We start from the raw sequence: 57671 nt of genomic DNA, 5'->3' as shown, positions 1-57671 counted from the left end.
GCCTCACAGCCCGGGAAATGGGTGAACGATCCCTACATGCATAAGAACAGGAAGATATACTTCAAGAAGAACCATGGAGCAGTTCAAGGTATTATTGCGGGGCTTGTAATTTGGACGGGTCTTAACATGCGGAGATTTATGATGTGGAGGGCTGGTGAACTATGAATAAACAGGGAATTTCTGTGATCATTCATACCTTGAACGAGGAAAAAAACCTTGTAAACTGTTTAGAATCTGTTAAGTGGGCTGATGACATAGTTTTAATTGACAACTACAGTGATGATAAAACAGTTGAAATAGCCAAGAGCTTCACAGACAGAATCTTCTTCTGTGAGCGGGTGGGTTTTATTGAACCTGCTCGAAAATTTGCAGTTGAACAGGCAAAAAATGAGTGGGTTTTAATTGTGGATGCCGATGAAATGGTTCCACTGAAGATGAAGCAGAAGCTTGAATCCATTGTGGCAGACGATCTAGGTGACGTGGTTTCCATACCCCACAACAACTACTTCTTCGGGAGTAAGATGGAACGAACTGGATGGGGTCCTCTTCAAGATACGCATTACAGATTTTACAAGAAATCCTTGGTTGAACTGTCGGACAAGATCCATTCAGATCCTGTGATAGCTGAATCTGCAAGGATCATAAGCATCGAGGATCCTGATGAAGGTTTTGTTCATTTCAATTACTTCACTGTTGAGCAGTTTGTAGAGAAGATGAACCGTTATACATCCATTGAAGCTGAAGGACTCTTCGATGCAGGTGACGATCTTAATTCAAAGCAACTGGCACTAAGGGTGTTTGATGAATTTAAACTAAGATATATCTCGTTTAAGGGTTACAAGGAAGGATTCAGAGGACTATCCATGAGTCTAATGATGGCAGCCTACAGGTTAACTGTTCTTATGAAACTCAAGCTCATGCGAAACTACAGCTCCAAAAAACCCCAAAAAGAAGTTAGGAAAGATTATCAAAAAATCGCAGATGGAATAATTGAAGAGTATGAAGATTGATACTTCATTATTCTAAAGATTTTTCATGACACTCATGACCTATTCACTTCCATTCTAACCTATCCATAATTATCACAATTTTTAGAATATGTTAAATACTCCTTTTTTTGCCATGTGTAGTACGATTGAATAAATGGATAGATTAAAAATTTAAAAATAAATGGTAAAGAAATTGGGATGGGCGGGGTTAAGGATGTTGGTATCCTTTTGTACTAATCTCGCCCTATGCACAGTCTTTCTATTTCTTCCAGTGATTTTCCCTTGGTTTCTGGCACACGGTAGTACACGAAAAGTAATGATAGAACTGCTATTACACCGTAGAGCCAGAAGGTTCCTGAGGCACCTAATAGTTCGATTATGGTTAAAAATGTGATTGCAACTACCAGGTTGGTTGCCCAGTTTATCATGGTGACTATGCTCATGGCCCTTCCCCTTATCCTAAGTGGATATATCTCTGCTATCATGAGCCAGAATATTGGTCCTAAACTTATTGCAAAGGAACCTACATAAAGCATGAGACATATCACAGCCAACCATCCCAATGAACTGGTTAGGCCAGGTATTATAAATGCCAGTCCCATTATTCCCAGGCTCACGATCATTCCAGTTATTCCTGCCAGGAGTAGGGGTCTTCTTCCAAGCCGGTCTATTAGGAGTATGGATACCACTGTGAGCAGCACATTTACAACGCCGATTCCAACTGTGGCAAATATTGTGACTGTGGCTGTTTGCAAACCTGCAAATTCAAGGATGGTTGGAGCGTAATAGATAACTGTGTTTATACCTGTGAGCTGCTGGAAAGCTGCTAGACCTATGCCTATTATGAGTGCCGATCTTATCTTGGGTTCCAGTAGGTCTGACCATTTTCCTTCATTTTCAAGTAGTAATGTTTGTTCAATTTCATTCACTTCCTTGTCAACATTATCTATGCCTCGAATTTTTTTCAGGACAGCCACGGCCTTGGATTCAAATCCCTTACTAATGAGCCATCTTGGACTTGGCGGCATGAAAAACATTCCCAACGCCAAAATTAAACTGGGAATCACTGCCAGACCCAACATCCACCTCCAACTTCCATTGGGTGCGAAGTAAAGATCCACCATGTAGGAAATAACTATTCCCAATGTTATAGCCAGTTGATTTAATGATACCAGCGCACCTCGGATGTTTATGGGTGCAACTTCTGCTATGTACAGGGGAACTATGAAACTGGCCATTCCAATTGCGATTCCAACAACTACTCTGCTTATAATCAGGGCGTTTACATTCGGGCTTACGGAGGAAAATATCGCCCCTATACCAAAGATTATGGACGCCAAAACTATCATTATTTTTCGACCGTACCTATCAGCCAAAATACCACTGATTGAAGCTCCAATAACCGCTCCAATTAAAACTGCACTCACAGTCACTTCTTGGGCAGTTGTTGAAAGTAAAAAATCTTCCCTTATAAAAAGTATAGCACCTGAGATGACTCCTGTATCATAGCCAAATAACAGGCCCCCTATGGATGTGATGGCAGCTACCAATATCACAAATATATTAATTATTTTGAAATTCTTGTTAAACAACATATTTCATCACCAAAAAATTACACAATGAATTACATATTCTACAAAGAGGTTAAAATTTTATATATTAAAACTTTTACATTTTAAATTAATAAACAAGGTATATATAATTATTAAAACAGACAGAATGAAACTATACAAAGATGTTGTTGTAAATTATTAAATTTAGATTTACATCAAATACCCTAAAAATTGGTATAAAAGAAAGGTTCTCATTATAATATAAGGATTATGAATGTTATTGGTGATCTTTTATGGTTCAACTCTACGATTATTTAACCCATGCTAAAGAGAAGAATGCCACTCCCGGTGTGAGGGCGTATAACAGAATTGATGGGCCTGGATCCAGTCTGGATCTCAGGGATTTTCAACAGGCATTTTGGAAGCTCCCCAACATGTCTTTGGAGTATGATCCCTCTTGTAAATGGAGTTCCGCACTTCCAAGAACGGTGGGAATCACAATTGACACCGGAACCAAGATCGAAGCATTTCCCTACAATCCAGAAATGATCTGCGTCAAATCCACTGAGTACAATAAAGAAGTTAGTGGAAGGTCTGGAGAAATTATTCCTGTTAAAGACAACTGGCTCTTAAAAATACTGGAAATATTCAACCTCCAAGGTGTTAAAATGGTCTTAACTAATTTGAGGAAAGACATACATTCTTCTGGTCTTGGAGGTTCCTCTACAGCAACCATAGGAGTGTGCATACTTGCAAATGAACTGGCAGGCCGGCCTTTTAACGATGTTCAACTGGTTTCTCTCGCCTCAAGAATTGAACAGGACATGGGCGTGAGTATAACAGGAACACAAGAACAGTCCAACGTGATGTTCGGCGGAGTCACAGATTACGTTTGGTTTCCATGGGGAATACCGGGTCAGAAAAGTTCTGGATACGGTGGATCATTAAGATTTGAACTCATGAAAGAAGAAAATTATCATAATTTGCAGGATAGAATAGCTATCTTCCATTCAGGCCATCCCCGGGACAGTTCAAATGTTAATACAGTGTGGGAAGAAGCATTAAAAACTCATAAGGGTTATGATTTACATTCTAAAAAGTTAGCTGTTGCTTACAAGTTTAGGGAAGGTTTGAGATTGGAAAATTGGGACCAAGTTCAGGAATCCATCGAAAACTATCGTATGATACGTGCAGATCTATGTGCAGATTATATGAAGGGCTCGATGGATATTTGGCATGAAGCTGAAGACCATGACTCTGTGGTTTTTCCACTGGGAGCCGGTGGTGGAGGTGCTGTTTTCATATTTTCCAAATACAAAGATTCGATGGCCGATCTAAGGGATGATATTCAAGGAAGCTTCACAGAGATACCATCTAAAATAAGGTCCAAGGGACATGAATTCATGAATCTGTAGATAAAAAAAATATGGATAGTTAATTCACTTTTGATGTGTTTAGATGTCGTAGCTGTTGAGTTTTCTGGGTTTTTTTATTTCTCCCTTCATGAGTTCTATTGTGACTTCTGTGATGCGTTCCAGTTCGCTCACAGAAGTGTACTCATCATTTGAATGACAGCTATTCATTGCAGCTGCTAGTACCAGTCCTTTTATTCCGTGATGTTCAATGTTGTTGTTGTCACTACCTCCGAAGGTGGAGCACAGCTTGCAGGGAATATCCAGTTTTTCGCAGATCTCCTGAAATCTCATGACTACTGGATGGTTCAACGGTGTTTCGTAGGCTTCGATGTGCATTTCATAGCTAACTTCAAGTTTGGCCCCAAATTCTTCTGTAACCCTGGTGAAGAGTTTAATAACTTTTTCTAAAAGTACGTAAGTTTCATCGTTTGAAAAACTCCTTATTTCTCCCTTAACTGCACAGCGGTCGGGAATTATGTTGGGTGCACGACCTCCCTGTATGAGTCCTATGTTCAGGGTGGATCTCGTGTCAATCTTACCTGTTTTTAGCTGTGAAACTGCTTTACATGCCACAATTATTGCGTTGATTGTGTTGTCGGATTTGAAGTTTGAATGGCCTGATTTTCCCTCCACTATCATGTCGAAGGTTAGTAGTGAAGGTGCCTTGAAGGCTGCTGAGCCCACGTCTCCCGACAGATCCAAAGTGTAGGATTGCTTGGATTTGATGGCGCTGTAATCGAAAAATTTCGATCCAAGCCCGTATATCTCTTCAGCCACACAGAACAGCACTTCTATTGGGCGATGATTATTATTATCTTCTTTTAAGGTTGAGATGGCTTCAAGTATTGCTGAAACTCCGGACATGGCATCTGATCCCAGTATGGTTTTTCCATCCGAGGTTATCATGCCATCATCATGCATAATTACCTTTTTTCCCCTGGCTGGTTCCACTGTGTCCATGTGTGCACAAAATAGTAGTGGTTCTAATGATTCATCACCCTCTAGGTAGCCGTAGAGATTTCCGCTGTTACCACCTATCTGTTCACCCACTAGATCCTCGTAAACCTCAAAACCCAGATCTTTGAGTCTCCGAGTTAAGTAATCACAAACATATCTCTCTTGAAGGGATGGACTGTAAATAGAAATTAAATCTAGAAATGTGTTTATCAAACGCTTAGTATTCATTAATTCACCTTATATATTGGATATAAATCCCTAATCTAAAAACATATCTTAATTATAAAAGAAATTCAGTATAAAGAAATCAGTATATCTTTTTATGAGTTGATTGTTTCTAAAAAGATTGTTTTTAAAATTTGATTCTCCTTATTCATTCATTGAAGTGAGTTTATTAAATAACCTTCTATTAGTTTTAGGTCTATTTTTTTGTGTAATAAAAAGATGATAAAAGGGATTTTACAATCTGAATTATTACTTCTCTTGGTGTGTATGGACCCTGAACCATGGTTTAAATGGTTTTGAAGCTGTATTTATATTTATAGTTTTTAAAGTTTGGCATACTGGTAGATAATATCTTTCAGTTCTCCCCCGGAGTTTAGATGTTTTATTAAATGTTGCCCGGGATTTTCCAGATTTTTAACCCTTTTATACAGTGGTTTTAACATTTTTTCTTCGTTCTGACCCCTGTGTTTCAGGCCTTTGGTTGCAAGATCCAGAACTTCTGTGATGAGTTTTTTAAGTTGGTTTTTATCCACGTAATCAGGTAATTCAAACCTCACGAACTGATTCCTTAATTCTGTTAGTGAGTGAGGTTGGTTTAATATGGATGTTTGGTAGTCTAGAATCTGGTTTAGCTCATCTAACTGGTTTATGAGTCCCATATGAAATGATGGCACTGTCATGGTTTCATTTACGGGTTGTGCACAGACACTTCTAAATTCTATTGTGCCTCGAAATGTCAAGTCTTCGAATTTGAATGATCTAAGATAGTGGAAGTCTGTTCCGTTTGGTTTGAAACTGATTGGGTGGTAATTCCCTTTTTGATAGTACTCTCCATGTATGGTTTCTTCGCTGTAAAAGTCTGTTATCACCTTTGGAGGAAAGTTTATATATTTATCTCCCTTTTCTGTACAGTATATGCTGGTTTGGAGCATGTAATCCACTAGTTCATCGATGGTTTCAGGGAGTGGGTCGTACATTCCCACATTCTTTGTGTTGTAGCCCTGCATGCTGTTTTCCCATAGCATGTCCCTACTGCAGGCAAGTTCCATATTATCCTCTCTTAGTACCGAGTTTGAAAACAGCACGGCCTTTATGGGTTCTAGTCTTGAGAACAGGTTTATGGTTTTTATGAGGTCGGGGTAGTGTACATCTATTTGTGTCTGTGATGCACTGGTGAACATTCCATACTCCGGCATATCATGGAAGTTTTTTTGGTGCCTGAAGTTTTGGTAGGTGCATAGATGGTGGTAGAGCATTCTGTACCTTCCATTAGGTACCGGTAGATGTCTGTTATAATTTCTGTAGGGATTAATCCCAAAACCTGTGACAAAGTGGTTTTCCGAGTTTAAAAATTCCTGTATGAACGTGTAATATTTTTTAAACCTTTCCTCCACTCTGTTGAGATTAATTTCCTTGCCGAATGAAATTTCCAGGTTGTTGTAAGAACAGTCGTAGGTGTAAATATCATCTGTTACTGTGTCCTCTAATGCACAGATATTTCCCTTTTCATCTCTGCCCTTTACAGAAAAGTCGAACTGTTTTTTAAATTCTTCAGTTAAGCTGTGTGTCAGTTTAAGATCTACCGGAGTTTTATCCAGATTAATGATGGGTAATTCCAGTTCAATCCCGGCATAAACATCTCGTTTATGTTTTGTAGGTTCTATGTAACGTTCATATATCAAATTTCTTAGATCCTCTTGGTTCATTCAGTCTCCCTCGCAGAGGTGTTCAATATTTTTCATTATCAAATTTCAATTGGAAATTATATCATGGATTTAATCCAACACCATAAGTTAACGCGCGTTATATTTATAACTTAACTATCGTTATATTTCCTAAAGGTTCTGAACTGAGAATTGATTTCAACTTTTACACCAGCTTCTACTAATTATAAGTATTTTGCATGGATATTTCGTTATAAAATAAAATTAGAATGTCCAAATCTAAATGAGGCTCCAAATAAGTCAAGTAAACCACTATTAACACCACCAAAGTTTTAAAGCTTTGAAATATTTCATGTGTCCCTTACATTAAACTCCTTAGATCACGTCCATTTAACATAACAGTATATGTTTGACCTAGTTTAAGTTATTTTGCCAAAATCAGAATCTGGGTATGAATCAGTTTGGATGGCATGATCTTCATGTTAATATTAAAATAAACCAGCAGGATATTGAAAATGAAATTAATGTTGAAGAAATAGTTCAAAAAAATAAAGTTTGATTAAATGTCTATTTTAATGGATTTGTATCCCAAATTATTTGAAGAATCTGTCCAGGAATTTGAACCTGTCTATTGGAATTATCTGTGCCAATATATCATGATCTTCTCTGTCAAAAGTCTGGATGAGGAGTATGACTGCAAAGTAGATTATGATGGATATAATGATTTCTAAAAACAGGTTGATGTTTACTGTGAGGATGAAGCAAGCCATGACTGCACTTGCTACCGCTGGTTTGAATATCACATTTTTGAGATTAACACTGCAGAATGATTTTGAAAGTACAAAGAAGCACAGTATAATTACTATTATCTCTGTAAGCACAGTTACTATGGATGCTCCGATATAACTGTAGTGGGGAATGGCCCATAAATTCAAAACAATGTTAAAAATCATGGATATGAATGTTATCTTTAATAGTGTTGTTTGTCTGTTCATTGCAGGCAGTATACTGCCAAATATGTAGTTCAAGAAGGTTATTGGAACGGTCCATATCAGTATTTGGAGGACAATTACAGATTGTAAAAAGCTGCTCTTATATATTAAGAGTATTATTGGTTCTGCTAGTAGGGTTACACCTACTGCAATTGGTAAGGATAATATTGTCAGATATTTAAATGATTTCTGGTAGGTGAATTTCAGTGAGTCATTTGATGATATGAAGAATTGAGAAAATATTGGGAATACAGATATTGTGAAGGCTGCAGGTAAAAAAAGGAATGCTTCAAAGAGTCTGTACGGGGCACTGTAAATACCAACATCAACACTGGACTTAAGGAGTGATAGAAGTACTGTATCTACTCTAAATGCTATCAGTGTAAATATTGAAACTATTGATAGTGGTAGTGCTGCAATCAAAGTGATTTTAATGAAGTTTAAATCGAAATCCCATTTAGGTAACGAATATTTCCAGAAGTACACAGACAAAATAAATATTAAGCATGCCACATTTGCAATTACATAAAGCAATGCAAAGAATAGAATGTCCTTGTTGAAATAAATGACTACTATAGTACCTATTAACATTAAAACACTGTTTAATATTAGTGATATGGATTGGTACTCCATTTTTTGAAGTGCCTGAAAAATTGCTGTAAAGGTTCCAGAAAGACCGTTGAATATGATCGAAGCAACTATTATGTAAATAACCAGAACTGTCTGGGGAGGATACTGGTGGTGTACCAAGTTTACAATATTAACGAATAGAACCACTAAAACAAATGTTAACAATGCCAGACCCAACCGTAAAATTGTTGTGTTGGTGAAGTATTTAGTTTGAAGAGATTTATCCCTTGAAACTTCCCTGGTTATTATAGTACTCAATCCAAGATCTGTAAAAACTGCAAATATATATGCTAAACTAAGTGCTGTTGAAAGTACCCCAAATCCTGCTGTACCAAGGTATCTGGCAGAGTACATGGTAATAAAAAATCCAAGTATGTAACTTATCATTTGTGAAACAAACAGTAGTGTTGTATTTTTTGCTAATCTCTGTACCGAACTCATAAATTAATCAGCTTCCAAAAAAATTAATTGAATAAAATAAGTAGTTTTTAATGGCTTATTACTGTTTCCCCATTATCCATTATCCAAAGCCATGTCTCGTCATAAGTTTAGAATATTTGGGATTCAAAGTTTCATATAAACAGATAATTTTTACGATAATTCATGATGGTTTGTAGGATAAATCCATATATATTACGATGAATCATGATGGTTTCATTTTAAATTCCTGAGTTGATTCATTAATTTCCTATGTTGAACCATGTTTAATTAATATATGTTTTATTTTTTGTATTAATTCGTAACTTACTTTAGGATCGAATTACATAAGATGTATTTGACTGCAACTAGTTGTATTTGCTTGATTTATGATCTATGGAGGAAGACTTGTATGAAAATTGATGATGATTTACTTGGGAAAGAAGTGATCGATGCTTCTGGAGATAAGGTAGGAACTGTTAAAGAAGTAGATTGGGATTTTCAAACCAAAAAAGTGGAATTCATTGAACTTGAAGAGGCTGGAATCTCTTCGAAAATAGGTTTGGGTGACAAGAGGGTGGTACCAATTAACGATGTCAAGGAAATTGGTGACAAGGTACTGATCAAAACCCGACTATTTAAATAAATAACCTAACTGCCGTTAAAAATTTAATCCTCTATTTTTTTTTGTTGAACATTTTATTAAAAAACTATTAGGAGAGATACTATGCCGGTTGTAGAATCCAATGAAGAGATGAAGAGGAATATGAGAAGGATAAAGAAGGAGGAAGCAGGTTCTAAAAAAATGGAAACTGATTCTTCCAGTAAGGAAGCTGATACAAAACAACAAATAAATGTTAAAGTGGATGAAGTGAAGGACAGTGCATCAGACAAAAAGGATAGTATCCAGGGAAAAATGGATGAATCCAAAAAAGTTCTGGGTAAAAAAGTTGATAAAACCAAGGAAGATGTTTCTGACAAGAAGGATGAAATAAATGTCAAGTTGGAGAATGTGAAGGACAAGGCATCTCAGAAAAAAGATGAACTTAACCAGGGTTTGGAAGATACTGTGGATGAGGTTGAAAACCAGAAGCAAAAACTGGAAAAGGAAAGTGAAAAGCAGGGTATGTCTCCAGCTGAGAAAATATTAAATGATATTGTAACCAGATTCCGACAGGGTTCTGATCAGATAAATGATGCCATTGTGGATCGTTCTGAAGAATCGAAAACATCTAAAAAAGATCTCATAAAAAAACCCTTAATAGATGTTTTGGAAACCAACGACACCATATATTTAGTGGCAGATATTTCCGGTATTAAGAAGGACGAGATCGAGTTGGGTATTTCAAAAAACAGTGTTGAGATCACCGCAGTGTTCAAGGATGGCCCAGAGATTGAAGGTGCTAAATTTGCTCAAAAAGAGAGAAATTATGGTGAAACACATCGAAAGGTTATGCTTTCAACAGATGTGAAAATTAATGAGGCTAAAGCAAAATTTAAGGACTGTACCTTGACAATAACCCTACCTAAAAAGGTGGAGGATCTAACTAAAATTGAAATTGAAGGTTAAAAACAGTTCCATAGAATCAATCCAACCTTCCATCTGGAACATTCCACCAGTGTATTGAATAATATTCTATTTTTTTTTATTTTTTTTATAGATATTGTGTGTGTTGAATCGGGACGAATCCTTCTTTTTGCAGAGTTTTGTTAGAGAACGAACAGTTGTAGAGTTTTAACAGATAAAAATTTTAGTTTTAAGATTTAAAACAGAAAAATGATGTTTAGTGTGTTAAAGCCTAAAAAAATAGAAGTAGTATTTATGGAAGAGGTTGAATTTGTTTCACCAGTTTCCAAAAACTCGATTTAAATTGATTTTTTTTTGATTTTTTGTTATTGTTTATTTATTGTCTGTTGTCCTTCTTGAGGTAGAAGTTTAACTGATCTTTGACTATGTCCTTCAGACTGTGTTGGATGGTGGCTCCTATCTTCTGGATCTTCTCTGTGTTTGAGAAGAGTATTGGTACCTCTGCTGGTCTGAATCTGTCTGGATTGAATTGGATTTTAACTTGTCCTTTGTCCGTTTCTAGGTTTATTCCCTGGTCCGAGAGTGTGTACTCAAGTTCGCCTTCAAGCAGCATGCGGTCCACCACTGTTTTTTCGAAGTTAACTCCATATACACTGGAGTTATCAGATTCTGTTGGATTGGATATCTTCTTCTCGCCCTTGAAAGTTTCTGCAGATTCTATGTTCCAACCTGCTTCTTCGAGTCCAAGTAGTATGTATGATAATACTGAGTTGGTTCGCATTGAGCCTTGGTTGTACACTTCGCCGGATTTGCCCTTGGTTGCAAGGGTCATGTATCCCTGTACTATGTCCTTAACATGTGACCAGTCTCTGAAGGCGTTCAGGTTGCCTATGGTGATGTTTTCTATCTCTCCAAATTTGAGTTTCATGATCTGGTTGGTTACAACTGAGGTTACGAACATGAGTCCTCTTCCTGCTCCTTCATGGTTAAATGCTCGTGATACTGTTGTGTCCAATCCATAGGAGTGGTAGTAGTTCTGCATTAAGTGGTCTCCGTAGACCTTTGAAACTGCATAGGGTGACATGGGTCTGAGTGGGTTGGTTTCTTTTATTGGTAGTTCTGGTATGGTTTCTGGTTTTGGGAATATGGTTCCGTACTCCTTGGTTGCTGATTCGTACTGGTTTTCTGATGAGATAACGAGCCCGTATTCTTCACTTGACCCTGCAAATACGATTTTTGCATCTGTATCCTTTACTCTGGAAGCTTCTAAAAGGTTGCTGGTTCCGATGCAGTTTATTATCTGGGTTTCTGCTGAATTTTCAAATGATCTTGGAACGAAGGATTGGGCTGCCAGGTGGAATATGTAGTCTGGTTCGCTTTCGTCCAGGGCATTGGCAAGGGAGGTTATGTTGGTTAGGTCACCTTCCAGTGCCGTTACATCGTTTTGTATGCCGTGGTCTATGAGGTTTTTGGGTTTTGTTCCATCAGCTCGTCTTCTTACAAGTCCAAAGACGTTGGCTCCCTGATTTAATAGTTCCTCTGCTAGGTATGATCCGGCAAAACCTCCTACGCCGGTTATAAATATGTTTTTGTCATTCCAGTTCATTGTGTTGATCCTCCAGAATAATGTTCATCCTGTAATTTATCTTCCCTTTGGTTTGGTTTTGTTTGTTCATTTATTTATTTTATTTGTTGAACATGTTGTAGGCTATGCTGTCTATTGTTTTTATTAGATCTTGTTGGTATTCAGCTTCTGGATTAAATCCTATGGCTTTGGCCTTGGATACATCTGCAACTGAATGTTTTATTTCTCCTGAACGTGCTGGTTCGTAGACTGGTTCCATATCCTTTTTCACACATTCCTTTACCAGTTCAAACAGTTGGTTTATGGATGTGCTTTTTCCGAGTCCTATGTTGAACACTCCTGTTTCCCCTGATTTAGCTGCGAGTTCGTTGGCTTCAACTACACGTTCGACTGATACGAAGTCCCTGGTTTGTTCTCCATCTCCGTAGATGGTTGGACGTTCATTTTTTAGGAGTTTGTTTATGAATATAGGTATCACTGCTGCATACTGTGAGTTTGGGTCCTGTTTTGGTCCGAATACGTTGAAGTACCTGAGGCATGTGGTTGGTAGGTCGTATATTTCGGAATACACATTGCAGTACAGTTCTGCTGTGGCCTTACTTACGGCATAGGGCGATAGTGGGTTGATTGGTACCTCTTCTGATATTGGCAGTACCTCTGTTTCTCCGTAAACTGCTGATGAGGAGCTGAACACTAATTTTTTCACATCTGTTTTTCTTGCGGCTTCCAGCACTTTGAGTGTGCCTGTTATGTTTACTTCGTTGGATTTCACGGGGTCTTCTACACTTTGTGGTACGCTGGTTACTGCTGCCAGATGGAACACGTAGTCTGTTCCTTCAAATATTTCTTCGAGGTTCAGGTCGTTTATACTTCCAAAGTTGGTGTCTATTCTGGATATGTCTAGCTCTTTGATATTTTCTATGGTACCTGTTGACTGGTTGTCTACTATGACCACCTCGTTGTTGTCAACGAATTTTTCCACAAGATGGGATCCTATGAATCCTAGGCCGCCTGTTACGACTATTTTCTTATTCTTCATTTGCATATCCTCTGTAGTCTTGTTTACTCTGTTTATTTCACATTTATGTACATGGTCAGTGATCTGTAGACATCGGTGTTGTCTGGTAATTTGTACAGCATGAATTCCATTTTCTGATTTTGTCCTGTGGTTGTTGCTTTGAAGTTGAGGGGTATTTCTTTGGTTTCATTTTTGGTAAGGGTGAAAGTGTTGTTGTAGAGTTTCGTACCGTTTAGTTGGACCACTAAATAATAGCTGGTTGTGTTTTGTTCTCTGTTGACAATTCCCATTGTTAGGTTGCCTGTTTCTCCCAGTGTAAGGTTTGTTGGATAGTTTCCTGCTTTACCATTTTCTCCTAGGATGTAAAATTCCGTGAATTTTTCTCCAGATTGGGGATTTACTGTTATATATATTACAGTAACTATGGATGCTGCCAGTAAAATTAGAAGGATTAGTGATGCTACTTTATCAAACTTCATTGATACACCTATTGAAATTTAATCTTTTTTTGATAATTTTTTAACAAATCAATTAAAGACAGTGTCTCTATAAAATAATATTGTCTTTGTAATTTATTATGTCCACTCTTCATATTATTCCTTTACCACTGTTATAAATATTCTGATGGAAAATAGATGATAATGATGATTTAATTCGTTGGCTTGGATTTGAAGTTAAATTTGGGGGTATCAAATTTTATTGGAACCCTTATTTAGATTGATTCGAGCTTTCCCTATATTTGTTTACGATATCATGTTGATTAACAATCCCCTAGAAATGAATGATTGGCACTTCCCTAAGTTTGTCAAAGTAGTTATTTTGATGCAAAGTTTAATGCTTCTAAGTTTGTTTCTAAGCATGAAGGGTGTTATTATACCTGTGATCACTCCTTTAATTGGTTTTGTTTATCTTAGTTTTGTTCCAGGGTACTTGATCCTCAGAATTTTAAGGCTGCACCATCTTGGAAGTGTTAAATCTCTTTTGTACGGTGTTGGCTTGAGTTTGTTTGTTCTCATGTTCACGGGTTACATCATGAACATCTGTTTGCCGGTTTTTGGTGTGAAAACTCCCCTGACCCTAACAAACCTGGGTATCTGCTTCACCCTCCTTGTGCTGGTGCTGTGTTTGCTGTCTTATTTGAGGGATGGAAAATTTGAACCTCTTAACTCTGATAACTGTGGTAGCTGTATTGATATTGGTAAACTGTACAGGCCAAGTTTTCTATTTCTTTGTTTACTGCCGTTTTTAGCTGTGTTTGGTTCGTACTTGATGAATTTGTATTCTAACAATATTTTAACCATTTGTTTGTTGGTTTTAATTGTTTTTGTCCTGTTTTTGGTGGTTTACGATTGTATTCCTGAAAAGTTCTATATATTTGCTGTTTGGGTAGTCTCAATCTCACTTCTGTACTCGAGTTCTCTTATCTCTTCCATGGTTTGGGGTTGGGATGTGCAAAACGAATTTTATCTGGCCAATCTGGTTTTAAATTATTCATTGTGGAATTTCTCACTTCCGGATGCCTACAATGCATTGTTGAGTGTTGTTATGGTGGCTCCGGTTTACTCGTTGTTCACCCACATTGATCTTGACCATGTTTTTAAGCTGGTTTATCCCTTCATCTTTTCGCTCATGCCCATGGGACTCTATAAAATCTTCAAGTCGCAGATTGATAGTTCTAAGCTCGCATTTCTAGCTGTGTTCCTCTTCGTATCCTTCAACACATTTTTTATAGAACTGGTTACTATTTCAAGGGAGATGACCGCTGAATTTTTCATGGTTCTTCTAGTGTTGCTCATTCTTGAGAGAAAATATAAACCATCTATCGTGGCGCTTTTAACTGTTTTCAGTGTTTGTTTGGTTGTTTCTCATTATTCTTTGACCTACTTTTTCCTTATCTGTATTTTGGGCGTGACTTTCCTAATGTTGGTTTACAACATTTCCAGGTTTGGTTTATCTAGAAAAACCATGGGTTTTAACAGTTCTAACAACCTCGGATTGTTATTATTTTTAACTGTTTTCACGACGATTGTGGCTTATCTATGGTACGGTAGTTATGCTCAGGGTTTTGCACTTAAATCCATCACAGATGTTCTCGGTGTTGTGTTCTTAAATGTGACCCAGATAGTAGGCCAATACATTGGTGGTTCTGGTGATGTTTTGAGTTTTGCCCTCTTTGCCATTTTCGCACTGGTGGTTGTTGGTTTGGTTGGGGTGTTGTACTTGTTTGTTAAGCTTGAGAGGCAGTTGGAATCTTATGAGGATAAGGTTACTAAATTTGCTGACTGGTTAGATTATCGTATAGTGATTGGTGTGAGTGTTGCTGTTTTACTCATTTTAACACTGACTTTGGGGCCGTTTAAAACTTGGATAGTCAGTGTTTTAAGGTATATGAATTTTGTAGTGGTTTTCTTTACCATAATGGGATTCTTCTTTTTCTTCATTGAAATGAAGATTAAGAAGTTTCAATTTAAGTACTTGGCCTTTGCTGTTATGGCATTTGTCATGCTTATTGCAGGTTTTTTACTTCCTTCTTTCAGGGCCGCCTTTAACATGACCCGGATCTACGAAATCACTTTCTTGGTGCTGGCACTGTTTTGTGTTTACGGTGGTATCAAGGTATTTGAATCGTTTACCAAGGGTTTTAATGGGCATGAACTTGGAGATTCTGTTCCCATGAAGATTTTCACTGTTTTCATGGCAGTTTTTTTAATTTTTAATGCGGGTCTTGCGAGTGTGATTTCTGATACTTCTGTGCCGATGTCGCTGAGTAATGGAAATTTAGCATCTGATTACTATCCGCTTTTCAACTCAGCTGAGGCTGGTTCGGCCCTCTGGCTTTCAGAGAATAAGGTATCTGACAGCATCTATGCAGATGTTTATGGAAGGTTCATATTTAATAGGTACATCTTCTCGTTGGATAAAATAGCGTTAGAAAATGGTGTGACCGACTTTACAAGTTACGATCCTAATAATTCATATATTTACCAGCGAAAGCTCGATATTAATAATTACTATCTAACTGGCTACACTGGTATGAATGATAGAAACAGAGTTTATCTTAACATGAGTGTTATTGTTGATCCAAAAAGTACAGTGTTTGATGATGGAGATTCAAGGGTTTATTATAGTTAACTTAATACTACAAGAACACAAACTTTACTTATTGATTCATTGAACAACCCTATGTGACATATTAATGAATATTTATTACGGAGGCAATGTTTAAACCAATCCAATATACAATTTATTGCAAATTTTTGCAATTTTTTTTAAAGAAATAACAATAATGTTAAATATTTTTCATAAATAGTTAACATAATAATACCCGACTATAGAAATTTTATTAACAATTGAACATTGTTCAAATACAAAAATATAAATACCCAAAGGTTGATGTTTTATCATGATTATTCATGCTAATGTGATCTTGATCTCAAGCTATGCAGTCGCAGTGATATCATCCATTGTCGTTGGATTACTTTTAAGAATACCACTTCTTCCTGAAAGGCCAATGCGACAATCCTGGACTATCAGCATAGTATTCCCTACAGCAGTACTTGCACTCGGTTTTAGTGCGATGGTTTTCAAACTTGGTGTGGATGGGCTGTTGGTGGCAGCCATTATAGGAATAATAACTGCATTATTCTCCAAATACATCCTAGAAAGGGTACTCCCTGAACCTGTTATGGAGGAGTCATAATGAATGAAATTCTTGCTATTGCGATAGCAGCTATACTCTCCTGGTTGAACTTTGTAATTATTGATACATGGATGGGACTTCCTGAATCACCTGGTGTTAAAGGTGCAGATGTTATTGGAAGGGCAGTTAAGAAGAGGGGAGGAGATCTTGCAGGTGGATTTTTCCAGGGAAATATAGTATGTTCTCCTGATGCCTCAGCAGGAACGCTTCTAGCATCTGCAGCATGCTTTACCATAGGCACCCCCGAAGGTGGATTAATTGCAGCTGCACTCGTGTACTTCGGTAACAGGTTGTGTGCAGATCCAGGATACGCTGGAACAACCGGAGCACTAACAATAACAATCATAATATATCTGGCATCTTTCATAGGAATAGGGCCAGAATATTTCATAGTTGGTATGGTTCTAGCTATTGTCACGATACAGGGACTTCACCATCCACTTGCATCCAAATTATTGGGTAAAATTGCGAAGAAAATGGGAAGGTACACCGAACTTACATAGGATGTAAAAAAAATGCAATCCACTAATCCTATAAAGAATTCAGAGGTTATAATATAATGCTAATCGAAATATTAGGTATCATTGTACTATTAATGGCTCTAAGAACATTAATTGCAGAAGATAGAGCAGCTAGGTTACTTTACCTTAACGTTATAGGTTTTGCACTATCTGGAATGATAGCACTCTATATACAAACACCATTCGGAGCAATAATAGCAATAACTTTCTTTATTTGCTCCACTTTAAGTGCAAATGCCATAGCATATTCCATAGGAAGAAATAAACGGGAGATAGTTCTCGACGATTGAAAATAATAATTATTATGAACATGGATTTATAATGGTGAAATAAAATGTATCCGTTTTGGGACCTCATAAATTTATCAACTGTATCAGCAGGACTTGCATTGATAGGGGCTGCTGGTATCATAATGTTAAAAAAACCTATCGATAAGGTTATAATGTTGGCTTTGCTCGAAGCTGGGTTGATTGGAATGATAGTAGCAGCGAAATACTTGGACGTTGCAATGGCAGGAGCCATATTCGATCCAATTTCCACTATCATATTGCTCATAGCCATAACCAAGATCAATGAGATTCGAGAGAAAAAAATCAAATCCCAGGGGGAAAAATTCATTGCTTGATGTTTATGTATGGTTCTACACCGGATGCATACTCGTTATTGTTGGGAGCATAGCAACCGTCATAGGTCCAGGTGTTAAAGATCCTGTTGTAAGAACAATTAACACTGAAATTCCAGCTGTTGGTATTTCAATGATATTTTTAACTTATAACCACACAATTGCCCTGGTAACATTTATTGCAGCCACTGCAATCATTACTCTAATACTTTTAAGGGCAGTAGTAAGACTTGAAGAAATGGGGGCTGAACTTTGAAGAGTATAGGAAGACTTTGGAATTCACTCGCAAATCCTGAGAAGATCCCACGATTATTTGCACTGATACTTGGTATTGTTTTAATAGCCGGTTTATTCATACCTTTAGCCCTTGATAATCAACAACTGTACCCAAGACCTGCCCCTCAAGAGCAAATTAATGCCCAGGATCCTCTTGCACCATACGACAGAGGAGGAATACCCTTCGAGGAAAGGGGAATTGTAAAGGCACAGTACCCACAGTACGCACCGGCAATAGGAGAAATTACAGCATATCTATCTCCAATAGCAATAAGTGTTAAAAACACTACCTTCTACTATGGTACATCCATATACTCCTCACCAGGAGGACTCATAGATGAAATATTATACTACACAAGGGGTTTTGACACAGTTCTAGAATCAAGCATCCTTATGATGGCCTTTGTTATAGCATCATGGATAGCTCTAAACTTCACTATGAGGAGGGATGACGATTGATACTTGTACCTGATGTTGTTTCTCCAATTGTAGTTGGATTATATGCTCCTGCAATAATAGTTGGAATATTAGTAGGACTCATTGGTCTCTTCGGAATATCGGTTGAGAAAAATGATCTGCAGGTTTTAATACTAACAGACATTGTGGGTATTGGAATGTTAATATTTGTGGCTGCGGTGGGCACAGACCTTGCAGAGTCTTTAATACTTCCAGGACTAGTTGTTGAACTCGCTGAGATAATGGCCATATCCGAAATACTCATGAGCAGAGAAATGCGTAAAAGTGGCAAAACAGTTGAACTCATACCAACACCCCTACACTTCAACCTCGAAATACTACAAACTGCTCCCATTTTCTTGGCAATTATACTTATCGTTTATGGAGCCTTCCTTTCAGGATTTACAGGAGGAGCTATAGCTGGAGCAGGTATACTCTTTTATGTAATGTCTATGAAAGTAAGGGGAGTACCATCAGGAGTGTGGGAAGGACTCGCAGGAGTATCGGGCATAGCATGGTGCCTATGGCTCGTGGGGTTCCTCGTACTTTTCGTGTTCCCACAGTACTGGTTACTTGGATTAATGCTTGCTGCCTTCGGTGTATTTATTAAGGTAGCATTTAAAGCTGGCCTGATAGGAGTTATGAACAGAGAGGAATTTAAAAAGGAGTAGATTTAAATGGATATCACAATATTAGGCTCACAAATAATAGGAATCATACCCCTTGGAGACATAGTATTTTACTTCACTCAATTCAACCTCTTCATGTTCGCAACGGCCTTGGCATTCACAGCTATTATAGCTATTAGTAAAACAGAAACCCAAATTGAAGCTGAATTTGGTAAATTAGGTGATAGAGCAGTTACTGTAGCTAAAAAAGAATTTAAAATCAGAAGATTTCTTGCCATAATATGTGGACTCGCTACTGCTGGAGCAATGATCACTGGGGATCTCTTCGATTTCACACTCTTTGTATGTTTAACAGGAATTGTTAACATCGGAATTGTAGGTGCAGTCAAACAGGTTGATGTATTAGACGCTGCCTACCAGTACGGTTTAATAGCAATGATGGCTTCATTACCACTTTTTGGAGGGGCAGCATTGATATTAGCAGCAACAGGTACTCTCAGTTTGCTTGATATCAACTCTTTAACATACACCACACCCATGATGATACTGGGCTCCATACTCCTGTTTTTAGGAGTAGCTGGAGAGACAGGTGTTGCTCCATTTTTTGCAACTAAAGCAGAAATGTTTAGAACTCCAGGTTCACCATTTCTCCTTATAATACATCTAAGTTCACTGTTAATACTTGTAAGACTCATAGAGATATTATTAATTATAAATAAACCATTTTAAAGGTGAAAATCAATGGATAATCTTAAAACAACCGGTTGGATACTTTTAATCGCATCATTTGCTAGTATTGTATATGCAATAATATTTAATCCAACTAGCTGGATTGTTTATGCAATTTCCCTGGTTTCAATACCTTTATTCATACTTTCACTAGGGCTCGTTACAATGGCCAAGGGCAGTAAGGATGAAGAAGAAGAGAAAAGAAGGGAACCTTTCATAGGATACTAAAAAGACATATTTGAAGCTTAAAATTTTAGGTAGATAACAATGGATCCCATAATAAATTTAATAATTGAAATTCGTGATGTTCGGCTGGTGATCGAATGAATTTGATGACTAATATCTTGATAAATGTTATTATAGCATTTTTAATAGGTAGTTTGCTTTTCGGACTTCAGCGTAAGATAATGGCAAGAATCCAAGGAAGACCAGGACCTCCAATCATCCAACATATATTGCACACACTCAAATTCTTCATTAAAGAATCTGCGTTTCCATACACTGCAGCAATGCCATTTTACATAGCAATAACAGCCATGTTGAGCATGATATGGGTTGCAGCAGTTATAGTAGGTCCAGTAACAGGAGGTTCACTCCTCTTAATATTCGGTATTTACGCAGTTCACAAAATCGTAGAACACAATGCAGGATCTTCATCAGGATCCCCCTACGGAAAATTAAGCTGTGTAAGAGCGGTTTATTCTGCTGCCGCAGAAATTCCGTTATTCGCGGTTTTAGTAATAATCTACTTTAAAACAGGTACAATGAACATCACAGGCTTGATAAATTACCAAGCTGTACACGGCCCTTTACTCTATGCAATACCACTTGCAGCACTCATGTTCTTCGTACTAATAATGTCTAAAGCTCCTTACTCCCCATTTGCAATAACCAAGGGTAAAGACATAGTTTCAGGGTACGAAACAGAACATTTCGGCCTTTTAAGAGGTTACTTGATGATGTCAGAGTCTATAGCCTGGTACATGTTATTATGGGTGTTCCTAACAGTATTCCTCGGACCTATAAGCATACCAGTATACTTGATTGGAATGATTGTAATGTCTTCAATTATAGCGTTTATAAACGCAACAACACCATTACTCAATCCAAATCATTCCATTATGATGCAGGTAACCTTTGCATTCATTGGTATAGTGGGTTCATTTGCCTTGCTCATGATCTAAGAATTAATCATTACAAAAAAAAGAAATCAAGAATTATTATTCACAAAAAAATAGAGGATAGAAAATGGATGAACAAGAAAAAGATGTGCTGTTCCTAATGGCATTAGCTGCTTCTGGAGCCGTTATTGCCAGTGGACTGGCAGCATTCCAACAATGGATCGTTGTTCTGCCCTTGACTGTGGCAGTTTTTATCTTAATGATCTTGGCAGGACTTCAGTACAAAAAAAGGTACATTCATCTCTCTGAAAACCTTGAAAACATCGCCATGATCTTGGTATTGATGGGATTCATAGTATCATTCATATACCTTTACAGACCTGCATAAAAAAAATTACTTAACTGGTGTATTAAATGAACGACATAAGCTACTTAATATACATACTTTCATTCATCATAGGATCAGCAATGGGACTTGTGCTGAGCTACAAAAAATATACAGCACCCTTTGTAACCAAAAATATTGACATGGTAGCACTCATACTGGCAATTGTTGGTTGGGTACTTGCAATAAATAGTCAGCTGATTTCAGCTTGGGTTTCACCAGTTATAACCATCACTGTGGGAATCTTTTTAATTGCAATTGTCATGGGAATGAGGCCAGGATATGGTAGATACGAAACAGTGATTGGATTTGCTATTTCAGCTCTGATATGGGTGGGAACGGTGCTAATATGAATTCTTACAAACCTAACACAGAAGCAGAAAATGAAGAACTTTACATAACCATGAAAAAAAGGATCTTAGCCAGTTATAAATGGCATGAAAATGTTATTGTGCCATTTTCAAAGGAACTTGAAATCTCACCTGAAGAACTGGAAGAAATTCTTATGAAACGATTGGATATGTCCAGTTTACAGGCTATTAATCCTCGTTATGAGTCTTCAAAGTTAAGATGTCTTAAAGAAAGAATTCATGCAGATCTCAGACTCTGCTGGTTATGCGATATCATGAACATCCTCACAAAAGAGGAAGCAAAGACTATTCGAGATAAAATAGCATACAACGTACTTGAAAATAATAAAAATTACAAAGAAGCTATAGAGGATGGTAGGGCAGATTTGCTCGAATATCTCCTCAAATAATAGAGGTAAACTAAATGTTAAATGGTCTTAAAGACATAATTCGGAAGAGCTCCATACATGTTTGTCTCGTAAATACAGGGGGCTGCAACGGTTGCGATATAGAAGTTGTTGCACTTTTATCCCCAAGGTACGATCTTGAACAGTATGGTATATATGTTCACAATAATCCAAGGGAAGCAGACGTGCTTCTAATAACAGGAGCCTTGGCAGAACAGTGGAAGGACAAGCTTCAGAAAATATATGCCAAGACACCGGAACCCAAAGTAGTGGTTGCAATAGGTAACTGCCCACTTACAGGGGATGTATTTAATCAAGAAGGATCAAGCGTAAATGCACCGGTATCTGACTATATACCTGTGGATGCAGAAGTCTCTGGATGTCCTCCACGTCCAACTGAAATATTAGCGGCAATTTTAGCTGTAGGGCCAGATGCAATAGCAGCTAGAGGGAGGCAAAAATTATGATACTTCCAATAGGACCAGTACACCCCGGTCTAAAGGAACCATTACGTTTAAAACTTAAAACTCGTGGAGAAAAAGTTTTAAGTGCGGAAATAGATTATGGTTACATTCATAGGGGTATTGAAAGGATAATGCAGGGTAAAACCTGGCAAAAAGGTATTTTTTTATCTGAAAGGGTTTGTGGAATCTGCTCCTACGTACACACACAAACATTTGCAGAAACCTTTGAAAAAATTGCAGGAGAATATGCTCCATTGAGGGCACAGTACCTTAGGGTATTGACCAATGAATTAGATAGGATTCAGAGTCATTTACTTGCAAATTCCACTTATTTCAAGGCTGTAGAACACGAAACATTATTCATGTACATGTTAGCACTTCGAGAGCCAGTGATGGATGCCATTGAACTGTTAACAGGAAACAGAGTAAACATGGGATGGAACGTGGTTGGTGGTGTTAAGATGGACATCAAACAAACCCATATGGACCAGATCATGCAAATAATGAACAAACTCGAAACTGATTACGGAAGGTACGTGCAGATCTACGAAGACGGACCCTTAGTTGGAGGACTCAGATCCAAGGATGTGGGAGTTATGACTAGAGAAGAAGCCATAATGGCAAGGGCAGTTGGCCCAATAGGACGTGCTTCAGGTCTTGAACATGATGTGAGAGAACAGCATCACACTTACAAAGATAACTTTGACTGGAACGTTGTGTGGAGAAAAGAAGGAGATAACTTCGCACGAACAATGAATCGATTTAATGAAGTTTGGGAATCTATAAGTTTAATTAAACAAGTTATAAACAACATTCCAGAGGGTGATGTTCGTAAAAAGATTGATATACCTGCAGGAGTGGCAGAATGGAGGAATGAAGCTCCACGTGGTGAAGTTACATATTCCATTGAAACCAACGGAAACCTCATAAAAAATATTTCTATCCGAACACCGAGTATAATGAACATCGATGCTTGTGCCAAGTACATGTTAAACGATGTTCCAACAGTTGCTGATGCGGTTGCTACCTACGCAACAAGTGATCCATGCATTGCATGTGCAGAAAGAGTTACTATACTGGATGAATCAGGACGTGTTCTTGATTTTCACGGTGTTCACAACATAAATTCCAAATTAAAAGGATGATGTAAATGTCTTCGGTTATATGGTATCTATATGAATTTGCAAGGAAGTCTTGGGCTGAAAATTTTGCAGCTGCTAAGAGTGACAAAGAAATAATGGATGCACCAGACAGGTTTAGAAACTTTCCAGAGGTACATAAAGAGTACTGCATAGCTTGTGGTGCGTGTACTGCGGCCTGTCCAGCACCCATGGCAATTAAATTGGTTAGGGATGAAGATAGTGAGCATGAAGATGGTTTTACATATCCTGTGATAAACAACAGGGGATGTATTAGATGTGGATTTTGTGCTGAAGTGTGTCCAACTGATCCCAAGACCCTTACATGTGGTGAAAATCATTTGATAAGGGAAGATTTCACAATTCTTCCAGTGGATAAAAAGTTTGTAATAGACGATTATCTCTGTATAAGATGCAAAAAATGTATGAAAACTTGTAAGGTTGGAGATGCTATTTTTGAAGAAGATAACAAGATAGTTATCGACCAATCCAAATGCATATCTTGCGGTGAATGTCTTAAAACCTGTCCTGTTAAGGGTGCTATTAAAGGAATTCATATTTCACATGTTGAAGAGCAAAAGGAAATTATAAACCTTGTGGTTGATGGTTTAGAAGCTAAAATTGAAGCAGAACAAAACAAAATCAAAAATATTGAGGGTTCTGATGTTTACAGCTTTGATATTTCCGCAGTTGAACTCATTGAAGACGCCAGAAAAATATTGGATGATGATGAGCTCATAGATGACATAATAGAAAATATAACTGACAGGCTTAAATTGAGGGTCATTACATGGGACAAAGATAAATGTACCAACTGCAGACTCTGCGTTAAGGAATGTCCTTCTGGTGCAATTAAGTACACCAGTGAGGAAGGTGTTGTTAGAAATCCTGATAAGTGTTTGAGATGCAGTATCTGTTATCAAACTTGTCCATTTGGTGCGATTGGATATTATATCTCAAGGTTCCTTTACAAGCGAGATGAAGCAGATAAGCTTATTCATGTGACAGTTAAAACATCAGATTTACCTGTGAGGAGTTGAGATTATTACAACTACTACTAATAACTCTAAAAAATATTGTAAACCAATAAGAGATGTTGAAATTGATTACAATATTGACAGCAGCAAATGCGAAGCTTGTGAAGATAAACCATGCTTAATGTCATGTCCAGTAGATGCTATTTGGAAGACTGAAGATGGTAAGATAGAGATAGATGATAAATGTGTTGGATGTGTACTGTGCAGAGAAGCTTGTCCATACAATGCAATTAACATGAAAACAACTCTTTCAGAACCTATAAGAGAAAATGTTCCCAATATAAATACTAAACTTTGCAGACAGTGCGGTGCATGTGTAAAGGCATGTAAAACAGGGTCTATACAGCTTATTAGTTCGGGTAATGAGGAAGCTCACAGTGAAATTAATGAAGATACTTGTGTACGATGTGGATACTGTGCACGGGTGTGTCCTACAGAAGCCATCAAGTACGGTGAGATCCTTCCAAGGTCCGTTGTAGGTGGAAAGGCAATAGTTGTGAATCAAAAGGACTGTATAGGTTGCATGACTTGTACAAAGGTTTGTCCATCTAGAGGAGCAATTAATGTTGGAAAAGTTAGTAAATTACCATTTATAAATCCATCATACTGTGCCAGATGTGAAGAGTGTATGAATGTGTGTCCATCTGCAGCAATCAAATATTCCTCAAGGAAGAGGGCGTACAAAAATTTCAGCAAGATCAAAACCATGGAAATAGTGTCTGAACTTCTTGAAAATGAAGCAGGCAAACTATCCAAGGATGCCATAAGAATTTCAAGCATATTAAATGGAATTGCCAGAAAGATATCTTCAAACCATAGTGAAAAATCCTTTAAGGAAGATGTTACACCCATCATAACCGAAGAGATCAAGGCAATGACCCACAACGAACTTGAAATTGAAGATATAAATGAAATTATTGGAGTCACCAATCCTAAAAGAAGCATTAAAGTCATTGAAGATAACTGTATAGGCTGCGGTGCCTGTATGTCAGAATGCCCAGTTAAATGTATAGAACTTGAAATGCCATCACCTGTACACATTGATGATAGATGTGTGCACTGTGGTAAATGTATTGAAACCTGTCAGTTCAATGCCATAGAACTTGCAGAAGAATATTTCAAGGTTGAAGATGGTAAAATCTTCTTTAAAAGGGATGCACTTACTGGACAAAGGGAAGGAAAAATTGTCACAGATGTAGAAGCATGCATGGCATGCGGTATCTGTGTGAGGAAATGTCCAACCAATGCACTTAAACTGGAAAAGGACGAAGTAATAGTTGACACTGAAAAATGCATATTATGCGGCGAATGTGACATTATCTGCCCTGTTAATGCTATAAAACTAAAAACTGAATCCAACACTGCTTCCACTGAAGCTAATAACTAAAAATTTTATTTTTTTAAAATGGAGGAAAGAAACATGGGGAGAAAATTTTTTGTCTCCGATTGTGAAGGCCCCATATCAATTAATGATAATGCATTTGAACTTGCAGGTCATTTTATAGATGATGGTGAAAAATTTTTTGAAATAATAAGTAAGTACGATGACGTGCTTGCCGATGTTTTAAAGAGGCCAGGATACAATGCAGGAGGAACATTAAAACTTATAGTTCCTTTTTTAAAAGCCTTTGAAGCCAACAATGAAAATATAATCAATTTTTCAACTGAAAATGTTCACATGATAAATGGTGCAGTTGAAACACTAAACTACATTAAAAATACTATGCCTTCGTTTATAGTGAGCACAAGTTACAACCACTATATTCAGGCCCTTTGTAATGTAACAGGATTTCCATTTGAAAACACCTATTCAACAGAACTCGACCTAGACCTTGTTGAGATATCTGACACTGAAAAGAAAACTTTGAAACAGTTCAGATCCAACATAATCAAAAATCCCGATTTTGATGTGTTGGAGGACATTTTCTGGAACAAAATTCCAAAACTCAAGTCTGGAAGCTTGATGAACATGGTTCATCCCGTGGGAGGAGAAGGTAAAAAAGATGCTGTTCTAGATATTATTTCTAAAAATGGATTCAATCCATCAGATCTTTTTTATATAGGGGACAGTATCACAGATGTCCAGCCTCTGAGATTTGCACGGGAAAACAATGGAATTTCAGTGTCTTTCAATGGCAATGAATATGCAATAAATGAAAGTGAAATTGCAGTGTTATCTGAAAACACAACCATCACATCTATACTGGCTGATATCTTTAACACCCATGGAACATCAACTGTGTTGGAATTTGTAGAACTCTACTCAGAAAATCCAACTAAAAGTCTTGAAGCAGATTATGTGAATGGAGATCTTAAAAATACTATCACCAAATCAAAACTTCCAACTGTTGAAATTGTAAATACTGACAACCAGGAACAACTAATAAAATCCAGTACCATAATACGAAGAAAGTTAAGGGGAGAATCCATAGGTGGGCTCGGATAAAAAAAATTGTTATTAAATAAAAATAAAGTTAACGGAGATAATATGAAAACCCATGAAAATCTAGAATCTAAGGTTGTTAACACCTATTGTGAAGCATTTAAGGGTATATGCTCTAGAGTTATTGTAACAGCTGATGATGAAGAAACTCTTAAACGAGCTGCGTACGATGCTACATCCACACCTGGAACAGTGATTGGAAGGGTTGAGGGAGGTATAGAATCTTGGTTAAATGAAGATCAAACACCTGATAACCGTAAGGGTGCCATCCTTCAGTTCTGGTACAACACTTCAGATATTGAAAAGTTTGGAGTCGAATTATCCTACAGAATAAGACAGGATATACTTGTAAAACCATTCACAAGCCTATTTGATGCTTCTCAAAATCCAGATGGATGGATAGGCACCATGAAGAACGTGGGACATTGTGGTGATGGCTATGAATGGGAAGAAACAATTTACAACAGGGAAATGATCGTGGTTCCCATAGCAATCCCAGATTTTAAAATCGAAAAGCAAATAGGATACATGAATGGGATCATGGGTGCTAACTTTTGGTACATGTGCACAGATAAAAAAACAGTGCTTGAAGCTGGAAGAACTGCATTAAAGGCTATTGAATCTGTTGAAGGTGTTATTGCTCCATTTGATATATGTTCCGCTGCAAGTAAACCTGAAACTAACTATCCATGGATTGGACCAACCACCAATCATCCCTACTGTCCATCGCTCAAGAACCAACTGAAGGAATCAACTATGGTGCCTCCTGAAGTTAAATACATACCTGAAATAGTTATAAATGGACTGAACCAAACCTGTTTAAAAGAGGCTATGAAGCTTGGAATTGAATCTTTAATAGATTATGATGGTGTTTTTAAGGTTTCAGCAGGAAATTATGATGGTAAACTCGGGGAATACAAGATCGACCTTAAAGAGTTGTTTAAATGAATCTGGATGTAATTGGATTTGGAGCATTAAATCTCGATAAACTGTATCATGTAAACAGTATAGCCCGGGAAGATGAAGAATCCTACATACAAGATTACACAGAATCTTGCGGCGGTTCTGCAGCCAACACCGTCATTGGAATTTCTAGATTGGGTAACAAAACAGGATTTGTTGGTAAAGTTGGAGCAGATCCAGAGGGAAGTTTGCTTTTAAACAACCTTCAAAATGAGAATGTGAACACAAACATGGTACAAATTGCTGATACTGATCGAAGTGGAACTGTAAATGGATACATTGATGAGGAAGGGCAGAGGGCATTGTACGTTGATCCAGGTGTAAATGACTGTATAAAACTGGACGATGTGGACCTGGAAGTTTTAAACAGTTCAAAAATTCTCCACCTAAGTTCCTTTGTGGGTAAAAAATATTTAGATTCCATTGAAACTCAAAAAACCGTGTTAAAAAATGTTTCTAATGCAGTTAAAGTTAGTTTAGATCCTGGAAGACTTTATGTGGAGAAGGGTTTTGAATTTATGGATCAGTTTTTAAGTAGGACTGATATCTTACTTTTAAATTTAGAGGAACTTAAATTCTTAAAAACTAATTTAGATACTGGTGATGATGTTGTTAAAGGTTGTGATGAATTACATGAGGAATATTCCATAGATATCATGGTGGTGAAACTCGGTTCAGAAGGTGCTTACGTGTCTTCAAATTCTAAGTCAGAATTTATTAATGCGTTTGAAGTTAAATGTGTAGATACCACCGGTGCAGGTGATGCCTTTAATGCAGGATTTTTACATAGCCAACTTAAGGGCGAAGATGTACTCAAATCTGGATTGGTTGGAAACTTCGTTGCTTCTAACTGTGTAACAGAGTACGGAGCTACTCGTGGTCTCCCAGACATTTCAAAAGTCGAAGATATTCTGAAAAAATAATAAAACCAGGTTTTATTTGATTAAATTTTTAATTCAAATGTTAAATTTGGAGATTAAATTATCGGTTCCATTAATAATTTAATTATGATGGGTGAATCTAATATAATACTGATTTATATATTATTATAATCTTTAATTAAAATAAGGGTGTGATTATGGATATAACATTTAAAAAAAGGAAAGATGCTTTGGTTGGAGATGTTGTTGCCAAGTCTAACGATCTTGAGCATGGAGTGGAAGATTTCAAGGCAGAAATTGAGAACTGTTCGCTCGAGCAGAAGTTTATAACAATTTCACCAGAATGTGTGAGATGCAACCTCTGCGCTCAAGAATGTCCAGTAAATGCAATTGACGAAGCTAAACTAACAAAACCTGCTAAAATCCTTGATAATTGTGTTAAATGTGAAATTTGTTCACAAACTTGTCCTGTTAACGCTATTAAGGTCATTGAAAGCAAATCAGATCTTGAAGAGGATGTAACCTACAAGTTAAAAACTAAAAAAGTCCCACACAGAACCCTTAGAATGGAAAAAATTGATGTAGATCCAGTTAAATGTACTTCATGCGGCAACTGTGTTAAATTCTGTCCAACAGGAGCAATAAAATTGTTTGATGAAGGACCTGCAGTTGTTGATAAAGATTCGTGTATCGGGTGTGGTGCATGTGCAAATGTATGTGGTGAAAATGCTGTGTCGCTGGAGAGAAGATTGGGAAGTGTCTTCAAAACTAAAAAACTCGCCATTGATGAAGATATATGTGTAGCGTGCGGTATGTGTGAAGAAAACTGTCCAGTGGAAGCAATTAAACTAGAAAATGGGAAAATTGTTTACTCTAAAAATAAATGTATTACTTGCGAAGTTTGTTCTAAAAAATGTCCTGTTGCGGCATTAAATGTGGAAGAGGTTACTAAATGAAAGTTAAAGAAATTATGGACAAGAATTTTATAGGTGTGGACCTTAACATGACTATTGTGGATGCATCAATAAAGATGGAATCCCATAAAAAATTCACAACACCAGTTTTAGACAGTAAAAATACTTTAATTGGTTGGATAACATCCCTAGATGTGACAAGAGGATTACGAGAAAATCATAAGTATGTGAAGGATATCATGCACTCCACCGAAGAGATTGTAGATCTTCATCAGGATGAACCTGCCAGGTTAGCTGTATTGGCAGCTGCACAGCACAAACTTGTGAGCATACCAGTGCTCGATGATGATGGTAAGGTTGTGGGTGTAGTCAGAACATTCGATATCGTAAAAACACTTTCCAAATTATACGAAATAAAGGTTACAAACATATTTAAGGCCATGTCAACCGAACTCAAGGGTGTTTCCTGGGACGAACTTATGGAAGCTTCTGCAATAGTTACCAAGAGGGAAACAGGAAAAAGAGTTACAGCCAAGGAATATGAACAACGTATCAAGAATTCAACCTTTGGTGAAGCCATATGGGCCACAGGAGGATTAGAAAAATTCTTCGTAGGTTTAATAGCAATAGGAGAATTAGTTATTGCAAGAAAGGTTGCTAAAGCCCGTAAATAACTAATATATATTTTTATTTTTAGCTGAATTAACATCTCAATCTATTTTTGTCATCCATTAGTTGAAGCAAAACATATTTATATGAGTTCATATAACAATCGTTATATGTTACATTTCTATCCTCATTTTTTAACGGACCAAACAATAATGTGAACAATCAAATTACAATATTGACTAAAAAATTTAAGATTGTTTAAAGATTGTATTTACTTAAAAATTGTATAACTATATATTCAGGGGGAATTATCAAATGAAATTCAGTACCAGATCAATACATGCTGGAAGAAAACCAGACCCCATCACAGGGGCCATTTCACCGACTATATGTCAAACTTCTACCTTCACATTCGACGAATTTAACAAACCCGGAGATTACGATTATTCGCGTACCGGAAATCCAACTAGATCAGCTTTAGAAGAAGCAATAGCAAATTTAGAAGGTGGAAATGCAGGATTCTGTTTCTCAAGTGGTATGGCTGCAGTTACCACTGCAATTCATCTCCTTAAATCAGGAGACCATGCTGTAGTAGGTGAAGATATCTACGGAGGAACACACAGACTGTTCAGTGAAATTATGACCAAGTATGGAATCGATTTTACATTTATAAGAATGGATTCAGAAGAAAAACTTGAGGCAGCCATAAAGCCAAATACAAAAATGATCTGGATTGAAACACCTTCAAATCCATTGTTGAATATTACAGATCTAAGTATGGTTTCTAAAATAGCAAAGGAAAAACAGATACTTACTGTGGCAGATAACACATTTCCAAGCCCATACTTCCTAAGGCCAATTGAATATGGAATCGACTTGGTTCTTCATTCAACCACCAAGTACATCAATGGTCACAGCGATGTTATCGGAGGTGCCATAGTGACTACAACAGAAGAACTTGCAAAGGATGTTCATTTCTTACTCAATGGAATGGGAACCAATGCAGCTCCATTCGATTCTTGGTTAATATTAAGAGGACTTAAGACCCTTCCACTCAGAATGGAAAAACATGCATCTAATGCCATTGCAGTTGCTGAGTACCTACTAGACCATCCAAAGGTATCTGAAGTGTTTTATCCAGGTCTTGAATCCCATCCAGGTCATTCCATTGCAAAAAATCAAATGGACGGTTATGGTGGTGTGGTTTCATTCAAACTAAAAACTGACGTGCCTAAATTTATAGAAAGCCTTGAAATTTTCCACCTTGCAGAAAGTTTAGGTGGTGCAGATTCTTTGGTTGAACATGCAGCTACCATGAGCCATGCATCCATGTCACCTGATGCAAGGAAACAAGCAGGTATTAGCGACGATATTATAAGACTTTCCATAGGTCTCGAAGATAATGATGATCTAATTGAAGATTTATCCAAGGGACTGGATGGTTCATAGATAAATTAGGATGTTAATTGGCATCCTTCTATTATTTTTATAATCAAAAACTTTATATGGAAATAAATTAATATAACAATTGTTAATTAGTTGCTGAATTTTAAATTGGCTGGTTGTGAGTGACTTGAAAATTATATTTTCAGAGGGTCAAACTGAAAATCTGAATATAGAAAACGTATCTGTTAAGGAACTTCTTGAAGATCTGGAAATAGAACCCCTGGAAGTAATAGTTAAAAAGGGCAGTTTAGTCCTTCAAGAAGATGAAACAATCCAAAACAATGACGAAATAATGATTATTAAAGTGATTCACGGCGGATAATTAATAATAACACCTGAATAATTTTTTAAAATCAAATAAATAACGGAGTTAAATAATGGATAAAGAAAGGCCTATTATTGTCAGATACGGCGAAATTGGAGTAAAAAGTCCTGTTGTAAGGAAAAGATTTGAAAAGAAATTAATATCAAATATTAAAGTCCTCATAGATTGTAAAATTAATATCAACCAGGGCAGGATTTTTCTGTTTCCCGAAAATTTTGAAGAAGCACTTAAATCTCTGAAAAAAATATTCGGAATCGTTTCATACAGTCCAACATTGAAAACCAAAACAGATCATGATACAATTAAATTAGCTGTCCAATCTTACATCAAAGAACTGGTTGAAAAGGGTGAATTTGACCCTGAAAAAACCTTCGCAGTAAAATGCAGAAGGGTGGGAGAACACAAGTTTTCAAGTAGAGAAATGGCAGGATTCTGTGGAGCAGCTGTAATAGAAACAACCCACGCACCTGTAGATCTTTCAAATCCTGACTTCACACTTTACATAGAAGTCAGAGATGATGACACCTATATCTTCCATAAAAAAATAAAAGGAGCAGGCGGATTACCAATTGGAACTCAGGGAAGAATGATTTCGTTGGTTTCAGGAGGAATAGATTCTCCAGTCGCCACTTATCTCATGATGAAGCGTGGAGTTGACATCACCATTGTGAACTTCAACAACCATCCATTCACCAGTGGTTCAAACGAGAAAATAGTAAAAATCTACCATAAACTCAAAGAATACGCCTCTGGTTCAGATTTTAGATTGTTACAGGTGGATTATGGGGAATTCCTTAAAAAATGCACCGAAGAAGCTCCACCAAGAATGACTTGTGTGCTATGTAAAAGTGGAATGTACCAGATAGCTGAAAAAATTGCTAAACAAGAAAAGGCTCTTGCAATTATTGATGGCAGCAGCGTTGGTCAGGTAGCTTCACAAACATTACCCAACATTCTTGCAACGAGATATTCCACTTCTATGCCTGTTTTAAGTCCATTAATAGGTTTAGATAAACTTGAGATATCTGAAATTGCAGAAAAAATAGGCACATTCCAATACTCAATACTTCCAGACAGTGGTTGTGAAGCAGCGCCAAAACATCCAGAAACTAATGCAGTATTAGAAAAAGTGCTCGAAGTCCAAGAAGAAATAGAAATGGATTCTGAAGTTGAAAAAGTTTTATCAACACTTCACAAAGTTGATTTAACTTTATAAAAATTATGTTATGAAGTAGATATGGAGGATTAAATATGGCAATATTTGCTAAAGCATCAGAAAAAGACGTTACAAAGGCTATTGTATCTGAATTTGCAGAAGAATTTCTAGAATATGTAGAAAGTGATGTTGTAATAATTGGAGCAGGACCAAGCGGTTTAATTGCAGCAAAACGACTGGCAGAAAGTGGTGTTAAAGTTCTTTTAATCGAAAGTAACAACTACTTGGGAGGAGGATTTTGGATAGGTGGATACTTAATGAACAAGCTCACAGTAAGGGCTCCCGGACAGAAAATTCTAGATGAAATAGGAGTTCCATATAAAGAAGTTCAAGAAGGTCTTTTTGTTGCAGATGGTCCTCACGCATGTTCAAAGCTTATTGGAGCTACCATGGATGCTGGAGCCAAAGTTATCAATATGACCAAATTTGATGATGTTGTAGTAAGAAAGGACAAAGTTGGAGGAGTAGTTATTAACTGGACACCAGTATCTGCTCTTCCAAGGGCCATAACATGCGTAGATCCTGTTGCTCTAGAATCTAAAATAGTTGTAGATGCAACCGGACACGATGCAGTGGTTATAAAATCCCTCGAACAAAGGGGTTTAATAGAGATACCAGGATTTGAAGGAATGTGGGTTGAAAAATCTGAAGATGAAATTGTTGAAAACACTAAACAGGTTTATCCTGGAGTTTATGTTACTGGAATGGCAGTTGCAACAACTTGTGGAAATACCAGAATGGGACCAACCTTTGGTGGAATGCTCCTTTCAGGAGAAAAAGTTGCAGAACTCATCATCAATGATCTTAAAGTTGATGTAAAAGTAGAAGGCACAGCCTCTAACAAAGCAACCAGCTCAAAATAGATACATAAAATAGAACCCTAATTAAGTAGTTGATTTAGAAATGAGTAAAGCTAGCTCCAGTGATATCAAAGGAAAGATCATCGCTATTTGCACAAGTTCAGTTAAAGGAACCAAGAAAAAGGATATTTTCCAAGGTATTCTCATGGAAAATTACGGACTTCTCGGGGATGGACATGCAGAAAACCAGTCCCATAGACAATTGAGTCTCTTAGCTTTAGAGAGCATACAAAAAATGAGGGATCTAGGGCTTGAAGTAAATCCCGGCGATTTTGCAGAAAATGTTACAACAGAAGGTGTTGAACTCGCAAAACTTCCAATTGGAACCAGAATAGCCCTAGGAAATAATTCCATTGTTGAAGTTACACAAATTGGAAAAGAGTGCCATACACAGTGCGAAATAGGAAAACAGACCGGCCAGTGTATAATGCCCACCGAAGGAATTTTTTGTAGAGTTCTAGAAGGCGGGAAAATAAAGGCTGGAGACAGTCTGAAAGTTTTTAAATTAGCTATTTAAATCCTTATTTTATTATATAAGTTGATTACTTGATTTAATTCTTTTTTTTAAAGACTTCAGATGCTGTTAACAGTATTAGATTTATGATAATAATAATAACCAACCTTTAAAAGGATTAATGATTGGAAATTAGGCTTATATATATGGGATAACATAGATAGTTTGAATTAAGTTAAAATTAATGCTAATTAAAGTTGTCAAAGAGAACAATAATATAAACGGAGGAAGATTTGATGTTACATGGAACAGATGTTTTAAAGAAAGGTTTCGCTAAAATGACAAAGGGCGGAGTTATAATGGATGTTGTAAATGCTGAACAGGCAGCTATTGCAGAGGAAGCTGGTGCTGTTTCAGTCATGGCCCTTGAAAAGGTACCTGCTGATATTCGTGCAGAAGGCGGTGTAGCAAGGATGGCTGACCCATCTAAGGTTCGCGAAATAATAGATGCAGTTAGTATTCCTGTTATGGCTAAAGTTCGTATAGGTCACTTCGTAGAGGCACAAGTCTTACAATCACTTGGTGTTGATATGATTGATGAAAGTGAAGTCTTAACACCTGCAGATGAAAAATATCACATAGACAAGAAAAATTTCACTATACCATTTGTATGCGGTGCAAGAAACCTTGGTGAAGCTTTGAGAAGAATTGATGAAGGAGCTGCAATGATCCGTACTAAGGGTGAAGCTGGTACAGGTAACATTGTTGAAGCTGTAAGGCACAGCAGACAAATATCAAGCACAATAAGAGAACTTCAAAACAAAACTGAAGAAGAACTCTGGTCAGTAGCACGTGAAATTGAATCCCCATTAGAACTAGTTAAACTCACAGCAAAAGAAGGTAGATTACCTGTTGTGAACTTTGCAGCAGGAGGAGTTGCAACACCAGCAGATGCAGCTCTCATGATGCAGTTAGGTTCAGATGGAGTATTTGTTGGATCAGGTATATTCAAATCAGAACAGCCTTCTTTAGTTGCAAAAGCTATTGTTGAAGCAACTAACAACTTTAAAGATGCTGAACTAATTGCTGAAGTATCAACAGATTTAGGTAAAGCAATGCCAGGGCTTGAAATCAGCACAATACCAGAAGAAGAGAAACTACAAAAAAGAGGATGGTAAATACCTTTAAATCCATCCATTCTTTATAATTTTAATCTATTTTATAACATGAAACCTTTTTCATGACTTAATTTTAATTTTCCAAAAAAATATTATTTAATAAAAATTCAAAATCAACAATTAATTTAAACAAATTTAGAAGGGGTAATAGCCATTAGTAATGATTTAGAAAATGATTGTTGTTCAGTTATTTTACAAGTAACAGATAATCATGATGTGGTTGCATTTAGAAGAGATGCAATATTCCCTGCTGAATTATTTATAGCCCAGGACAATTTTTATGGAAAAAATGCAGAAATACAATTCAAAGTTTGTGGCGGCCTTTTCTTCCATACAGTGATAACCAGTGATGGTTGGATAATAGCTAGTGGTGGTTTTGGAACGAGTTCCAATCAAAAATTAATGACCCTTGCAAGTCAAATAATGAATAACGGCTCCATCACACAGGAATTGTTAGAAAATACGAAACCAATACTATCCAATATGGGCCTAGGTCACTTTCTAATAAAAAGTCCGGATAATTATGTTGCTTTTGAAATATATTTTGATGGGACTCCCTTGAATAAATTTTTTAAAATGAATAACGGAGAATTTATTAGCGTACCCAACGATCCACAATATTACAGGGAAGGTCTTTATTCTGAGTTCCACAGTAATCCACTTACAGCAGCTGCAGAGATTGAAGGGACAGATCTTTGGGGAGTCAACAGAAGAAACGTAATTCTTCATGATGTTGAAAAAAACAATGACAGCACCTTACTTAAAATATGGGCAGCTTACGATGATGGATCCCTGCTTGAGAGAAATGAAGGTAAAGGTGGTCCAGACAACATAAGATTCTTGGATGATCTAATAATTAATGGAAAGGACCTTCCAATAATTCCAAGCATGGTCAAGATCGGTGAAATAAATTTATTAAATCAAGAAGAACCAGACAATTCAAAAACAGCAATAAAGGCAATTAAAAATAATTTATAGGATCTACGTAGATATGAGTGAAAAACAACGACTGTTATCTATTGAAATTTTATTAAGAACATAAATTAGTGTTTAAATTATTTTTTCTTGGATTTAGTTTGGTGAAAAATAAATTTAACTGATATTCTCATGATTTGAGAAATGGTAAGTACAAAGGGAGATAGTTTTATGATTACGAAAACACCATTAAAAGAACTTGAAAGTAGGATGAAAAATTTCAGATCTTTCATGGATGAACAGTGCCCAGGCTGGGAATTTGCTGTTCTATTTAGTAAGATAAATCTTTACTACTTTACAGGAACCATGCAAGATGGTATGCTGATAATTGAAAAAAATGGATCTACATTCTGGATTAGAAAAAGTTTTGAAAGGGCAAAAATTGAATCGTTGTTCGAAGATTTAAAGCCCATGAACAGTTATCGTGATGCTGCAGCCATGTATGCAGATCTGCCTGAAACTGTTTACATTGAAACTGAAGTTGTACCACTTGCAATGTACTCCAGATTTCAAAGGCATTTCCCATTTAAAAATTTCGAGTCATTGGATCATGTTGTGGCCAGATTAAGATCTATAAAATCCCATTATGAACTGTCTTTGATGAGAAGGGCCGGAGAGATACATAGACACGTTCTTGAAGACCTTGTACCAGAAATTCTTGTAGATGGTATGAGTGAAACAGAATTTGCATCCGATCTTTTTAAACTAATGATGGATGAGGGTCATCACGGTGTTTCAAGATTCGGAATGTTTGATACAGAAATGGTTCTAGGACAGCTAGGTTTTGGTGAAAGTTCGATCCATCCCAGTTACTTCAACGGTCCTGGAGGAAATTCCGGGATAAGTCCTGCTGTTCCGTTAATTGGAAGTAGGGACAGAAAGCTTCAAGGGGGTGACTTGGTATTCGTAGATGTTGGCTGTGGAGTTGAGGGTTACAACACAGATAAAACAATGACCTACATGTATCAGGCTCCTTTGAAAAAGGAAGCAATTGAGGCACATGAAATTTGCGTTGAAATACAAAATAACATAGCTTCAATGTTGAAACCAGGGGCAGTTCCCTCTGAAATTTATAGAACAGTAATTGATGATTTAGATCCTGAGTTTTTAGAGAATTTTATGGGTTATGAAAATCGTACAGTCAAATTTTTAGGTCATGGTATTGGATTGCTCATAGATGAAACACCTGTAATAGCAAAGGGATTTAACGAACCCATTGAAGAAGGAATGGTATTTGCAGTAGAACCAAAAAAAGGAATTAAAGGTGTGGGAATGGTGGGAATAGAAAATACATTTATTGTGACCAAGAAAGGTGGTGATTGTATAACCGGTAAAAATCCCGGTTTGATACCTGTCGATTTTGACTAAATAATCTTCAATTCATTCTATTTTTTTATTCAAATATCAAAAATACTGACCACAATACTTAAACAAAAATTTAGTATTGGGTTTGAGGTATAATAGAAATAAATTTCTTTAGAATAATAAACAAATAAAGGTTCTTTAAAAAAAAATGAAATATGTTTGCAACAACATCATAAAAAGATTTGTAAAGATTTCAACATCTTTTCCATTGGGGTTTTATTTTGAATGTTACTAAGTAAAATACCACCATTATAACAATTATTGTTAAGAGTTCATAGATAGGATCAATTGCTTGGGTAAATAATGAGGGTGTTTGAAGAATCGAAGCTTGAGGATGAATTATAGCAGATTCGTAGATATTATTTGCAGCATGCATACCAATGGCCAATTCTAATGTTCCACTTTTTAGAGTTATGTATGCAAGGGAGAATCCAACTACTACGTAGTAAACCATAGCTAGAATTCCACCTGCGGTTATTTCAGGGTTTACTATGTGCGGTAATAGGAATAAAATACCGTTTATTAGGGCCAATATAAAAAAATTTCTGGTTAAAAGCCCTGTTCCCTGCATCCAATAACCTCGGTAAGTTAGTTCTTCACTGGTAGTTTGTAGTGGTATGAGAATTAAGATGAATGGAAGGAAATACAACCACTGAGAAATGTTGTTTGCGTTAAAATGTATATTAGATGTGTTCAATCCACCCAAAATAATATCTGATAGTACCAAAAGCAGGAAAAAAAATCCAAACCCGTAGAGAATAGGTTTTGCATTGATCTTTTTAAATGGAGTAACTAGTGTAGAAAATGGTCTTTGATGAATGAAACGTACACTTATAAAGACTCCAATAATTCCACAAATTGCTGGACACATCGTAACAACAAAGTAAGCCAGTGGGCTAATGGAACTTATATTAAACCTTCCAAGTTCAACTGTGGATCCCATGGCCATTGCAACTAAGAACTGTACAACTGCACCAACAATGTAAATAAAAAAATAAATTATGAATATTCCAACAACGTACCTTATTATACTTGTTTTACCTTTATTTGCTTGATCAAGAAATGTTTCCAAATAAATCACCTTCAATTATTAAATATAATATGTAACCCTCCAGTAATATAACTTTTTTGATAAAACAAGAATATAATTAGAAATATTATATTAAAAAAGGCGATATTTCTATGAATTAAATTAATTAAAGTAATATAAACGATTATTTTATTAGTTTTTAATAACTAACATGAATGAATTTTACACCAGCTAAAAATCATCAATAAGTTTGCCCATTTTAGTAAGAATTATTTACTTTAAAATAGAATTAGAACTAATATTTAATCATTTAAGGTTCATAACACTGAAATTTAGTTAAATTTATTAAATTTAATTTAAAGCATATATATTATAAAAATAATATAAGATTCACGAATAAAATTTTTATGTTTAAGTAAAATCAAATTTTTTTAAGGTTAATGTTGTTTTAATTTATTAAAATTAATTGTCAAGAATTCACATATACACAAATTAACAATTGTTATAGGTACATTGGGGGATTATATGAACTGGAATTTTTCAGAAATATCAGAGTCTTTATTAAAAGAGGATAAAGGAAAATTGTTGGTAGAAGTAAATTTTGGACTGGAAAAAGAAAGTCAAAGGGTGTTATCTAATGGTGAACTTGCATTAACACCACATCCCATAGAATTTGGGGATAAACTAGAAAATGAAAGGATTACTACCGACTTTTCAGAAAGTCAGATCGAAATTATAACACCACCTTGCGATTCTGCTGAAGAAGTATACGAAGAGTTGAACAAGATAAACATCGAAGTTGAAAACTCAATAGGTGATGAACTATTATGGCCACTTAGTATGCCACCAAAACTTCCAGACGAAGAAAATATTCCAATTGCAACCTTTGCTGATACAGAACTTGGAAAGTACAAAGAAATATATAGAAAAGGATTGGCAATTAGATATGGTAAAAAAATGCAGATGATATCTGGTATACATTACAACTTCTCCTTTGGAGAGGGAATGATCAACTACCTCTACGAAAAATATGGTGAAAATACAGATAAACGTACGTTTACAAATAAAATACATTTTCAAGTGGCTAGAAATTTTTTGCGTTACAGTTGGATATTAATTTATCTGTTTGGAGCATCCCCATCTTGTCACACATCATATTTTTCTGTAATAAACAAGGAAATTGATGTTATTCATGACTGCTGTCCCCGATGTGCTAAGATCATTAAAAATGCAGATGCAAACACATTAACAGAAGATAACAATCCAAACAAATTTTCCCATGTTTGTGTAGCTCAAATGAATCAGTACGCCACATCACTACGTGTAAGCAGATTTGGATACTCAAACAGTCTTAAAAGTATGAACATCTATTACAATAGTTTAGAAGAATATTCTGAAAAGATACGTAAAATGATATCAACTGAAGACAACGAATATTCAAAATTAGGTTTATACAAAGATGGAATTCAAATACAACTAAATGAAAATATTCTGCAAAATGAAAACGAATTTTATTCCTCAATCAGATTAAAACAACCTCTTAAATCAGGAGAAACACCGTTAGAAGCTTTAGAAAATAGGGGTGTGGAGTATGTGGAGTTAAGAATTTTAGACTTGAATCCCTTCGAAAAACTGGGTTTAAGCCTTGAACAGATGAAATTTATCCATGTTTTCATGCTTTTCTGTTTATTTGAGCCCAGCCCATTGATTACAGAACTTGAACATTCAAACATTAATGCAAATCATCATTTAGTATCATTATTTGGTAGGAAAGAAAATTTAAAGTTACAAAACTACGATAACAACACAGTTAGTTTAAAATCCTGGGCCGAAGAACTGTTTGAAAAACTCATAACCATTGCAAATTTCATTTACACCTCCACAGGAGATAACAATTACGTGGAAAGTGTTGAAAAGGAGAAGCTTAAGCTTAACGATATTTCATTACTGCCCTCTGAAAGAATTAACAGAGAAATGGAATCAAATAACGAAAACTATTTAGAATTTGGAATGAAATGTGCTAAAAATTCGCAGAAATCTGAAGTCACATCCAACTCAGAAAAACCTGATCTTAGGGGGAAAAATTATGCAAAGGGAATATGAACAACTTGAACTATCAACCCAAATAATTATCAACGAAGCACAAAAAAGAGGAGTTGAAGTGGAGGTATTAGATTGGGATGAAAATTTTATTCGGTTAATAAAAGGGGATAGAGTTGAATACATTAAACAAGGCACGAAAACTTCTTTAGATAATTACGTGGTGCCTCTTATCATGGAAAATAAGGAATTGACTAAGTTAATTCTACGAGAGCATGATATCAATGTTCCAGACAGTGTTACTGTGAAAAATTTAGAGTGTTCAATGGAAATATACTCTGACTTTGAAAATAAGGATATTGTGATAAAACCTAAATCTGCTAATTTTGGTGAGGGTGTTCTAATTATTAAAGACCTGAAATCCAAGGAAGTTTACGCTAATGCAATTGAAGATGCATTTAATTACAGTGAAGATGTTTTGATAGAAGATTATGTTGCTGGGGAAGAATATAGATTTCTTGTTGTGACAGACGAAGTTCTAGCAGTGATGTACAGGGTACCTGCAAATGTTAAGGGTGATGGAATAAACAACATTCAAGAATTGGTAGATGAAAAAAATCAGGACCCAAGAAGGGGTAAAGGATACATAACACCACTTGAAAAGATAGAAATAGGTCCCATTGAAAGACACAACCTAAATGCACAAAATATAGATGTTAATTATGTTCCAAAAAAAGGTGAAGTTGTTTATCTCAGGGAAAATTCTAATTTAAGTACTGGCGGGGACAGTATCGACTTTACAGATGAAGTTCATGAAGATTATAAACAAATTGCAATAAAATCAGCAGAAGCTGTCGAAGCAAAAATCTGTGGAGTTGACATCATCATTCCAGATGTGAAGGCAAAACCTGATAAAAATAATCACAGCATCATCGAATTAAACTTTAATCCAGTTATATATCCCCATAATTTCCCATATATCGGTCAAAATCGACATGTTGAGAAGAAAATACTGGATTTATTAAAATTTTAGAAATAATTATAGAAAATATTTAATTAAAAACAAATTAATAACTTATTTAGCCTTTTTTTATTAATCCGGAAGATCTACCCCTATTAAGTTTGATAAAACCTCCCTGATTCAAATACCCTTATATTTCACATAATTACAGTTGTAACAATCAAATAAGTTTAAATCTAAATCTCGAAATTGCCCTAATTAATCACGACCGGTAACCTGGAAAGTTGATTATATCATGGATCCTAACAATTCAAACTATTTCTCTTATTTTTCAAATGGCTGAAACATAAACTAAGCACTAAACTATAAATAGTACCTTGCTATATACAATACCTTGTTAAGTGTAGTGATACTATGAATGCTCAATTTAAAAAAGGAGTGCTTGAACTTTGTGTTCTAGTACTACTTGACCGAAAGGACTGTTATGGTTACGAAATGGTGGATGAAATATCTAAAAATATTTCTATTTCGGAAGGCACCATATATCCTCTTTTAAGACGACTAAAAAAGGAAAATTTAGTCAGTTCATATTTAAAAGAGTCTCAAGATGGTCCTCCACGTAAATATTATCGTATCACAGAACTAGGAAAGGAAAAAAAGGAAAATTTAGTAGCAGAGTGGGATACATTTTCTGCAGCCGTTAAAAATTTACTTAATTATAAAACAGCAACTGGTGATTAAATGAATAAGGAGGAATATCTTAAAAAACTCTCTAAACAGATAAAAAAGATGTCAGTAGATGAAAAAAGAGATTTACTTCAAGATTACGAAGAACACTTCAGAATAGGTATGGAAAAGGGTAGAAGAGAAGAAGAAATTTCAAAGGCATTGGGAGATCCAAAAAATGTTGCCAAGCAAATTAAAGCGGATTACATGGTCAAAAAGGCTGAAGATAAACCTTCTCCAACCAGTATAATAGAAGCGTTAGCAGCAGTTGCAGGACTTGGTCTTTTTAACATATTTGTAGCCGTACCTTCATTGCTCCTGGCAGTTGTTATCATAAGCTTAGTCCTGGCTGGATCAGCTGTGATAGTAATTGGAATTTTAATTACGCTATCACCACTAATACATGTGTTCTTACCCAACTTCATTTACTTACCTGAATATAAAGGAGTAGGAACTTTATTATGGGTTTTATTCGGAATCGCTCTGACGGTAGTGGGAACAATATTTGTACTAGTTATGTCCTACGTAGCCAACAAATTATACCAAATGGTAATTAAACTCTTAAAATCAAATTTAGAAGATATAAAAGAAAATACACTGGTATTTAAATAAATTGAGGGGGGACGATAATGGATAAATTTATTTGGGGAATACTTGCAGGTACTAAGGGAACAGCAAACCGTGTTCGAATTATAGATGAACTTAAAAATAGACCATACAATGTTAATCAGCTAGCTGAAAAACTTGAACTGGATTATAAAACTGTGAAGCACCACATACACGTCTTAGAAACAAATCACATGGTAACATCAAATGGAAGAAAATACGGCAATTTATACTTCCTTTCAGATAAAATGGAACAAAATTACGACAGTTTTGAGGAGATAAAGGAAGAATTCATAAAATCAAATGACGATACATGTGCCCATGTTGGTCACCCATCATAATTACCTAGAAAAAAATTTCAAATTTATTGAGGATCCACCCCATTCTCCTTTTAACTATTGTCTTTTCAAGATTTAAGCTATAATTAATTTTTATTGACATTTTTAATTCTAAACTTCCAATATTTAACTAGTTTAATGTTTTTTTTTTGAATGGTTCATTATAATACTACTATGAATGTTTTAACCTGTACAAATCCATTTTTTTAAATTAATCTGAATTATCATAGTTATTACAAACTAAATCTCCACTCATTTAATATCCATCTACTTTTAAGGTACTATCAAATTTATTTGAGATCTGGGTACAATGTGGAGGGAATATTGGGCAAAATTAGTGTAAAAAAAGACCAAATAAGGAGTAAATATTGGAAAAAGTATTTTTAAGTGTTTAAATAAGTATAATATAAGGCAGTGTTTTATTAAAGATGTTTTAAAGATTTAATTATCTTTTAATCCAAATTCGGAATCATATTTTGGACATTGAATAGTAAAATACGTGTTTTATTTAATAATTTGTTAATAATAAGAGGTATAAAATGAATCTTTATAAATTAGCGTTTAAAAATATTCGCAGAAAAAAACTCCGAAGTGCATTGACTGCTTTAGGAATAATTATTGGAGCTGCTACAATTGTGGTGCTCCTAGGGATTGGAGCAGGAGCAACTTCAGAAGTACAAGAACAAACGAATCAGTACATGTACGATGTAGCTATAACTTCATCATCAAGTAGTGGAAATCTTTTGATGGATCCTCAAACTGTTTCGAAAATAAAAAATATGTCTAATCTCTATGATTTTAGAGAAGTTACTGTCTTTTCGCAAGATATTAACAATACAAGAGTAAACTTTGAAGGAGTCAATGATTGGAAACAAGTTAAAGGAATCAATGGTACAACGGGAGTAGTGATCAATAAAGATACTGCTGATAAACTTGGTCTTCATATAGGAGACAGACTTACAGTTAACGATCAACAATTAACCATCACTGGAATATCTAAACCTGAACAGGCTACTTATGTTTATTTAGACCAAAAAACTGCAGAAAATATAACTGGCAATAAAGTTAGTGCCATATATGCCCGTTCATATGACAACCCTAACTCGACGGTCGATGAAGTTGAAAAACAGGTTACTGGTGTTTCAGCAGTTACTAAATCAGATAAAGTTGCTCAACTTCAAGAGAATACCAACCAAGCTATGCTATTTATAGGAATTATTGCAGGTATTGCACTGGTTGTAGGAGTTATTAGTGTTATAAATACCATGATGATGAGCGTTATGGAGAGAACAAGAGAATTAGGAGTTTTAAAGGCAATTGGATTCACTAATTGGGAACTGAAGGGAAGTATACTCTTTGAATCTGGATTATTAGGTTTCTTAGGATCAATTTTAGGGGTGATACTGGGTATTATCGGCATAATAGTATTTGCAAACATGCTACATTTCACAGATTATATCCCTCAAATGATGCCACTTTGGTTAATTGGAGGGGTGATTGTAGGATCTACCCTATTATGTCTCTTGGCAGGATTGTACCCTGCAATAAGTGCTTCAAAATTAAATGTAGTGGAGGCTCTAAGAAATGAATAATAATGTACTTGAATTCGAAAATGTTTCTAAAACATATAAAATGGGAGACGAAACAATAAAAGCCCTTGATGGATTAAATGTGGCATTAAAGAGAGGTTCATTTAAAGCAGTCATGGGACCTTCTGGATCAGGTAAATCCACATTTCTTCATGTTGCAGGAATACTTGACATGCCCACATCAGGTTTAATCCAGATAAATGGAAAAGAAACCAAGAAGTTATCAAATAAAGAACAGGCAAAACTTCGAAGAAATGAGATAGGATTTATATTTCAGAGATTTAATCTGATGTCCCAACTCACAGTCCTTGAAAACGTCATGCTTCCAATGATCGAAGAAAATACCAACAAAGCTATAGAACTATTAAATAAAATGGGTTTAAGTTCAAAGGCTGACAAGTATCCGTCGCATCTTTCAGGAGGTGAACAACAACGTGTTGCAATAGCCAGAGCCCTTATAAACGATCCTTCAATTATTCTGGCTGATGAACCAACAGGTGAACTCGATACTAAAAATGCAAACGCAATAATGCAGATACTCAAGGATCTGAATCAAAAGGATGGAGTAAGCATAGTTGTTGTTACCCATAATCAAGCGTCAGCAGATTATGCAGATGAAATTCTCCATATGAGTGATGGAAATTTCGTTGAAAATGCAAACTAAATGGTGTTGAATAAATTGTGCTTGTAAAGGGTGGGTGGGCAAATTACTTTATTTTTTTAAGAGGATCTGATCCGTCTCCGTGGGTTACATAATTTATAAAAATAGATTCTCTGGGCAACAAGCACAAATCTAAATTTTTTTTTGAAACCATTTTTTATTTTTGCAATAATTTTTCATCTGAACACATGTTGTAATTATTTTGAGATTTATTTTTTTTATACAAAAAATCTTAAGATTAAAATTTTAAAAATATAATTTAATTACTTTTCAGAAATATAATTTCATATTAGTACTGGCAATGATCTACACTAAAAAACATAATTCGTTAAACTGCCATAAATTGATCGTGACATATACACTGGTCAGTATAAATATGGACTGTTTGAAGATTTCAGAAAATCCTTGAAAAATCCAATGAAATTTCATCCCCTGAAAACCAAGATGTACTAATAATTAAAGAAACTATCATACCAATCAGTGCAATAAATAATATTAATTTAATAAAAATCTTTAATGGTGATTTATTTCGTGAAATTTTGGAGTTCATAAAAAATTTTACCACAAATTCCAAAAATACCTTGGAAATTTAATAAAAAAATAAAAAATGTTGACAATGTTAAGATTCATGGTTTGAAAAAATGAATGTCAACACAAAAATCTTGAAAAATACAGCAGATGTAATATAAAATATAAGAAAAATTATTAATTTTACTTCGTCAAACAATTCTATAACGAAGTTCAAATGTAAAACTAAAATAAACTCTTAAAAATATGAATTTTTAGATATTTTCAAACAATTTCAATTTATTTACACCTCAATATTTTTCAACTTAAATTTACAATTTGTTCTACTTATTATTAATTGGTTATTTAGATTTATTTACTATATTTTTATGACCAAAAAATATATACTTCTAACTAAACAATTGATATGATAAAAAGTGTAAGGACTTACTTCAAATTAGTTGTAAAATTTTAATCGATGATGAAAATGCAAGAAAAACAAGATAATTGGAATGAAATTGTAATGGACATGGCAAAAACCCTTGGAGCAAGCCATGTTGGAATTACCACAAAAAACTCCTTGGGTGATTCTCATCAAACTACAGATCTAGATTATATTTTAGATGGTGCAGAGTCAGCAGTAACCTTCGCTGTCCCATTTGGAGATAGCGACCTTGATAATGACATTGATATGTACTTAAAAAAGCAGGATCATAAAAAACTTGAAACTGCAAAAGTTAGGGCTACCACCCTTGCAAATGGTATTGCACTAGAAATATCTGGATTATTGAACCAAGTAGGATATGAAACAGTACCTGTGCATGCTAATTTTGTTTACAGGAAAGATTCGCCGACAGAATATCGGGTTCCGCCTTTATCTCATAAACTCTTAGCTTTCAGGGGAGGGATAGGTCATATTGGTTACAGTGGAATGATCATAACCAAGGAATATGGTGCAAACATTGCCCTTGCTAGTGTTGTAACAAATGCAAAATTAAAAGCTACTGAAGCTTTACCTGAAGATGATAATTACTGTAATAACTGTAAACTATGTTCTAAAGTTTGTCTTGGAGATTATATGATAAATGAAGAATACGAAGACAAAATTGATGGAATTAAATATAAAACAGCAAAGAAAGCCCATCCCATGAGATGTTCATATGTATGTACAGGAAGTACAGGCTACAAAAATGGAAACTGGTCAACATGGTCCCCTGCACGATTCGAAATACCTGAATCAGATGATGAGTTAATAGAGATCTTCCAAAAAAAAGCTATTCCTGCCCAAAATGAGCGAAATAAGATAAATGGAATTGAAGGAGGTTTTTTTCATCCATTCTATCCAGGATACAAAATAGAGTACACCTGCAGTATGTGCCAGATTATCTGCCATCCAAAGAAGGAAGTAAGGAATGATCGTTACAATAAATTAGTTAAAAGTGGAGTGATTATAGAGGAAAACGGTGAAAAGAAATCTGTAACACCAAAAAAAGCTGATCAAATCTTTGATTCAATATCGATTGATAAAAAGAAGTTATACAAATGATTCAGTGTAGGTACTGTATAGAACTTAATTTATTATCAAAAAAATCTCACATTAAATAAATAATTCTACATTGAAAAAAATTTCAATTCAATTTTTCTACATAAATTTTTTAGACATAATCAACTTTTAGGTGCTGATGTATATCTTAAAAAAACCCTTAAATTATTAATTATTTTAATTGTGAGCTCCATAATAGGATATATACTAAATTTATAATGGAGAATTCTATTGGAACTAAAATCAAAAACAGCTCAAGTTGGTTGGACTGCAGCAATCATTGTGTCTTTGTCATCTTTCATAATTTCGTTGGATAACACCTTCATGAATGTGGCTATATCCAACCTTGTGGTGGATTTAAACACTACAATTCCAGTTATACAAATAATAATAACTGTTTACGCACTTACAATGGCATCATTAATGTTATTTGGAAGTAAGATGCAAGATGTGGTGGGAAGAAAAACAACATTCATTTATGGAGCTATAATATTTGGAATAGGGACTGTTATAGCAACATTCAGTGTTAATGCCCCTATGTTACTGCTGGGATGGTCCATTTTAGAGGGTATTGGTGCGGCTTTGATGACACCTGCCACAGCTTCAATTATTATAGGAAGTTATGAGGAAGACAGAAGCACATCTGCAATGGCTATTAGAACTTCGTTTGCTTCAGCAGGAGCTGGTTTTGGCCCAATAATTGGTGGATTCTTAACAACCTTCTTCAGCTGGAGATGGGGTTTTGGTCTGGAATTTTTCATCATACTGATAATATTAGCCTTTTCAAGAAGATTGAAAACATTTACACCATCACACAAATTTTCAGATCTGGATATGAAAGGAGTCGTACTACTATCATCCGGGATATTCATATTTGTTCTGGGAATTTTAAGTTTTAACACCTCCACAACTTTCGAAATATCTTCCGTTATAGTTGGATCTGGAATACTGTTACTTTCGATATTTTATATTAGAGAAAAAAAGATTGTTTTAAGGGATAAAATACCAATTATTGACATTAAACTCTTTAACAACCATAACTTCACACTTGGAACAGCCAGTAGAATGATATTAAATCTGGCTTTAGCTGGTACTGTTTTTGTTTTACCTCTATTTTTTCAACAAGAAGCAGGCTATAGTGCATTGGCAACTGGATTTGCTATTTTACCATTAACTGTAGGAGTTTTAATATTTTCAATAGCATCTTCCAGACTATCCAAGCGTGTTGAGCCTAAAAATCTTATTTCTCTGGGATTTTTAGTAGCATTAATTAGTACATTGATTTTAAGCTATCAGTTCGACTTAAACACCCATATTAAAAATATAATTCCAGCAACACTGCTTTTAGGTATGGGTTTAGGCCTTGCACTTCCATTAACAGCTAATATTATAATGTCTTCAGTAAGTAAAGATAAACAGTCAGATGCATCAGGCATTATGTCCACAAGTTCTAGTTTAGGTGCATCAATGGGAACGGCAATAATTGGTGTTGTAATGATACTTGCAACCTTAAATGGATTATATAGTGCCTTCGATCAAACATATCCAAACCAGTTTAGCCAAAAAGAGATTAATGAGAAATTTTTATTCTACCAACAAAAAAACGATACCACTCATAATTATCTGGAAAAAAATCAGAATTCCGCCTTAACAACTATCGTTAACCAAACTGTTAAAAACGCAATGAGATTAGTATTTGAATTTATAACATTCATATTTCTGATAAGTTTCATTGTCTCATTATTCATCAAACCTTTGAAAAGAAAGAAATAAAATATTTCAAATTATTCAAAAATATTTGCCATTTAAAAACCCTGAAAAGCTTTTTAAATCATATACTTGGCAATTTTAAAAAAAAATAGCAATTTTTAATTTTTATTGTATCAATTCATTCCATAATTTTTGTTTTGTATTTTCAAGGAATAAAAAAAAGGATAGTTAAGAATATATATTCAAAACTATTATATGATGCTTGGTTCAAATTTGAATAGTATATTCTGTTAAAATTAGTGAATGAGGTATAAATTACCATGAGAACTATCAAGTTGAAAAAAGATCCATTAAAATTACTTAATGATGTATTAAAACATTTAAAAGCCTCCCCAGAACTTGGAATCTTCAAGTGTGTTCAATGTGGAATGTGCAGCTCCGTTTGTCCAGCTGCCAAGCGTACAGACTACGATCCAAAGGAAATGTTAGGGCGTGTTTTGCAAGATGATGAAACTGTTGTGGATGATGATACAATATGGTACTGTTTTTCATGCTACACATGTAACAGTGTTTGTCCATCTGGAAATAATGCATGCGAAGTGAATCAAATATTAAGACAAATGGCTATTGATAAAGGGGATGTTCAAAGGATTGAATCCTTCACTCCATATGGGGACAGCTTCATGAAGAAGGGAATTGGAACAATCCCAGAAAAGTATTATGAAGATATGGTTAGCGATTCAGGTCCAGAATGTATGAACATAAAAATGGATATACAAAATATTCGCAGCTCCCTGGGTTTGGGAAATTACATATTACCTGATGATGCTGTTAATGAAATAGATTTAATACTTAAAAATTCAGGATTTATGGAAAGAATTGAAATGATAAAGGGATGTAAAAAATGAAATTAACACCCGAAAAAAATATTTTACTCTTTAAAAGTTGTTTAATCAATGTGGAATATCCTGGAGTGGAATCATCCACTAAATACATACTGGATAGAATAGGGATTGAATACACAGTTGATGATAGACAATCCTGCTGCACGGGACTTGGTTATTATTTTGATCTCTTTGATCAACTGTCTACTACTGCAATTGCAGCTAGAAATTTTAAAATAGGAAGTTCAACAGGCCATAATAATATTGTAACCATGTGTGCTACGTGTTATGCTATATTAAAGAAATCTGCTGAAATTTTAAATGAAAATTCTGAAGCTAGAAATGAAATAAATGATATAATGGTCAAATCAGGACTTAAGAATATGGAGTATTATCAAGGCGATGTGGATCCAGCAGAAAACATTTTTCACGTGGCAGAAATCTTCTTCAATAAAAGGAATGAAATTTCTAAATTTGTTAAAGTTGATCTCTCTGATCTAAGGGTTGCTACACATCATGCATGCCATTACTGTAAAGTATTCTACAAAGATGCCATCGAAGGTGTTCGAGATCCTAATCTTCTAGATGAACTAGTAGCAGCAGTTGGTGTTAAAACAATAGGATGGTACGATCATAAAAAAGTTACATGTGGTTCAGGATTCCGTCAAAGATTCATTAACAAAGAAATTTCGTTAGATGTTACAGGGGAAAAACTTCAATCTTTAAAGGATAATAACGTGGATGTACTCATTCATATGTGCCCTAACTGTCAGATGCAGTTTGACCGGTATCAACCATGTATTGCAGAAAAACTTGAGACTGAATTTGAAATTTTCCATTTAAACATTGCACAGTTCATTGCACTTGCAATGGGAGCAGATCCCTATACAGTCGTGGGCATACAAACCCATACAGTTTCAGTTACACCATTAATTGAGCGATTCAAGTCCAAGTTTGACAAATAAAAAAAAAAACAAAAGAACTGAAATAAGTCATGATAGATAAATTATCTATATCCCAGTACTGAATTAAAAGGGATCCTAATTAAATAAAGAACAAATTCATGGAGTGTATTATTTGAAACAAGATAAACCAAGATCGATTAGTTTTACAGAAGATGTTAGTGAAGAATTAAATCTTGCATTCACAAATTTGGCTTCAGAAATAATGAAAGATGGAGCATTATCATCTAAGGATAAATCCTTGATTGCACTTGCATGTGAAGTAGCAGTGAAGTGTGAGCACTGTATAAAGGCTCATAAAGAAAAAGCACTGGATGCCGGCGCAACAATGGATGAAATCAAGGAAGCAGCAGCAGTTGCTGCCCAAGTACGTCTTGGATCAGGACTAACGTTTGCATCATTTGTCCTTGATTAAAAATTAATCATATTAACGAATATGTTTAAAGTTATTGTTTCCAGATTCAGAGAACTATAGGAATATTATTTCCTCATAGCTTCTTAGTTTTCAACTTTTTTGTTATTAAAATTATTTCTGTTTGTAAGAATTTATTCTGTTTTTTTGTATTTCTATGGATGGTTATCCAAAAAAAACCCACCAGTACAATGATAATTTGTTAATCAATATTTTAGATCTAATATTCTAAAAATTCTACCCAAACATTAAATAATAGTTATGAATATATATTCATAACTGTAGGGTAAATAATTTTAAAAAAACCTTGAAAAAAATCTACAGCAAAGCTGGTGATAATAGTAATATTAAAGAGTATTGTAAGAATTTAACTGTAATTAGGAATTTAATCTACATAAAAAGCTCAGAAAATGTCTCAGATAAATATAAATTTGAAATTCTGAGAATTTATAAATAAAAACAAAAGGAGGTTTTCTGAAATGGAAAACAAAAAATATAAGTGTAAAGAATGTGGATTTGAATGGCAAAATCCTAAGAAAAGCTATAAAAATTGTCCTGAATGTCAATCTGAAGATATTACAACCATTGATTTGACTGAAGAAAACCAGACAATAATCCCCAAACCTGGAAATATGGGAAGAGGGCATGGAAATATGGGAGGAGGACCACCACGAGCATGTAAATGTCAAAAATGTGGATACGAAACTACAAAAACCCCAGGAGTACCATGTAGGAATCAGAAATGCCCCGAATGTGGAACTCTTCTTTGTGGATGCGATTAAAACTAAATAAAATAATTGGAGATGGATAAAAATGATAATATGTGTGCCAAGTATGGAAAGTACAGGACTCTTGTCAAAAATTTCAACACACTTCGGAAAGACTCCTTACTTCACCATATTAGATATGGAAAATAATGAAATAAAAACACTTGAAACTAAGAAAATCGAAAGTAGACATGCTGGTGGTAAAAAAACACCTGCAGAGATAATTATTGAAATAAATCCAGATGTTGTTCTATGCGCAAATTTAGGTTTGAAGGCTGTGGAAATGCTCAAAGAACATGGGATAAAAATATATGTAGAAGCATCTGGAACAGTTGAAAACTCTTTGAAAGCATATTTAAACAACGAATTAAAGCTAGCAGATGAAAATACAGCATGCTCTGAAGGCCATTAATGAACAGTAACTTCAATATGATGAAAAATGTTTCCAATCTTCAATTAGTGATTCCATGAGTAACAACAAACAAATAGACCTAAAAAAAGGAGAAAAAGCAGCCAAATATTCTACATATGCTAATTTAGCACTGGCACTAATGAAGTTGGTAGTGGGATTATTATCAGGTAGTATAGCATTATTAGCAGATGCTATACATTCTTTTTCTGATATATTTGCATCTGTAGCCGTTTACATTGGATTAAAACTATCTCAAAAAGGGCCAGATGAAAAGTTTCAGTATGGCTACTACAAATTTGAAACATTAGCATCACTCATCATATCCATAATAATCATTGTAACAGGATTTGAAATTATAATAGAATCTGTAAATGGAATTATATCACCACAACAGATGACAATACCCTCTTTAGTAATTGCCGTAAGTTTAATATCCATACTGGTTTCATATTTACTATCTAGATATAAGGAGAAAGTCGGAACAGAAATAAATTCACCGGCCCTTATAAATGATGGTAAACACAGTTTTGTGGATGTATTCTCCTCGTTAATAGTATTTTTAGGAATTTTATTTTCATACCTTGGTTATCCAATATTTCAAGGATTTGCAGGATTTGTAGTCGCACTCTTAATTATTTATATTGGTTTCAAATATGGTAAACAAGCCGTGCTAATATTATTAGACGCAAATCTTGATCCAAAAACAGTTCAAACAATTAAATCCATAGCATTAAGCCAAGAAGGCATTTTAGGCGTGCATGATATAAAAATCAGAAGTTCGGGTCCATATGTATTAGCTGAACTTCACATAGAAACTGAAAAACGGTTAACAATAGAGAAGGCGGATTTAATATCTAAAAAACTAGAAAAACTCATAAGAAAGGAGCTTAAGGATTTAGATAGTTTGCTAATAAAAGTAGATCCCTGCGAAAAAACAACAGTTAAAATTGCTGTACCAATTGATCAAGTAAATGGATTAAATTCAAGAATCTCTAAACATTTTGGGAAAGCACCTTATTATTTAATAGCTGATGTAGATAAAGATAATATAAGGAGTTATGCTTTAAAGGGGAATCCTGCAGATACTAATGAACAAAAAAAAGGAATTAAAACTGCTCAATTTCTTATAAATGAAAATGTTGATATTCTATTATTTAATGGAAATATCAATGAGGGTCCTTCATATGCCTTGCAAGCAGAAATGATTTCTGTTATAAAACCAAATGTAGAAAATTTAGGGGATTCCTTGTTAAATGCAGCCCATAACGATTTAAATATTTAAACAATTTAGTTTGAGTACAGTAATGAGGTGATTAATATGGAAAAGAAAACAGGAATAGTAGGATTTACAGGAGCATTTAGGGATAATCTTAATGGAATTTCAGATGGATCTAAGATAGTATTCACAGGATCTGCAGCTGTTTGCACACCATTTATTGAACTTTTATCGTACGCAATCAGGGATAAAAATCATGAGTTAATATTTGTACCCAACGCAGATTTAAAACAAACTAAAATGTTAAAAATGGAAAATAATTTGGGCTATAATGCAGTTGATATTAAAGCAAATCCGAGTAACCCTGATGTTGTAGTTGTGATGGGTGGTCTAGCAATGCCAAAATTTGGTTGTTCACCCGATGATGTTTTAAATATGGTAAAAGAAATTTCAAATGATCATAACCCCAAAATTATTGGAGTTTGTTTTATGAGCATATTCGAAAGATCCGGATGGATAAACAGTATACCCTTCGATGTAATCATAGATACAAAAATGGAAACAACAATTTACCAGCACCTCCCCTAACCTGAAATTCATGTTTACGTTAGTTAAGGGATTAATTGGTAAATAAAGGATTATGAATCTATTATTTTTTTAACAAGACCCTTAATCATTAAGTTTTTTTTATAGAATTAAACTAATCAGAGATCTTAGTTTGATTATATCAGTTCCAATATTCTATAATTATAAATGCAAATACTAATATTAACTTGAATTTGCATTACAAGAATAATTACTGACTAATTCATAGATTTAATGAAATAAAATTTAATTAAAATAAATCTTTGATAAAGATAATGAGCTTATAAACAAAATTTAAGAGCTACTAATGAATTAAATTATTATTTGAAACTATTTTTTGATAATTAGGTTATTTTTTTTTTAGATTAGTATTACAAATAATAACTTTTTTATATCACTCAAGACAATATAATACTATGCAATCCAAAAATATTACTATATAATTTCAATATTTTTAATTCAATAGAAGAGTATTATAAATTCTGCTTAGGTGATAAATATGGAAAATAAGAATTATATTGAACAAATTCGAGAATATACTAAAGATCATCAAAATTGGATGAAAAATAGCATTAATTTGATTGCAAGTGAAAATATCACAAGTAAACCAATAAAAGAAGTATTAGCTTCAGATCTTTCCCATCGATATGCAGAAGGTCTTCCTAATAAAAGATTTTACGAAGGTTGTAAATATATTGATAAAATAGAAAACCTTACAGTTAAACTTTCAAAAAAACTATTCAAAGCTGAACATGTTAATGTGCAACCAACTTCGGGAGTTGTAGCTAATTTAGCCTCGTTTTTTGCTCTTACTAAACCCAACGATACCTTAATGGCATTACGTGTTCCATATGGAGGACATATAAGTCATGCAGAAGTAAGTGCAGCTGGAATTCGGGGATTAAAAATCAGACCACACCCATTTGATAACAAAACAATGAACATTGATGCAGATGCCATGAAAAAAGACATTTTAAAGACTAAACCTAAACTAGTTCTTTTAGGAGGTAGTTTATTCTTATTCCCCCACCCAGTAGAAGAAGCAAAAGAAGCCGCAGATGAAGTTGGAGCCAAAGTTATGTACGATGGTGCTCATGTACTAGGTCTGATCGCTGGTGAAAGATTCCAAGATCCATTAAAGGAAGGTGCAGATTTGATGGTTGGCAGTACCCATAAAACACTGCCGGGACCCCAAGGAGGTATAATATTTACCTCCAACGAACTGAAACAAACCATTGACAATGCAGTTTTTCCAGGAGTTGTAAGTAACCATCATTTACATCATGTGGCAGGCTTGGGAATTGCATGTGCAGAAATGCTAGAATTTGGAAAGGATTACGCTACACAGACCATAAAAAATTCGAAAAAACTTGCAGAATGTTTATATGATTTGGATTTTAATGTACTTTGTCCTGATCTTGATTTTACAGAATCACATCAGTTGGTTATGGATATTAAATCAGTGGGAAGTTCATCAGAAATATCGCAACGTCTTGAAACCAACAACATCATAGTGAATAAAAATCTTCTACCCTGGGATGAAAAAACAGAAACTAATGAACCATCTGGAATCCGGATTGGAACACAGGAAATTACTAGGCGTGGACTTAAAGAGTCTGAAATGGAAGTTGTTGCTAATTTTATAAATGAAGTAGTTATTAATGGGAAAAATGTTAAAAATGATGCAATGAACTTCATGTCAGATTACACAACATTAAACTACAGCTTTAAACCTGAAGAGGCTTACGAGTATATAAAATTTTAATTAAACATTAAAGTTTGTGAAATACGATGGATCTCAAAAAAATTTTACTCGTAAAAAAGGATATTAAAGATTGCACGACTTGTGATTCAGGTTTATCCCAAACATTTGGTAGTATTGGCTTGATTATATTGGGTGTTGGTGCAATTTTAGGTGCTGGTATTTTTGTTGTAACAGGTTTAGCAGCAGCTGTTGCAGGTCCATCAATAATATTTTCTTTTTCTGCTGCAGCTTTTGTTTGTGTTATGGTTGCCCTTTGTTTTGCAGAGATGGCCAGCATTATCACAGTGACAGGTGGGAGTTACACCTATACTCAATTTTCACTCGGTGAGATCTGGGCGTGGATCGTTGGTTGGTCAGTTGTTTTACAGATAATAATAACTGGAGCAACAGTAGCAATTGGTTGGAGTTCATACTTTACGGGCTTGATGGTTTCCCTTAATATAAACTTTCCAAATTTAATATCACAGTACACGACCATGATAAATTTACCTGCCTTAATAATTGTAGCTCTGTTAACTG

At 35.1% G+C, this 57671-nt stretch carries 62 protein-coding genes (2 of these 62 running past the window's edge); 54 read left to right on the top strand and 8 right to left on the bottom strand.

Going from position 1 to position 57671, the window contains the following annotated elements; all coding sequences use genetic code 11:
* Positions 1-165, top strand: partial view of a glycosyltransferase family 2 protein gene (locus METBO_RS06525; protein WP_013644896.1) — the 3' portion only. It extends 669 nt beyond the left edge of the window; only the last 165 of its 834 coding nucleotides appear in the window; the start codon falls outside the window, past its left edge; its stop codon occupies positions 163-165.
* A complete protein-coding gene (locus METBO_RS06520; RefSeq protein WP_013644895.1) occupies positions 162-1010 on the top strand; it encodes a glycosyltransferase family 2 protein in 849 nt (282 codons plus the stop codon). Before METBO_RS06525 ends, METBO_RS06520 begins: the two co-directional genes overlap by 4 nt.
* A 212-nt stretch (positions 1011-1222) precedes the next feature.
* Here METBO_RS06520 and METBO_RS06515 read toward each other — a convergent pair whose 3' ends face one another.
* On the bottom strand, positions 1223-2584 hold the full coding sequence (locus METBO_RS06515; RefSeq protein WP_013644894.1) for a sugar porter family MFS transporter: 1362 nt from the start codon (positions 2582-2584) through the stop codon (positions 1223-1225).
* A 251-nt stretch (positions 2585-2835) separates the two neighbouring features.
* Between METBO_RS06515 and METBO_RS06510 the strand changes: the two genes are divergently transcribed.
* Positions 2836-3957 carry a GHMP family kinase ATP-binding protein gene (locus METBO_RS06510; protein WP_013644893.1) on the top strand — a complete coding sequence of 374 codons (1122 nt, stop codon included), beginning with the start codon at positions 2836-2838 and terminating at the stop codon, positions 3955-3957.
* A gap of 39 nt (positions 3958-3996) precedes the next feature.
* Here the strand turns inward: METBO_RS06510 and METBO_RS06505 are convergent, their stop codons facing one another.
* From METBO_RS06505 to METBO_RS06495, 3 genes are all read right to left on the bottom strand, one after another.
* Positions 3997-5142, bottom strand: a complete 1146-nt coding sequence (locus METBO_RS06505; protein ID WP_013644892.1) for a M20/M25/M40 family metallo-hydrolase — start codon at positions 5140-5142, stop codon at positions 3997-3999.
* A gap of 320 nt (positions 5143-5462) precedes the next feature.
* A complete protein-coding gene (locus tag METBO_RS06500) occupies positions 5463-6845 on the bottom strand; it encodes a glutamylcysteine synthetase (protein WP_013644891.1) in 1383 nt (460 codons plus the stop codon).
* Between the two features lie 551 nt (positions 6846-7396).
* Positions 7397-8866 carry a flippase gene (locus METBO_RS06495; protein ID WP_013644890.1) on the bottom strand — a complete coding sequence of 490 codons (1470 nt, stop codon included), beginning with the start codon at positions 8864-8866 and terminating at the stop codon, positions 7397-7399.
* Between the two features lie 388 nt (positions 8867-9254).
* On the opposite strand from METBO_RS06495, the gene METBO_RS06490 reads away from it, so the two are divergent.
* The gene (locus tag METBO_RS06490; RefSeq protein WP_013644889.1) at positions 9255-9488 is read left to right on the top strand and encodes a PRC-barrel domain-containing protein; all 234 of its coding nucleotides are present in this window, start codon (positions 9255-9257) and stop codon (positions 9486-9488) included.
* An 81-nt stretch (positions 9489-9569) separates the two neighbouring features.
* On the top strand, positions 9570-10412 hold the full coding sequence (locus tag METBO_RS12725; RefSeq protein ID WP_013644888.1) for an Hsp20/alpha crystallin family protein: 843 nt from the start codon (positions 9570-9572) through the stop codon (positions 10410-10412).
* 334 nt (positions 10413-10746) lie between these two features.
* Here METBO_RS12725 and METBO_RS06480 read toward each other — a convergent pair whose 3' ends face one another.
* From METBO_RS06480 to METBO_RS06470, 3 genes are all read right to left on the bottom strand, one after another.
* Entirely contained in the window at positions 10747-11976 is a 1230-nt protein-coding gene (locus METBO_RS06480; RefSeq protein WP_013644887.1) for a GDP-mannose 4,6-dehydratase, read from the bottom strand.
* 79 nt (positions 11977-12055) lie between these two features.
* Positions 12056-12994 (bottom strand): SDR family oxidoreductase, encoded by a 939-nt coding sequence (locus METBO_RS06475; RefSeq protein WP_013644886.1) that lies wholly within the window; start codon positions 12992-12994, stop codon positions 12056-12058.
* Positions 12995-13026: 32 nt separating this feature from the next.
* The gene (locus tag METBO_RS06470) at positions 13027-13452 is read right to left on the bottom strand and encodes a DUF1616 domain-containing protein (protein WP_013644885.1); all 426 of its coding nucleotides are present in this window, start codon (positions 13450-13452) and stop codon (positions 13027-13029) included.
* Between the two features lie 274 nt (positions 13453-13726).
* Here METBO_RS06470 and METBO_RS06465 point away from each other — a divergent pair, with 274 nt between their 5' ends.
* The 31 genes from METBO_RS06465 to METBO_RS06315 all read left to right on the top strand — a co-directional run bounded on the left by METBO_RS06465 (position 13727) and on the right by METBO_RS06315 (position 38441).
* Positions 13727-16105: a DUF2206 domain-containing protein gene (locus METBO_RS06465; RefSeq protein ID WP_144017530.1), complete on the top strand. Its 2379-nt coding sequence runs from the start codon at positions 13727-13729 to the stop codon at positions 16103-16105.
* A 271-nt stretch (positions 16106-16376) separates the two neighbouring features.
* Complete coding sequence (locus tag METBO_RS06460; RefSeq protein ID WP_013644883.1) at positions 16377-16673, top strand: energy-converting hydrogenase A subunit A EhaA; 297 nt, start codon at positions 16377-16379, stop codon at positions 16671-16673.
* Positions 16673-17176: a hypothetical protein gene (locus METBO_RS06455; RefSeq protein WP_013644882.1), complete on the top strand. Its 504-nt coding sequence runs from the start codon at positions 16673-16675 to the stop codon at positions 17174-17176. Before METBO_RS06460 ends, METBO_RS06455 begins: the two co-directional genes overlap by 1 nt.
* A gap of 56 nt (positions 17177-17232) precedes the next feature.
* Positions 17233-17484, top strand: a complete 252-nt coding sequence (locus METBO_RS06450; RefSeq protein WP_013644881.1) for a DUF2109 domain-containing protein — start codon at positions 17233-17235, stop codon at positions 17482-17484.
* Between the two features lie 44 nt (positions 17485-17528).
* Entirely contained in the window at positions 17529-17819 is a 291-nt protein-coding gene (locus tag METBO_RS06445; protein ID WP_013644880.1) for a DUF2108 domain-containing protein, read from the top strand.
* Complete coding sequence (locus METBO_RS06440) at positions 17812-18072, top strand: EhaE family protein (protein WP_013644879.1); 261 nt, start codon at positions 17812-17814, stop codon at positions 18070-18072. Before METBO_RS06445 ends, METBO_RS06440 begins: the two co-directional genes overlap by 8 nt.
* Positions 18069-18551: an EhaF family protein gene (locus METBO_RS06435; protein WP_013644878.1), complete on the top strand. Its 483-nt coding sequence runs from the start codon at positions 18069-18071 to the stop codon at positions 18549-18551. Before METBO_RS06440 ends, METBO_RS06435 begins: the two co-directional genes overlap by 4 nt.
* Positions 18548-19219, top strand: coding sequence for an EhaG family protein (locus tag METBO_RS06430; protein WP_013644877.1), 672 nt, complete (start codon positions 18548-18550; stop codon positions 19217-19219). The genes METBO_RS06435 and METBO_RS06430 overlap by 4 nt, the downstream gene beginning before the upstream one ends.
* 6 nt (positions 19220-19225) lie before the next feature.
* Positions 19226-19906, top strand: coding sequence for a proton-conducting transporter transmembrane domain-containing protein (locus METBO_RS06425; RefSeq protein ID WP_013644876.1), 681 nt, complete (start codon positions 19226-19228; stop codon positions 19904-19906).
* A gap of 12 nt (positions 19907-19918) precedes the next feature.
* Positions 19919-20134, top strand: a complete 216-nt coding sequence (locus tag METBO_RS06420; protein ID WP_013644875.1) for a hypothetical protein — start codon at positions 19919-19921, stop codon at positions 20132-20134.
* A gap of 95 nt (positions 20135-20229) precedes the next feature.
* A complete protein-coding gene (locus tag METBO_RS06415) occupies positions 20230-21090 on the top strand; it encodes a respiratory chain complex I subunit 1 family protein (protein WP_013644874.1) in 861 nt (286 codons plus the stop codon).
* Between the two features lie 64 nt (positions 21091-21154).
* The gene (locus tag METBO_RS06410; RefSeq protein WP_013644873.1) at positions 21155-21415 is read left to right on the top strand and encodes a hypothetical protein; all 261 of its coding nucleotides are present in this window, start codon (positions 21155-21157) and stop codon (positions 21413-21415) included.
* Between the two features lie 26 nt (positions 21416-21441).
* Entirely contained in the window at positions 21442-21765 is a 324-nt protein-coding gene (locus tag METBO_RS06405) for an energy-converting hydrogenase subunit EhaL family protein (RefSeq protein ID WP_013644872.1), read from the top strand.
* Positions 21762-22172 carry a DUF1959 domain-containing protein gene (locus METBO_RS06400; protein ID WP_013644871.1) on the top strand — a complete coding sequence of 137 codons (411 nt, stop codon included), beginning with the start codon at positions 21762-21764 and terminating at the stop codon, positions 22170-22172. Before METBO_RS06405 ends, METBO_RS06400 begins: the two co-directional genes overlap by 4 nt.
* Positions 22173-22186: 14 nt before the next feature.
* Positions 22187-22636 carry an NADH-quinone oxidoreductase subunit B family protein gene (locus METBO_RS06395; protein ID WP_013644870.1) on the top strand — a complete coding sequence of 150 codons (450 nt, stop codon included), beginning with the start codon at positions 22187-22189 and terminating at the stop codon, positions 22634-22636.
* Positions 22633-23778: a hydrogenase large subunit gene (locus tag METBO_RS06390; protein WP_013644869.1), complete on the top strand. Its 1146-nt coding sequence runs from the start codon at positions 22633-22635 to the stop codon at positions 23776-23778. Before METBO_RS06395 ends, METBO_RS06390 begins: the two co-directional genes overlap by 4 nt.
* Positions 23779-23783: 5 nt before the next feature.
* The gene (locus METBO_RS06385) at positions 23784-24812 is read left to right on the top strand and encodes a 4Fe-4S binding protein (RefSeq protein ID WP_013644868.1); all 1029 of its coding nucleotides are present in this window, start codon (positions 23784-23786) and stop codon (positions 24810-24812) included.
* A 4-nt stretch (positions 24813-24816) separates the two neighbouring features.
* Positions 24817-26196: a 4Fe-4S binding protein gene (locus METBO_RS06380; protein WP_048186387.1), complete on the top strand. Its 1380-nt coding sequence runs from the start codon at positions 24817-24819 to the stop codon at positions 26194-26196.
* Positions 26197-26229: 33 nt separating this feature from the next.
* Positions 26230-27255, top strand: a complete 1026-nt coding sequence (locus tag METBO_RS06375; protein WP_013644866.1) for a hypothetical protein — start codon at positions 26230-26232, stop codon at positions 27253-27255.
* A 42-nt stretch (positions 27256-27297) separates the two neighbouring features.
* A complete protein-coding gene (locus METBO_RS06370; protein WP_013644865.1) occupies positions 27298-28200 on the top strand; it encodes a formylmethanofuran--tetrahydromethanopterin N-formyltransferase in 903 nt (300 codons plus the stop codon).
* Positions 28197-29138, top strand: a complete 942-nt coding sequence (locus METBO_RS06365) for a carbohydrate kinase family protein (RefSeq protein WP_013644864.1) — start codon at positions 28197-28199, stop codon at positions 29136-29138. The genes METBO_RS06370 and METBO_RS06365 overlap by 4 nt, the downstream gene beginning before the upstream one ends.
* A gap of 155 nt (positions 29139-29293) precedes the next feature.
* Entirely contained in the window at positions 29294-30052 is a 759-nt protein-coding gene (locus METBO_RS06360; protein ID WP_013644863.1) for a 4Fe-4S binding protein, read from the top strand.
* Entirely contained in the window at positions 30049-30684 is a 636-nt protein-coding gene (locus METBO_RS06355; protein ID WP_013644862.1) for a CBS domain-containing protein, read from the top strand. The genes METBO_RS06360 and METBO_RS06355 overlap by 4 nt, the downstream gene beginning before the upstream one ends.
* 250 nt (positions 30685-30934) lie before the next feature.
* Entirely contained in the window at positions 30935-32068 is a 1134-nt protein-coding gene (locus METBO_RS06350) for a trans-sulfuration enzyme family protein (protein WP_013644861.1), read from the top strand.
* A gap of 124 nt (positions 32069-32192) precedes the next feature.
* The gene (locus METBO_RS06345; protein ID WP_013644860.1) at positions 32193-32387 is read left to right on the top strand and encodes a ubiquitin family protein; all 195 of its coding nucleotides are present in this window, start codon (positions 32193-32195) and stop codon (positions 32385-32387) included.
* 55 nt (positions 32388-32442) lie between these two features.
* Entirely contained in the window at positions 32443-33606 is a 1164-nt protein-coding gene (gene thiI, locus METBO_RS06340) for a tRNA uracil 4-sulfurtransferase ThiI (RefSeq protein ID WP_013644859.1), read from the top strand.
* A gap of 35 nt (positions 33607-33641) precedes the next feature.
* Positions 33642-34469, top strand: a complete 828-nt coding sequence (locus METBO_RS06335) for a sulfide-dependent adenosine diphosphate thiazole synthase (protein WP_013644858.1) — start codon at positions 33642-33644, stop codon at positions 34467-34469.
* A gap of 40 nt (positions 34470-34509) precedes the next feature.
* The gene (locus METBO_RS06330; protein WP_013644857.1) at positions 34510-34983 is read left to right on the top strand and encodes an MOSC domain-containing protein; all 474 of its coding nucleotides are present in this window, start codon (positions 34510-34512) and stop codon (positions 34981-34983) included.
* A gap of 233 nt (positions 34984-35216) precedes the next feature.
* Positions 35217-36098, top strand: coding sequence for a pyridoxal 5'-phosphate synthase lyase subunit PdxS (gene pdxS / locus METBO_RS06325; protein ID WP_013644856.1), 882 nt, complete (start codon positions 35217-35219; stop codon positions 36096-36098).
* 216 nt (positions 36099-36314) lie between these two features.
* Positions 36315-37076: a hypothetical protein gene (locus METBO_RS06320; RefSeq protein WP_013644855.1), complete on the top strand. Its 762-nt coding sequence runs from the start codon at positions 36315-36317 to the stop codon at positions 37074-37076.
* 168 nt (positions 37077-37244) lie between these two features.
* Positions 37245-38441 carry a M24 family metallopeptidase gene (locus METBO_RS06315; RefSeq protein WP_013644854.1) on the top strand — a complete coding sequence of 399 codons (1197 nt, stop codon included), beginning with the start codon at positions 37245-37247 and terminating at the stop codon, positions 38439-38441.
* A gap of 190 nt (positions 38442-38631) precedes the next feature.
* Here METBO_RS06315 and METBO_RS06310 read toward each other — a convergent pair whose 3' ends face one another.
* The gene (locus METBO_RS06310) at positions 38632-39510 is read right to left on the bottom strand and encodes a CPBP family intramembrane glutamic endopeptidase (RefSeq protein ID WP_013644853.1); all 879 of its coding nucleotides are present in this window, start codon (positions 39508-39510) and stop codon (positions 38632-38634) included.
* Positions 39511-39993: 483 nt separating this feature from the next.
* Here METBO_RS06310 and METBO_RS06305 point away from each other — a divergent pair, with 483 nt between their 5' ends.
* The 18 genes from METBO_RS06305 to METBO_RS06220 form a co-directional block, all read left to right on the top strand.
* Positions 39994-41571: a glutamate--cysteine ligase gene (locus METBO_RS06305; protein ID WP_013644852.1), complete on the top strand. Its 1578-nt coding sequence runs from the start codon at positions 39994-39996 to the stop codon at positions 41569-41571.
* A complete protein-coding gene (gshAB, locus tag METBO_RS06300; protein WP_013644851.1) occupies positions 41555-42541 on the top strand; it encodes a bifunctional glutamate--cysteine ligase GshA/glutathione synthetase GshB in 987 nt (328 codons plus the stop codon). Before METBO_RS06305 ends, gshAB begins: the two co-directional genes overlap by 17 nt.
* Positions 42542-42883: 342 nt before the next feature.
* Complete coding sequence (locus tag METBO_RS06295; protein ID WP_013644850.1) at positions 42884-43210, top strand: PadR family transcriptional regulator; 327 nt, start codon at positions 42884-42886, stop codon at positions 43208-43210.
* Positions 43211-43807 carry a DUF1700 domain-containing protein gene (locus tag METBO_RS06290; protein WP_013644849.1) on the top strand — a complete coding sequence of 199 codons (597 nt, stop codon included), beginning with the start codon at positions 43211-43213 and terminating at the stop codon, positions 43805-43807.
* A 17-nt stretch (positions 43808-43824) separates the two neighbouring features.
* The gene (locus METBO_RS06285; protein WP_013644848.1) at positions 43825-44142 is read left to right on the top strand and encodes an ArsR/SmtB family transcription factor; all 318 of its coding nucleotides are present in this window, start codon (positions 43825-43827) and stop codon (positions 44140-44142) included.
* Between the two features lie 536 nt (positions 44143-44678).
* Positions 44679-45731: an ABC transporter permease gene (locus tag METBO_RS06280; RefSeq protein ID WP_013644847.1), complete on the top strand. Its 1053-nt coding sequence runs from the start codon at positions 44679-44681 to the stop codon at positions 45729-45731.
* Complete coding sequence (locus METBO_RS06275) at positions 45724-46392, top strand: ABC transporter ATP-binding protein (RefSeq protein WP_013644846.1); 669 nt, start codon at positions 45724-45726, stop codon at positions 46390-46392. The genes METBO_RS06280 and METBO_RS06275 overlap by 8 nt, the downstream gene beginning before the upstream one ends.
* Positions 46393-47383: 991 nt before the next feature.
* Complete coding sequence (locus METBO_RS06270; protein WP_013644845.1) at positions 47384-48442, top strand: epoxyqueuosine reductase; 1059 nt, start codon at positions 47384-47386, stop codon at positions 48440-48442.
* A 228-nt stretch (positions 48443-48670) separates the two neighbouring features.
* Positions 48671-50212: an MFS transporter gene (locus tag METBO_RS06265; RefSeq protein ID WP_013644844.1), complete on the top strand. Its 1542-nt coding sequence runs from the start codon at positions 48671-48673 to the stop codon at positions 50210-50212.
* Positions 50213-50469: 257 nt separating this feature from the next.
* On the top strand, positions 50470-51057 hold the full coding sequence (gene hdrC, locus METBO_RS06260) for a ferredoxin:CoB-CoM heterodisulfide reductase subunit HdrC (protein ID WP_013644843.1): 588 nt from the start codon (positions 50470-50472) through the stop codon (positions 51055-51057).
* On the top strand, positions 51054-51998 hold the full coding sequence (gene hdrB, locus METBO_RS06255; protein WP_013644842.1) for a ferredoxin:CoB-CoM heterodisulfide reductase subunit HdrB: 945 nt from the start codon (positions 51054-51056) through the stop codon (positions 51996-51998). The genes hdrC and hdrB overlap by 4 nt, the downstream gene beginning before the upstream one ends.
* Positions 51999-52110: 112 nt before the next feature.
* Positions 52111-52410, top strand: a complete 300-nt coding sequence (locus METBO_RS06250) for a carboxymuconolactone decarboxylase family protein (protein WP_013644841.1) — start codon at positions 52111-52113, stop codon at positions 52408-52410.
* A gap of 476 nt (positions 52411-52886) precedes the next feature.
* Positions 52887-53189: a DNA-binding protein gene (locus METBO_RS06245; RefSeq protein ID WP_013644840.1), complete on the top strand. Its 303-nt coding sequence runs from the start codon at positions 52887-52889 to the stop codon at positions 53187-53189.
* 31 nt (positions 53190-53220) lie between these two features.
* Positions 53221-53586: a NifB/NifX family molybdenum-iron cluster-binding protein gene (locus METBO_RS06240; RefSeq protein ID WP_013644839.1), complete on the top strand. Its 366-nt coding sequence runs from the start codon at positions 53221-53223 to the stop codon at positions 53584-53586.
* Positions 53587-53641: 55 nt separating this feature from the next.
* The gene (locus METBO_RS06235) at positions 53642-54868 is read left to right on the top strand and encodes a cation diffusion facilitator family transporter (RefSeq protein ID WP_013644838.1); all 1227 of its coding nucleotides are present in this window, start codon (positions 53642-53644) and stop codon (positions 54866-54868) included.
* A gap of 36 nt (positions 54869-54904) precedes the next feature.
* A complete protein-coding gene (locus METBO_RS06230) occupies positions 54905-55390 on the top strand; it encodes a DUF2124 family protein (RefSeq protein WP_013644837.1) in 486 nt (161 codons plus the stop codon).
* Between the two features lie 496 nt (positions 55391-55886).
* Entirely contained in the window at positions 55887-57152 is a 1266-nt protein-coding gene (locus METBO_RS06225; protein ID WP_013644836.1) for a serine hydroxymethyltransferase, read from the top strand.
* Between the two features lie 26 nt (positions 57153-57178).
* Positions 57179-57671 carry the start of an amino acid permease gene (locus METBO_RS06220; RefSeq protein ID WP_013644835.1) on the top strand. It continues 884 nt past the right edge of the window, so only the first 493 of its 1377 coding nucleotides appear in the window; it begins with the start codon at positions 57179-57181; its stop codon lies off the right edge, out of view.

It is taken from the genome of Methanobacterium lacus (genome assembly GCF_000191585.1).
Taxonomy (GTDB): Archaea; Methanobacteriota; Methanobacteria; order Methanobacteriales; family Methanobacteriaceae; genus Methanobacterium_B; species Methanobacterium_B lacus.
Note: the sequence above shows the minus strand (reverse complement) of the source record. Positions and strands in the feature narration are given on the sequence as shown.

Excerpts from the sequence above, each read along its gene's own strand:
- METBO_RS06520 (WP_013644895.1), top strand. The coding sequence starts at position 162 with ATGAATAAACAGGGAATTTCTGTGATCATTCATACCTTGAACGAGGAA.
- METBO_RS06515 (WP_013644894.1), bottom strand. The coding sequence starts at position 2,584 with ATGTTGTTTAACAAGAATTTCAAAATAATTAATATATTTGTGATATTG.
- METBO_RS06510 (WP_013644893.1), top strand. The coding sequence starts at position 2,836 with ATGGTTCAACTCTACGATTATTTAACCCATGCTAAAGAGAAGAATGCC.
- METBO_RS06505 (WP_013644892.1), bottom strand. The coding sequence starts at position 5,142 with ATGAATACTAAGCGTTTGATAAACACATTTCTAGATTTAATTTCTATT.
- METBO_RS06500 (WP_013644891.1), bottom strand. The coding sequence starts at position 6,845 with ATGAACCAAGAGGATCTAAGAAATTTGATATATGAACGTTACATAGAA.
- METBO_RS06495 (WP_013644890.1), bottom strand. The coding sequence starts at position 8,866 with ATGAGTTCGGTACAGAGATTAGCAAAAAATACAACACTACTGTTTGTT.
- METBO_RS06490 (WP_013644889.1), top strand. The coding sequence starts at position 9,255 with ATGAAAATTGATGATGATTTACTTGGGAAAGAAGTGATCGATGCTTCT.
- METBO_RS12725 (WP_013644888.1), top strand. The coding sequence starts at position 9,570 with ATGCCGGTTGTAGAATCCAATGAAGAGATGAAGAGGAATATGAGAAGG.
- METBO_RS06480 (WP_013644887.1), bottom strand. The coding sequence starts at position 11,976 with ATGAACTGGAATGACAAAAACATATTTATAACCGGCGTAGGAGGTTTT.
- METBO_RS06475 (WP_013644886.1), bottom strand. The coding sequence starts at position 12,994 with ATGAAGAATAAGAAAATAGTCGTAACAGGCGGCCTAGGATTCATAGGA.
- METBO_RS06470 (WP_013644885.1), bottom strand. The coding sequence starts at position 13,452 with ATGAAGTTTGATAAAGTAGCATCACTAATCCTTCTAATTTTACTGGCA.
- METBO_RS06465 (WP_144017530.1), top strand. The coding sequence starts at position 13,727 with ATGTTGATTAACAATCCCCTAGAAATGAATGATTGGCACTTCCCTAAG.
- METBO_RS06460 (WP_013644883.1), top strand. The coding sequence starts at position 16,377 with ATGATTATTCATGCTAATGTGATCTTGATCTCAAGCTATGCAGTCGCA.
- METBO_RS06455 (WP_013644882.1), top strand. The coding sequence starts at position 16,673 with ATGAATGAAATTCTTGCTATTGCGATAGCAGCTATACTCTCCTGGTTG.
- METBO_RS06450 (WP_013644881.1), top strand. The coding sequence starts at position 17,233 with ATGCTAATCGAAATATTAGGTATCATTGTACTATTAATGGCTCTAAGA.
- METBO_RS06445 (WP_013644880.1), top strand. The coding sequence starts at position 17,529 with ATGTATCCGTTTTGGGACCTCATAAATTTATCAACTGTATCAGCAGGA.
- METBO_RS06425 (WP_013644876.1), top strand. The coding sequence starts at position 19,226 with ATGGATATCACAATATTAGGCTCACAAATAATAGGAATCATACCCCTT.
- METBO_RS06420 (WP_013644875.1), top strand. The coding sequence starts at position 19,919 with ATGGATAATCTTAAAACAACCGGTTGGATACTTTTAATCGCATCATTT.
- METBO_RS06415 (WP_013644874.1), top strand. The coding sequence starts at position 20,230 with ATGAATTTGATGACTAATATCTTGATAAATGTTATTATAGCATTTTTA.
- METBO_RS06410 (WP_013644873.1), top strand. The coding sequence starts at position 21,155 with ATGGATGAACAAGAAAAAGATGTGCTGTTCCTAATGGCATTAGCTGCT.
- METBO_RS06405 (WP_013644872.1), top strand. The coding sequence starts at position 21,442 with ATGAACGACATAAGCTACTTAATATACATACTTTCATTCATCATAGGA.
- METBO_RS06400 (WP_013644871.1), top strand. The coding sequence starts at position 21,762 with ATGAATTCTTACAAACCTAACACAGAAGCAGAAAATGAAGAACTTTAC.
- METBO_RS06395 (WP_013644870.1), top strand. The coding sequence starts at position 22,187 with ATGTTAAATGGTCTTAAAGACATAATTCGGAAGAGCTCCATACATGTT.
- METBO_RS06390 (WP_013644869.1), top strand. The coding sequence starts at position 22,633 with ATGATACTTCCAATAGGACCAGTACACCCCGGTCTAAAGGAACCATTA.
- METBO_RS06385 (WP_013644868.1), top strand. The coding sequence starts at position 23,784 with ATGTCTTCGGTTATATGGTATCTATATGAATTTGCAAGGAAGTCTTGG.
- METBO_RS06375 (WP_013644866.1), top strand. The coding sequence starts at position 26,230 with ATGGGGAGAAAATTTTTTGTCTCCGATTGTGAAGGCCCCATATCAATT.
- METBO_RS06370 (WP_013644865.1), top strand. The coding sequence starts at position 27,298 with ATGAAAACCCATGAAAATCTAGAATCTAAGGTTGTTAACACCTATTGT.
- METBO_RS06365 (WP_013644864.1), top strand. The coding sequence starts at position 28,197 with ATGAATCTGGATGTAATTGGATTTGGAGCATTAAATCTCGATAAACTG.
- METBO_RS06360 (WP_013644863.1), top strand. The coding sequence starts at position 29,294 with ATGGATATAACATTTAAAAAAAGGAAAGATGCTTTGGTTGGAGATGTT.
- METBO_RS06355 (WP_013644862.1), top strand. The coding sequence starts at position 30,049 with ATGAAAGTTAAAGAAATTATGGACAAGAATTTTATAGGTGTGGACCTT.
- METBO_RS06350 (WP_013644861.1), top strand. The coding sequence starts at position 30,935 with ATGAAATTCAGTACCAGATCAATACATGCTGGAAGAAAACCAGACCCC.
- thiI (WP_013644859.1), top strand. The coding sequence starts at position 32,443 with ATGGATAAAGAAAGGCCTATTATTGTCAGATACGGCGAAATTGGAGTA.
- METBO_RS06335 (WP_013644858.1), top strand. The coding sequence starts at position 33,642 with ATGGCAATATTTGCTAAAGCATCAGAAAAAGACGTTACAAAGGCTATT.
- METBO_RS06330 (WP_013644857.1), top strand. The coding sequence starts at position 34,510 with ATGAGTAAAGCTAGCTCCAGTGATATCAAAGGAAAGATCATCGCTATT.
- pdxS (WP_013644856.1), top strand. The coding sequence starts at position 35,217 with ATGTTACATGGAACAGATGTTTTAAAGAAAGGTTTCGCTAAAATGACA.
- METBO_RS06315 (WP_013644854.1), top strand. The coding sequence starts at position 37,245 with ATGATTACGAAAACACCATTAAAAGAACTTGAAAGTAGGATGAAAAAT.
- METBO_RS06305 (WP_013644852.1), top strand. The coding sequence starts at position 39,994 with ATGAACTGGAATTTTTCAGAAATATCAGAGTCTTTATTAAAAGAGGAT.
- gshAB (WP_013644851.1), top strand. The coding sequence starts at position 41,555 with ATGCAAAGGGAATATGAACAACTTGAACTATCAACCCAAATAATTATC.
- METBO_RS06295 (WP_013644850.1), top strand. The coding sequence starts at position 42,884 with ATGAATGCTCAATTTAAAAAAGGAGTGCTTGAACTTTGTGTTCTAGTA.
- METBO_RS06290 (WP_013644849.1), top strand. The coding sequence starts at position 43,211 with ATGAATAAGGAGGAATATCTTAAAAAACTCTCTAAACAGATAAAAAAG.
- METBO_RS06285 (WP_013644848.1), top strand. The coding sequence starts at position 43,825 with ATGGATAAATTTATTTGGGGAATACTTGCAGGTACTAAGGGAACAGCA.
- METBO_RS06280 (WP_013644847.1), top strand. The coding sequence starts at position 44,679 with ATGAATCTTTATAAATTAGCGTTTAAAAATATTCGCAGAAAAAAACTC.
- METBO_RS06275 (WP_013644846.1), top strand. The coding sequence starts at position 45,724 with ATGAATAATAATGTACTTGAATTCGAAAATGTTTCTAAAACATATAAA.
- METBO_RS06270 (WP_013644845.1), top strand. The coding sequence starts at position 47,384 with ATGCAAGAAAAACAAGATAATTGGAATGAAATTGTAATGGACATGGCA.
- hdrC (WP_013644843.1), top strand. The coding sequence starts at position 50,470 with ATGAGAACTATCAAGTTGAAAAAAGATCCATTAAAATTACTTAATGAT.
- hdrB (WP_013644842.1), top strand. The coding sequence starts at position 51,054 with ATGAAATTAACACCCGAAAAAAATATTTTACTCTTTAAAAGTTGTTTA.
- METBO_RS06245 (WP_013644840.1), top strand. The coding sequence starts at position 52,887 with ATGGAAAACAAAAAATATAAGTGTAAAGAATGTGGATTTGAATGGCAA.
- METBO_RS06240 (WP_013644839.1), top strand. The coding sequence starts at position 53,221 with ATGATAATATGTGTGCCAAGTATGGAAAGTACAGGACTCTTGTCAAAA.
- METBO_RS06235 (WP_013644838.1), top strand. The coding sequence starts at position 53,642 with ATGAGTAACAACAAACAAATAGACCTAAAAAAAGGAGAAAAAGCAGCC.
- METBO_RS06230 (WP_013644837.1), top strand. The coding sequence starts at position 54,905 with ATGGAAAAGAAAACAGGAATAGTAGGATTTACAGGAGCATTTAGGGAT.
- METBO_RS06225 (WP_013644836.1), top strand. The coding sequence starts at position 55,887 with ATGGAAAATAAGAATTATATTGAACAAATTCGAGAATATACTAAAGAT.